We start from the raw sequence: 56,970 nt of genomic DNA on the forward strand, positions 1-56,970 counted from the left end.
GAGCACGGGCAGGATGCTGCCGTGGAAGTCGTTCTCGGTACGCACGAGATTGGACGCGCCGGCGATGACCAGTCTGTCGTGGCGCGTGGCCGCGACGTGATCGGCGATGGATGCGACGATGACCCGCACCACGGGCATCCGGGACGCCGCGAACATGCCAGGAAGCTCGCCGAGGCGAGCGGCCGCCTCGACGACGCCGACGCCCGCGAGCGCCGTGTTGAGCTTGGCGCGGAGTTCGCCGATGAAATCGACGTCGACCTCACCGGGAACATCGACGACGCGCTGGTCGACGTGCCCGGAGTCGGTGATGACGACGAGAAGGAGTTTCTGCGGCGCGAGCGCGACCACCTCGAGGTGACGGAACCGCGCCTGCTGCAGCGACGGATACTGCACCATGGCCACCTGTCGGGTGAGCTGGCTGAGAAGCCTCACGGTTCGTGCGAGAACGTCGTCGAGATCGGCGGACTCGCCGAGGAAGGTCTCGATCGCTTGACGCTGAGCCGACGTCAACGGCTTGAGGTCGGCCAGGTGGTCGACGAACAAGCGATATCCCTTGTCTGTCGGTATGCGACCCGACGACGTGTGAGGGGCCGTGATCAACTCTTCTTCTTCGAGGAGCGCCATGTCGTTTCGGATGGTGGCCGCTGAGACACCGAATGAGTGCCGATCGACGATCGACTTGGAGCCGACGGGCTCACGGGAGGCCACATAGTCTTGAACGATGACGCGGAGCACTTCGAGGCTGCGGTCTGACACCATGTCGCGACACCTCCCTCTCGTCTGCACTCTTTCGTCTGCTCAGTCTCGCGAACGATTGGCACTCGGAGATCCTGAGTGCCAATTATATCTCGCTGACGGCATCGGCGGATCATTGCCCACCAGACGAGTTGCGCAGTATCTTGTGCTGGAAGCCCCCATCCAGCGACGAAAGGCCGCGACTCATGTCCGATCCCAACGCAACTCCTGAGAACCCCTCGGGTGCGGGCGGGCCGACGCCCCCTCCCTACACGCCGCCCGCAGGCCAGGTTCCCCCCGACTTCGGCACGCCCGCCGGCGGATCCGTTCCCCCGCAGTCCGGCGCTCCGCAGTACGGCGCTCCGCAGTATGGCGCTCCGACCGGTGGCCAGACGCCGCCGCCCGGATACACGCCCCAACCCGCCGCGGCCCCGGGCGCACCGTTCAGCCAGTCCGACGACAAGCTCTGGGCGTCGCTCGCGCACTTCGGCGGCGTTCTCAGCTTCGTTCCGCCTCTGATCATCTGGCTCGTTGCCAAAGACCGCGGTCCCCTGACCAACCAGGAAGGCAAGGAGTCGCTGAACTACCAGATCACGATCGCCATCGCCTGGGTCGCCTATTCGATTCTCGCCATCATCCTCGGACTGATCCCGATCGTCGGACCGATCCTCGCGCTGATCCTCGTACTGGCGATCTGGGCCGCCCAGATCGTCTTCCCGATCATCGGCGGAGTCAAGGTGAACGGCGGCGGCACCTACCGTTACCCGTTCGCCCTCCGTCTCATCAAGTAGACGAATACGTCAGGAGCGCCGGTCGACACCTCGTGTCGCTCGGCGCTTCTTTGCTTTAATGGTCAACATGACATCAGCCCCGCCTCCGTCCAACGCCTCGTATCAGGCGCAACCTCCGATGGCGCCGCAAGACCAACGCCTCTGGGCGACACTTATTCACCTCGGTGGAATCCTCTTCGGATTCGTGCCCGCGCTCGTCGGCTATCTCGTCTTGAAAGACCGAGGAGACTTCATTCGCCAGCACACGCTCGAGGAACTGAACTTTCAGATCTCTCTGGCGATCTACCTGACCGCCACGGTGCTCCTCGGCTTCGTGACGTTCTTCATCGGAACGATCCTGGCGTTGCCGCTCGCTGTCGCGGCGATCATCTTCATGGTCATCGCCGCCGTCAAGGCGAACGCGGGAGAGTTCTACCGCTATCCGTTGACCATCCGCTTCGTCAAGTAACGAAGGCTAGCTCGTCAGACGCCTGACCACGGCGTCGGCGAGCAGCCTTCCCCTCAGGGTGAGGACAACCGCGCCCTGGATGGCCGAGCGCCCGTCGACGAGGCCATCGGCGATCAATCCTGCGACCTCTCGCCTCGGCTCTGCCGCAAGCGAGTCGATGCGCAGGCCCTCACGGATGCGCGTCAGGAGCAGGACCCGCTCTGTCTCGCGGGTCGTCGCATCCAGAGTCTCGCGGCCGGCGGCCGGCGAATGGCCGGCCGCGATGCGCTCAGCGTAGGCGGCGGGATGCTTGACGTTCCACCATCGTGTGTCGCCGACGTAGCTGTGAGCTCCGGGGCCGATGCCCCACCAGTCGTGTCCCTGCCAGTACGCGAGATTGTGCCGCGAGACGAATGTGTCGTTCGCCGCCCAGTTACTGACCTCGTACCAGGAGTACCCGGCAGCCGCGAGCATCTCGTCGGCCAACTCGTACATGTCGGCCTCGAGATCGTCGTCGGGCTCCGCGACCTCGCCTGACTTGATCTGACGAGCCAGCTTCGTTCCCTGCTCGACGATGAGCGCGTAAGCCGAAAGGTGATCGGGCCGGGAGGCCAAGGCGCTCTCGAGCGAGGTGCGCCAGTTCTCGAGCGACTCCCCCGGTGTGCCATAGATGAGGTCGAGGCTCACCTGGAGCCCGGCCTCGCGTGCCCATTCGACCACGAGCGGCACCCGCTCGGGATCGTGCGTGCGATCGAGGGTGCGCAGCACATGAGGCACGGCGGACTGCATGCCGAAGCTGACCCGAGTGAATCCGGCGTCGGCGAGGGTCTTCAGGTAATCGGCGTCGACACTGTCGGGGTTCGCCTCTGTCGTGACCTCGGCGCCCTGCTGCAGCCCCCACGCGTCGCGGACGGCCGCGAGCATGCGCACGAGGTTCTCGGCGGGCAGCAATGTCGGCGTTCCGCCGCCGAAGAAGACCGTCGACACCTCTCGAGAAGGCACGCCCGACTGCTCGAGTACACGACGAGCGAGGTCGACTTCGACCACCGCCTGAGACGCGTAGTCGGACTGCTTGGCACCCCGCAGCTCGGTGGCCGTATAAGTGTTGAAGTCGCAATAGCCGCAGCGCACACGACAGAAGGGCACGTGCAGATAGACGCCGAAGTTGCGAGAGTCGGCGTCACGGTCGGAGCCTACGGGGAGCAGACCATCGAGCGGTGCGGGATCGCCTAGCGGGAGCGCCGACGCCATCAGCGCCGACCAATCGCGCCGTGGGTGCTCACGCGGCGCGACCGGGAAGGAGCGCTCGCAGATAGCGCTTCGTCATCAGACGCTGTTGGCGGCGAAGCAATGGCGAGACCGCTCGAAAGAACGCTGTGCTGCCGCGCGAGAACGAGCGCACTGTGAACCAGACGGAGTCGTCGGGCTCATGTGTGACGACGAAGCTCTCCTCGCCCTCTTCCGGGTGCCCGGGCAGGGTTCCGTAAGCGAAGCCGGCCTCGTTCGGCTCGTCGATGACGAGCACGACCCGCACGGGCGCCGTGACGACACGGCCATACGCCCGGATGCGCAGATCAGCCGTGACACCGGCAGAGATCTGCGGCGTTCCGTCTTCGGAATAGGTGAGTTCGGGATTCACATCACGAGCGGCCAGCGGAGTGCCGTCGGCGTCGTAGACGAGCCCCGCGTAGTCGGTGTCGCTCGGAGTGGGCAGCTCGATGTTCGAGACATCGATGCCGCTGTTCTTCTGCACACCCCAGGCCAGCAGAGTCGCTGCGGCAGCTTCGAAGCGTTCGCGCCCCGATCCTATGCGGATGCTGTCTTCGGCCGGCTTGTACCCCTTGGGCGGGTAGAACATGAGGTCGGCAGCCTGCGAAGCTCCGACGGCCGCATAGGTCAGAGACTGGCCCGTGTGGGTGGATCGCTGCAGCATCGGCTACTTCTTTTCTTTCTTCGTCTCTGTGTCGCCAGACAGGGCAGCAATGAATGCGCCTTGGGGCACCTCGACGCGACCGACCATCTTCATGCGCTTCTTGCCCTCTTTCTGCTTCTCGAGGAGCTTGCGCTTACGGCTGATGTCACCGCCGTAACACTTGGCCAGCACGTCTTTTCGCATGGCGCGGATCGACTCGCGGGCGATGATGCGCGCGCCGATCGCAGCCTGGATGGGCACCTCGAACTGCTGGCGCGGAATGAGCTTGCGCAGACGCTCTGTCATGAGGGCGCCGTATGCCTGGGCCTTGTCGCGGTGGACGATCGCGCTGAACGCGTCGACCTGTTCGCCCTGCAGCAGGATGTCGACCTTCACGAGGTCGGCCTCCTGATCTCCGATGGGCTCGTAGTCGAGCGATGCGTAGCCGGCCGTCTTCGACTTGAGGCTGTCGAAGAAGTCGAAGACGATCTCGGCGAGTGGCATGTTGTAGCGGATCTCGACGCGGTCTTCTCCGAGGAACTCCATGCCGAGCAGTGTGCCGCGACGGCTCTGGCAGAGCTCCATGATGACACCGACATAGTCTTTCGGCGCCAGGATCGCGGCCTTGACCACCGGTTCGTGAACGCTCGTGATCTTGCCCGAGGGGAACTCGCTCGGGTTGGTGACCGTGACGGTCTTCTTGTCTTCGGTGGTGACCTCGTAGATGACGCTCGGCGCGGTGGCGATGAGGTCGAGACCGAACTCGCGCTCGAGGCGCTCGTTGATGATCTCGAGGTGCAGAAGCCCGAGGAATCCGCAGCGGAAGCCGAAGCCGAGGGCGACCGAGGTCTCGGGCTCGTAGACCAGCGAGGCGTCACTGAGCTTGAGCTTGTCGAGCGCGTCTCGAAGGGCCGGGTAGTCGGTGCCGTCAATCGGGTACAGACCCGAGAACACCATCGGCAGTGGCTCCGTGTAACCCGGAAGCGCCACGGTGGCCGGCTTCGAGTGGGTGGTGACCGTGTCGCCGACCTTGGACTGGCGCACGTCTTTCACACCCGTGATCAGGTAGCCGACCTCACCGACGCCGAGTCCCTTGCTGGGGGTCGGCTCCGGCGACGACACACCGATCTCGAGGATCTCGTGAGTGGCACGGGTCGACATCATCTGGATCTTCTCGCGCGGCGAGAGCTGTCCGTCGATCATTCGAACGTAGGTGACGACGCCGCGGTAGGAGTCGTAGACCGAGTCGAAGATCATGGCGCGAGCCGCGGCATCCGGATCGCCCTGGGGTGCAGGAACGAGGGCCGTGAGGCGGTCGAGGAGCTCGGGAACGCCGACGCCGGTCTTGCCCGAGACCCGCAGCACGTCTTCGGGCTTGCCGCCGATGAGGCTGGCCAGCTCCTGCGCATACTTGTCGGGGTCTGCTGCGGGCAGGTCGATCTTGTTGAGAACAGGGATGATCGTGAGGTCGTTGTCGAGCGCGAGGTAGAGATTCGCCAGTGTCTGCGCCTCGATGCCTTGGGCGGCGTCGACGAGCAGGAGCGCGCCCTCGCACGCCGCGAGCGAGCGTGACACCTCATAGGTGAAGTCGACGTGGCCGGGGGTGTCGATCATGTTGAGCGCGTAGGTCTGACCCTCGAGCGACCACGGCATGCGCACGGCCTGGCTCTTGATGGTGATACCGCGTTCACGCTCGATGTCCATGCGGTCGAGGTACTGAGCGCGCATGTCACGGTCGCTGACGACTCCGGTGATCTGCAGCATGCGGTCGGCCAGCGTGGACTTGCCGTGGTCGATGTGGGCGATGATGCAGAAATTGCGAATGAACGCGGGGTCGGTGGATGCCGGCTCCAGGGCCTTGTTAGCTAGCGGGCTCACGCGTTCCTCTTGTGTCGTACGGCGGGTAAGCGCCCATTCTCTCACGTTGTTCGTGGCCGACGCTTTTCGTCACGTTGCGGGGGCAGTAGACAGTTCGGCGCGGTTGAATATGGTCATGAGTATTTTTCTTACCGGTGCCACCGGCTACATCGGATCCGCAGTCCTCCGCCAACTCCGACTGCAGGGGCGCGATGTGACCGCCCTGGTGCGCTCGCCCGAGAAGGCGGCAAAGATCGAGGCCCTGGGGGCGACCGCGGTGATCGGTGACATCACCGATACCGAACTCGTGACGGAGCAGGCGATCGCAAGCGACGGCGTCATCCACCTCGCCGCCCCCGGCGACGACTCCAGCCGTGATGCCGACGACGCATTCGTGACGGCCGTCTTCGCGGGACTCGAAGGAAGCGACAAGCGCTACGTGCACACGGGCGGAATCTGGGTCTGGGGAAGCAATTCCGACATCACGGAGGATTCGCCCCGCAACGCACCGGCCATCGTGGCCTGGCGCGAGGAGATCGAGAAGCGCGTACTCGGCGCGCAGGGCGTCTCGACCACGCTGATCGCTCCGGCCGTCGTGTTCGGACACGGCGCGGGGATCGCCGCGCTCTTCACCGGCGACCACGACGGCGACGCGACACCCGCCGTGAAGCTCATCGGCGATGGATCGCAGCATTGGACGACCGTGCACGTCGACGACCTGGCCGAGCTCTACATCCTCGCTTTCGACCTCGGCGAGTCGGGCTCGACCTACATCGGTGCCAGCGGCGAGAACCCGACAGTGCACGAGATCGGCGAGGCCGCGGCGTTCGGCCAGGGCCTCGACTCCCGTGTCGAGGCACAGACCGTGGAGGAGACGTACGCACGCCTGGGCGAGCCGTTCGCAGACGCGCTGCTGCTCGATCAGCAGGCAAGAGGAAGCGCTGCTCGCATCGACCTGGGCTGGGAGCCCAACGGCCCCAGCATCCTCGACGAGTTGCGCACCGGGTCGTACGCGGTCAAGAACTAGTCGGTCGTCGCGCGCCTCTCTTGAAGCTCGAGGCCGTAGGCGCGCGACGGCTCGATACCGGGAGGGTTCTCTCGATCGGGCATGCGTGAGAAGCCGCGCCGCTCATAGAGTCCGTGCGCGGTGGTCATCTCAGTTCCACTGTTCATGACCACGCGCTCGGCCCCGCGCTCGCGGGCGAGGTCGATGACGAAGTCGGTGAGGATGCTGCCCACGCGACGCCCGCGCGACGCGGGGTCGACGGCGAGCAGGCGGAAGTCGAACTCTCCCGGCCTGCCCAGCGGCGTCAGCAGCTCGCCCGGTCGAGGCGTCGTGACAGAACCCAGGATGCGGCCGGTCGCGTCGTCGACGGCGACCCACACCTCGCCGATGGCCGCGTGACGCGGCACATCGAGGATCTGCACCGCGTAGTCGTCGCCGATGGTGAAGTCGAGCCGATACGCCTCGAGTCGCTGGCGAGCGATCTCGTCGTGCTCGTCGGGGCGGGCGAGGCGCACGGAGATGCCGCCCGGCTCGGGCGTCTGCGCATCCGGCTGCCGTCGCGCTGGCTCGGGCAGGCGACGGATGCCCTCGAGCAGGTCGTCGAGACCGGCGGCGACACAGATGCGGATCCACCCCTCTCCCCCGCGACCGAAGGCGCTGCCCGGAGCCACGGCGACCCGTTTCTCGAGCAGGAAACGCTCAGCCCATCCCGCCACGTCGCCGCCCGTCGCGTATCCGACGTCCACCCACAGATAGAAGGCGCCTGACGGCTGCAGATACTCGATTCCTCGCTCGCGCAGAAGTGCGGTGGCGGCGTCGAGGTTCTGCCTGTAGTGCAGGCCCGCTGTTCTCACGTGCTGCTGATCGCCCCCGACGGCCACGAGGGCGGCCAACTGCGCGGGCGTGTTGACACAGCTGATCATCGCCTCCTGCGCCGTGCGCATGATCGTCGACAGCCCCGGAGGTGTGACGAGGTATCCCACTCGCGCGCCCGTGAGCGCGTAGGTCTTCGACAGCGAGAACACGGAGAAGACCCGGTCGTCGGCATCGAGACTCGCCACCGACACATGCGGGGAGTCGTAGCTGAAGGCCTCATAGACCTCGTCGCTCACGATCCAGAGGTCGTGCTGCCTCGCGAATTCGACGAGTGCCCGCAGAGTCTCCTCAGGAAAGACCGACCCGAGCGGATTCGATGGCGAGTTGATGATGATCATGCGGGTGCGCGGCGTGATGAGCCTCGTCAGCTCATCGAAGTCCGGCAGAAAAGCGTTGTCTCGGCGCAGCGGATACGGCACCGAGACCGCGGAAATCATGGCCGCGTTCATCGCGAAGGTCGAGTAGCCCGGATCGGGAATGAGGACTTCATCTCCGGGCCCGAGAGTGAGACTCATCGCGAGATAGAGAGCCTGCATGCCGCCGCACGTCACCCAGACCTGCTCCGTGTCGACGACGACGCCGTTGTCGCGTGCCAGCTTGCGAACCAGGGCCTCGCGAAGTGCGGGAAGGCCCCCGTTCGGCCCATAATCGGTCTCGTCGGCGAGCCAGGCATCCGAGCCTGCTCTGAGGATCTCGGGCGCGACATCGACGTCGGGCTCCCCCACCGCGAGCATCACCACGTCGTCGAGTGCCAGCGCCATCTCGAAGATGCGCCGGATTCCCGACGGAGGAACGGAATCGATGTGGGATGCGAGCTGTGGCATGAGAGCATTAAGGCTACGCCTCGGTCGGGGTACGGTGAAACGCCGCAGTCCGCACGGGTAACGCGTTCCTGGGTCACCTCGATATTGTCGAGAAGGCACCCGTCTGGTAACGTTGCCTGTTGGCTTACGCTTCCGTCTTACTATGCGGAGCGAACTCGCGGTCGCCGGTCGATCGCATTGCATTCATCCGAACACATACAAGAGGTAATTTCGTGGCAAACATCAAGTCGCAGATCAAGCGCATCGGCACCAACAAGAAGGCCCAGGAGCGCAATAAGGCCGTCAAGAGTGGCCTGAAGACCGCTATCCGCGCCACCAAGACCGCTGTCGCCACGGGCGACAAAGACAAGGCCCTCGCCGCGCTGATCGCTGCGGGCAAGAAGCTCGACAAGGCCGCCTCGAAGGGCGTCATCCACAAGAACCAGGCCGCGAACCGCAAGTCGGCCCTCGCGAAGACCGTCGCCTCTCTCTAACGAGAGCCGCTCTCTCACGAGACGCACGCACGAAAAAAGCCCCGCACTGCGGGGCTTTTTTCGTACCTGCCGCTCAGTGGGGCAGCTCACCGCGCTCGGCGATGACGCCGATCATGCGCTCGAGCGAGTAGACGGCGTCGCGGCTGCCGCCCTTGATGTTCTCGTCGGTCTCGGCGAGCATCTGGATGCTGCGGCCGAGACCCGCACCCGACCAGCCGGCCAGGTCGCGGCGGGCTCTGTCTATCTGCCACGGCGCGAGTCCGAGTTGGCCGGCGAGTTGGCCTGATCCGCCGCGGGTGCCCAACACCTTGGCCATCGTGCGGAGCTTCATGGCGAACGCGGCGACCATGGGCACCGGATCTGCACCCGACGCGAGCGCGTGACGAGCGAGTGCGAGCGCCTCGCCGTGTCGACCGGCGATCGCCATGTCAGCGACCGCGAAGGCGCTGGCCTCGACGCGGCCGCCGTAGTACCGGTCGACAGTGGCCTCCGTGATCTCGGCCGACGCATCGGCCACGAGCTGCTGGCACGCGCTGGAGAGTTCGGTGAGGTCGTCGGAGAACGCGGCGACCAGGGCCCTGAGCGCACCCGCCGAAACGCGGCGCCCTGCAGCGCGGAACTCGGAAGAGGCGAACTCGTAGCGTTCGGCGTCTTTCTTGAGTTCGGCGCAGACGATCTCGATTCCTCCACCCGAACCGGATCGGATCGCATCGAGCAGCCGCTTGCCTCTGACACCGCCGCCGTGCCGAAGCACGAGGTAGGTGTCGTCTGCCGGGTTCTCGAGATAGGAGATGGTCTCGCTGAGGAAGTCGTCGGTGCACTTTTCGACTGAGGAGACGCGGATCATGCGCGGCTCGGCGAAGAGTGACGGGCTCGCGACGGTGAGCAGCTCGCCCGGCGCGTACGACGACGCGTCGATGTCGGAGACTTCGAGACTCGGGTCCTCCAGCTTCAGCAGCTCACGGAGCTGCCGGATGCTGCGTTCGGCAAGAAACGACTCCGTGCCCGACACGAGGACGACCGGCGCGGGGCGCACCTGCTCCCAGGAGAGCTGCGGGATCGAGGCCTTCGCCGTTTGTTTTGCGCCGCGTGCAGTAGCCACGTGTCCTCACTTACGTCGTTTCTCGTATCGAGCCTACTCGGCGGCACAGACACGAGTGACGCGGCACCGGCACCGGCCGTCTTCTCGCTCCAGACGACCGTGTCGCCGTCCTCGATCGACACCACGACGAGGCCGAGCAGGTCGGTGCGGAAGACCCGGGTTCCGGCGCCCGCGAGGATCTCGAGAATGCGATCGTTCGGGTGCCCGTAGTCATTGTCGGCGCCCACCGAGATGAGTCCTGCTCGAGCGCGGATGCGGTTGTAGAGTTCGGCGCTCTGATCGCCTGATCCGTGGTGGGCCACCTTCACCACGTCGACCGGGCCGAGTCTGCCCTCGGCCATCAACCGAGCCTGGTCGCTCTCGCCGAGGTCTCCGAGGAACAACGCATCGATGTCTCCCGAGAACCTCATGGTGACACTCGCGCCGTTACCACGGAGTGTCGTGTCGGCCGTGGGCCAGAGCACCTCCCAACGAAGTGCTCCGAGCTCTCCCCTGTCGCCTCGTGCCGCCTGCTGGACTATCGCTCCGGACTCGACGACACGACGCACGATCACCTCGTCGGACGGGCCATCGACAGGTCCGACCAGCACGGCGTCTGCTCGGCCCACCACTGCATCGAGACCGCCGATGTGATCGAGGTCGAAGTGTGTGATCACGAGGAGATCGATACGACCGATCTGCATACGCTCGAGACAGGCCCGCAAGAGATCGGGATCCGGCCCCGTGTCGATGAGGGCTGTCACATCACCGCTTTTCACAAGCACAGCATCGCCCTGCCCGATATCGCATGCCGCGATACGCCAGTTCTGCGGTACAGAGAAGCGGAGCGCGATGGTGCCGCCGATCATCACCCCGCCGTACACGCCGACGATCGCAGCTGCCAGGAACACCGCCATCGCGCGCCGGAGCCGCGGAGCGCCGGAGGCAAGGAGAACCCAGAGCGCCAGGGCGGTCAAGACAAGCACGAGCAGGGCGCCGAGAAGACCCGGCACCCACGGTAGCCGTGCACCGGGTGCATCAGCGAAGAACCGAGCGACAGCGCCGATCCACGCTGCCGGCAGCCAGCACAGCCATGCGGCCGGCACGGCCACGGGTGGGATGAGTGAGCCCACCAGACAGCCCAGCAGACCCACGACGGTGGCGATAGGAGCGGCCGGAGCCGCGAGCAGGTTCGCCGGAATGCTGTACGGAGCAACCGTGGGTGTGAGGAGGGCGAGCACAGGCTGGCAGGCGAGCTGGGCAGCAAGCGGCACAGCGATGACGGCCGCCAGCCATGGCGGCATCCAGCGAGAGAGAGCGGATGTGACGGGCCGGGTGAGCAGCAGGAGCCCGGCTGTTGCGAGCGAGGAGAGTGCGAAACCGAAGCTGTGCGAGAGCCACGGATCGGTGACGATGAGACTGATGACCGCCAGGCAGAGCACGGGCATGCCTCGAGCGGAGCGAGACGCCCCGATCGACACGAGAACGATGGCCGCCATGGCCGCCGCACGAATGACGCTCGGCTGCGGTGTGACGAGGATGACGAAGAGCACCAGCACCGCACCGGCCATACCGAGTCGCGCGCCTCGACGAAGACCGGCGAAGCCGGCGATGAGGAACGCCCCCGCGATGACGATGGCGCAGTTGGCGCCGGAGACGGCGGTGAGATGGCTGAGGCCGCTGTCTTTCATCGACTCGTCGAGCGAGGCATCGACCAGGGAATCGTCGCCCAGGGCGAGTCCGGGTACCAGCTCTGCGCCATCGCCGGGGAGGCCTCGCGCGGAATCAGCGAATCGGGCTCGTAGCTCGGCCGCCCAGGCAAGCTGCCATCCAGGAGGCCGGACAGTCTGCGGGTGGCCCTCTGCGAACGCGAGCCACGCAGTCTGGGATCCGTCGTCGGTGGCGCGGAATCGTGCATCGACGCGGATCGTCGATCCGATGGCGGGCGCGTCGGCCGTGCCGAGACCGTCGACGAAGACCAGCACCCGTGTCGACGTGCGGTCACTCCGACTGTCGGCGTTCTGAAGGCGATGCAGGGTCGCCTCGAATCGCACACCCGACAGCGACTCGCCGCCGAAGCCGGAGTGAGCAGTCTCGGCCGGTGTTCCCACAACCTCGAGCTCGGCCGACAGCGCCGTCTGCGTCTCGTCAAGAAGCAACGGGGGCTCTCGCAGAGGCTGGAGAACGAGCACCGCGACCGCGACGCACGCGCCGATGCCCGCACACACAGCGACCGTCGGGAGAGCACGGCGCGTTCCTCGTCGAACCCGGCCCCATCGAGATGCCCCCACGGTCGGGGCAAGCAACCGCCACAGCGTCAGCGAGACCGCGAGGCAGGCGACCGCGCCGATCAGAACGGATGACGCAGCAGTCGGCTGCCCGACGAGCACGAATGCGGCGCCCCATGCGAAAAGAGCCGGAGCCGTCAGGCGATGATCGGCCCACCGTGTAGAACCTGGATTCCGTGGCTCACGCCGCGGCCCGCTCATACGACTGCCGCATCGCGGAGTCCATCGAGCGTCTTCTGTCCGATGCCGGGAACCTCGAGCAGCTGGTCGATCGACGTGAACGGGCCGTGCTCGTCTCGGTAGTCGATGATCTTCTTCGCCGTCTCCGGACCGATGCGCGGCAGGGTCTCGAGCGCGGCGGAGTCGGCCGTGTTGAGGTTCACCGCGGCAGACGCGGTGTCGCCTGGCGCTGCTGCGCCGCCGCTCGACGGCAGCGGCACGGTCTCGCCCATCGCGGGCGCGTACAGCTGCTCTCCATCGCTCACGACGCGCGCCAGGTTGAGCTGCGCCGTATCCGCCACATCGGTGTATCCGCCCGCGGCGGCGATGGCATCGACGATGCGGGCTCCCTCACGCAGCTCGTACAGCCCCGGTCGCGCAACCGCCCCGAGGACGTGCACATAGATCACCAGCCCATCGGACGAGCCTCCTCCGTCGAGGGTCTGGCCCACACCCTCAGGCGGAGAGTTGCTCTGCGCTGCGCCCTGACTCGTCACGAGGACCTCGCTGCTCCCTCGCGGAGCCAACGCCGACACGAGCACCGCGACCACCAGGACGGCGAGCACGATGACGATGCCGGCGCCAACCCCGATGCTGAGCCGCGCCCGCGCCGGTGGCGGCGGCTCGGCATCCATGCCACCACGGTAGGCGGGTGACGCATAACGACGATCGCCCCGTCGCCGTGCTGTGAACAGCACGAGCACCGGGGCGACTGGTGAGGAGAGGACGCGAAAACGCGCCCGCTTCAGCGACGAGCTCGCCACCACGAACGAAGTCTGCTCAGCTACCCCTAAGACCGCCCGCGTGCGGCGATGGGCGCGAGCGCAGCGTCGATGAGCCGAACGGCCCGCTCGGCCGTCATGCGGTCGGTCTTCTCGGCAGCGCGGGCGACGGCGATGCCATCCGTCACAGCGAGGACGAGCGCGGCGTCGTCGGCCGTGATTCCGGCATCCGGGTAGGCGGCCTCGAGCAACTGCTGGAGGAAGTCCTCGGTGCTGCCCCAGTCCGCGGCGTGTATCGCCCGGATCCCTGGCTCCGTCGTCGCGCGCGCGGCGAACGCCGTCCACACGACAGCGTCGGTCAGGCCTGTCTCCGTGAGGCACGAGACCTCCTCGCAGAACGCCCGGAGGCGTCGCTCCGCCGACTCCTCGTTCTGGAGCAGGAGGCGCAGGCGCTCGCGGAACCGCACGTTGACTGCGGTCATCGCGCCGATGATGAGTGCTTCCTTGGTCGTGAAGTTGTGCTGCACGGCGCCCACCGAGACGCCGGCTTCCGCCGCGACGTTGCGGATGGTGACGGCGTCGCTGCCACGGCTCGAGAGAATGAAGATGACGGCGTCGAGGATCGCGTCCCTGCTCCCACGTCGGACGGTCATCGCTCTCCCTCCCCCGCTCGCGGTGACATCGCTGGCGTCGATCGCCCCTCTTAGGCTACGGTCAGATCATGACCAATACGATCGTATTGCACAGCACGAACCTCCGTGGCGCCCGCATCGGGGCGATCGATGTCGTCCGCGGTATCGCGATCGTCGGCACGCTCGGAACCAACATCTGGGTGTTCTCCCACCCGTGGGGACTCCTCGGCATGCTGAGCATGCCGGTGACGTCCGAGCCGGGCGGACCGGAAGCGGTTGCGCAACTCGCCCTGATGTCCCTCGCGCAAGGGAAGTTCCTGGCGCTGCTCTCCCTCGTCTTCGGGATGGGGCTCGCGATCCAACACGGCGCGGCCGTGCGCCGCGAGACCCGCTGGCCCGGGCGTTACCTCTGGCGGGCTGCGCTCCTGCTGCTCGACGGCGCGATCAACTACGTTCTCATCGCGGAGTTCGACGTTCTCATGGGCTATGCCGTCACAGGAGCGATCGTCGCCTACCTGCTCATCACTCGCCCGCGTGCCCAGCGGGCGATGATCGTGGTGTTCGGCGCGCTCCACGTGATCATCATCTCGGTGGTCGTGGCCGCCGTCGCCCTCACAGACGCGTGCTGCGACGCGACGCTGCCCAACGGTCGCAATCCCTACGCCGACAGCTCGTTCCTCGACCTCGTGTTCTTCCGCCTCGACAATGTCGGAGTCTTCCGCGCGGAACCTGTGCTCATCGCCTTCCTCTCGCTCGCGCTCTTCCTCCTCGGCGCACGACTCCTGGGTGCCGGCGTCTTCGCACCGGAGGGCAACCGGCTCCGCCGACGGCTCATCATCGTGGGTGCTTTCGCCGTGCCGATCGATCTCACCCTCGGGATCGCTGGCGGAACGGCCGGACTGCTCGCCGAGCGGTACCTGGTGGCGCCGTTCGTGGCTCTCGGGCTCCTCGCCCTCATCGCCGAGCTCTGCTTGAGAAGGGGGACAGACGGCTGGCTCGCCCGCCGGTCGAGCGAGATAGGCCGCGTCGCGCTCAGCGCGTACATGTTGCAGAACCTCCTGGCCGGAGCGGTGTTCTACGGCTGGGGCCTCGGCCTCGCTGAGCACACCCTGGAGTGGCGCCTACCCGTGACCCTCGCGGTCTTCGTGGCGCTGACCGCCGTCATCGCGCTGTTCGCGCACCTCTGGCTGCGGCGCTTCGCCCTTGGTCCGGTCGAATGGCTCTGGAAGCGCGCCGCACTAGCGAGAGGCAAATAGCCTCACCGCGACTGTCACCCGGTTACCGGCTTCTCCGGAGCGTCTGGACTCCGTGATTTACGACGAACGGATGACGATGTCCCCGTCGCGCGCTTCGACAGGCAGGTACTTCGCCAGGTGTCCGATGTCTACCTGGTCACCGTCGTCGTTGACGACGTGAAGCACGGCCACGCATCCCAGCCTCTCGCCGCCTTCGCGGAGCAGGTCCACGGCATCCTCGGTCATGCTGGCGCTGAGCCCATACCGGTAGGGCAACGTCGTCACTGTCGTGACACACTCCGCATCGCCTTCGTCGTATTCGGTGAACGCCTTCGCGAAGTCGTCGGGCAGGGTCGCTACGACTGCAGCATCGACCTCAGGCTGAGCCGACTTCGGGGCCGGGCTTGCGCTCGAGCAGCCGGCCAACGCGAGCATGGCAGCCACCATCAACAGCACGAAGAAGACCGCGAGCGCGGGCCGACGCACGGGGGCGGGCGACGTGGGGCTGAGAGCCGTCACAGGCTACGCCCCCGGCTTCGTTGCAATGCTCACGACGCGGGGCTCGCGCACGACCACGTTGACGATCTCGCGATCGCCGATCGCTCGCTGCACGGCGGCGGATGCTCGGGCCAGCGCCTCGAGGTCGCTGCCGGCGATCGTCGGCGGCACCTCGAGCCGGTCGCGCACCTTGCCGTCGACCTGCACGACAGCGGTCACCGACTCCTCGGTGAGCAGTGCCGGATCGGCTCCACGCCATCCGTAGCTGGAGATCGTTGCCGGATAGCCCAGTCGCTCCCACATGTCTTCCGCCGTGTAGGGAGCGAAGAGGCTGAGGCCGAGCGCGATGGTCTCGACGGCCTCGCGCACCGCCGGATCGGCGCCGCCGGGGCCCTTGTCGACGGCCTTGCGTGTCACGTTGACGAGCTCCATGATGCGGGCGACGACGACATTGAACTTGAATGCCTCGATGAGTCCGGGCGCCTCGGCCAGGAACCGGTGGGTGACCCGGCGCAGGGCGATATCGCCCTCACGCCAGTTGACCTCGGGCTTGCTCGTGACGTCTCCCGCCAGTCTCCACGCTCGGGCGAGGAACTTGGAGGATCCGGCCGGCGACACGTCTGCCCAGTCGATGTCGTCTTCGGGCGGGCCCGCGAAGGCCATTGTGAGCCGCACAGCGTCGACGCCGTGCTCGTCGAGCTGATCGCTCAGCTGCACGATGTTGCCCTTCGACTTCGACATCGCCGAGCCGTCCATCAGCACCATGCCCTGGTTCAGCAGCGCGCTGAACGGCTCGGTGAACGAGACGAGTCCCAGGTCGAACAGCACCTTGGTGATGAAGCGCGCATAGAGCAGGTGCAGGATCGCGTGCGTGACGCCGCCGACGTACTGGTCGACGGGCGCCCACTTGTCGACGTCTTTCGGGTCGAAGGCCTTCTCGCTGTCGTGCGGGTTGAGGAAGCGCAGGAAGTACCAGGAGCTGTCGACGAAGGTGTCCATCGTGTCGGCATCGCGCAGCGCCGGCGTTCCGTCGAGAGGGTTGGTCACGTTGACCCAGTCCTCGGCAGCACCCAGCGGCGAGCTTCCGCGCGGCTTCAGGTCGAGACCGTCGCTCGGCGGCAGCAGCACGGGCAGCTGGTCTTCGGGAACGGGAATCTCCTCACCGTTCTCGCCGTGGATGATGGGAATCGGGGTACCCCAGTAGCGCTGGCGCGAGATCAGCCAGTCGCGCAGCCGGTAGTTCTTGGCGGGACGACCGGCACCCTGCTGCTGCAGGATCTCGATGGCCTTCTTGATGGCGTTGACCTTCGAGAGCCCGTTCAGCGGGCCGGAGTTCATGAGACGCCCGTCGCCCGCGAGGGCCTCGCCCGTGACGGCGGGGTCGTAGCTGCCGAAGTTCGGGTCATCCAACATCTCGTCGGTGATGATCGGGATGGCGCCGGTCGCCGGAGCGGTGACGTCGACGACCATGCGGATCGGCAGGTCGAAGGCGCGAGCGAAGTCGAGGTCGCGCTGGTCGTGGGCGGGAACGGCCATGACCGCACCGGTGCCGTAGTCGGCGAGCACGTAATCGGCTGCCCAGATGGGCATGCGCTCACCGTTGACGGGGTTGATCGCGTAGCGCTCGAGGAACACGCCCGTCTTGGGGCGGTCGGTGGACTGGCGCTCGGTCTCGGTGCTCTTCTGCACGGCGGTCAGATAGGTCTTGAACGCCTCCTGCACCTCGGGCGTGGACTCTGCTGCCAGTTCGATCGCGAGATCGGAGTCGGGAGCGACGACCATGAAGGTGGCACCGAAGAGCGTGTCGGGGCGGGTGGTGAACACGGTGACAGGCTTGTCGCGACCCTCGACGACGAAGTCGACGTCTGCGCCGATCGAGCGCCCGATCCAGTTGCGCTGCATACTCAGCACCTTCGAAGGCCAGCTGCCTTCGAGCTGGTTCAGGTCGTCGAGCAGGCGGTCGGCGTAGTCGGTGATCTTGAAGTACCACTGCGTGAGCTTCTTCTTCACGACCACGGCGCCGCTGCGCTCAGAGGTGCCGTCGGGCAGGACCTGCTCGTTGGCGAGAACCGTCTGGTCTACCGGATCCCAGTTGACCCAGCTGGCCTTGCGGTAGGCGAGACCCTTCTTGTACATCTGCAGGAACAGCCACTGGTTCCATTTGTAGTACTCGGGGTCGGAGGTGTGCAGCACGCGGTCCCAGTCGAACGACGCTGCATAGCGGCGCATGCTGCGCTTCTGCTGCTCGATGTTGTCGTAGGTCCACTGGCGCGGATCGAGGCCGCGCTTGATGGCGGCGTTCTCGGCCGGCAGCCCGAAGGAGTCCCAGCCGATGGGATGCAGAACGTTGAAGCCCTGCTGACGCCAGTAGCGCGCGATCACATCTCCGAGCGCGTAGGCCTCGGCGTGACCCATGTGCAGGTCGCCCGACGGGTAGGGGAACATGTCGAGGACGTACTTGCGCGGACGCTTGTCGCCCTCGAGGTCGGTCTTGAAAGGCTGCATCTCGTCCCAGCGTGGCAACCACTTGTTCTGGATGGCGGCGAAGTCGTAGTGGAGGGCCGGGTCGTTGCGGGGGTCGTACTGCTCGGCGCTCGTCGTTTCGATGGTCACGCGACTCTCAATTCCTGCTTGGGTTCGGCTGCTGGGGCCAAGATCGCCGCGATACACACTGGGGATGCACGACACGAAGCGTGGCATGGGGGCGCGGCAGCAATCCATCGTACTAAACCTGCCCGGACCGTATCGTTGAAGGCGTGGATGCGATCATCACCGGTGTAGACGGCGTCACCCGTTGCGGGTGGGCCCACTCGGCGCCGGAGATGCTGCCGTATCACGACGACGAGTGGGGCAGGCAGTTGCACGGCGACCGAGCCCTGTTCGAGAAGCTCTGCCTCGAGACCTTCCAATCAGGGCTCTCGTGGATCACGATTCTGCGCAAACGCGAGGCCTTCCGCGCCGCCTTCGCCTCGTTCGACATCGACCGTGTCGCCGCATTCGACGATGGCGACGTCGAGCGACTCCTGACAGACGCCCGCATCGTGCGCAACCGCGCCAAGATCACCGCCTCCATCGCGAACGCCCGAGCGACGAAGTTCCTCGTCGACGCACAGCCAGGCGCTCTCGACGCTCTTCTCTGGGGCTTCGCTCCCCCTCGTCGCACGGTCGCGCCCGAGTCGTACGCCCAGGTTCCCTCGTCGACCCCGTTCTCGGCGGCCGCGAGCGCAGCCCTCAAGAAGCTCGGCTACCGCTTCGTCGGGCCGACGACCATGTATGCGCTCATGCAATACGCGGGTCTCGTGAACGATCACGCCGCCGGATGCCATCTGGCCGTGGGAGAACCCGGGGCGCTCTAGCCCGGCCCGGCGCTACAGACCGAGCGCATCCAGCAGCGGCCTGGCCTTGATGCGCGTCTCTTCGACCTCGTCTTCGGCGATCGACAGGGCCGTGATGCCCCCGCCTGTGCCGATGGATGCCCCGCGCGGCGTGAGCACGACGCTGCGGATGACCATGGCCAGGTCGAGCGCCCCGTCGAGGCTCAGATAGCCGAAGACGCCGGCGTAGATGCCGCGCGCCCCGCCCTCCAGCCCGTTCAGGATGCGCATGGCACTGATCTTGGGAGCCCCCGTCATCGACCCGGCGGGAAAGAGGGCGGCGACTGCGTCGAGCGAGTCGGCGTCAGGCGCGAGCCGGGCCGTGACCGTGCTGACGAGCTGATGCACGGAGCTGTAGCTCTCGATCGCCAGGAGGCTCGTCACCTCGACAGAGCCGAGCTGCGCCACCCGGGAGAGATCGTTGCGCATCAGATCGACGATCATGAGGTTCTCGGCCCGCTCCTTGTCGCTCGCGAGAAGCTCCTCCTTCAGCCGCTCGTCATCGACCGCGGTGAGACCACGCGGCCGCGTTCCCTTGATCGGCTTGGTCTCGACGGCTCCCGCAGCGTCGACGCGCAAGAAGCGCTCGGGGCTGGCGCTGACGAGGGCGACGCCGCCGATGCGCAGATACCCGCCATGGTGGCTCGCGTTCGAGCCGCGCACCGCGAGGTACAGCCCCAGAGGGTCGGGGTGCACCTCGGCGGTGATCTCGTTCGTGAGACAGAGCTGGTAGGCGTCTCCCCGCCTGATCGACTCCTGGCACTCGCGTACGAGCCGCGCATAGTCGGCGGGGTCGTGCCGCCATCGGGCGCTCGGTGCCGCAGGCGACTGCCGGATGCGGGCGGCTCGTGCAAGGGGAAACGGCTCGAGAACCGATGGGCGCTCGAGACGAAGGGCCTCGAGACGGCGCCCCGTGCGCTCGAGCCAGCCCTCGGCATCCGGTTCGCCCTCGAGCGCGAGGAGCGTGACCACGCCCGCCCGATGATCGAACGCGATGGCCCGGGTCACCCACAGCAGAGCGGCGCCGGGCAGGGGTGTCGGCGCCGTGTCGACTCCGTGCTCGGCAGCGCCGAACTCGTACGACAACCAGCCCACCCATCCGAGAGCGAACCCCTCGGAATCGGCCCCGACCACGCCGGCCGCTCGGCGGCGCTCGCGAAGATCGTCGATCAGGGACGGCAGATCGACCGGTGCATCGACAGGCTCGCCGGCACCGAGATAGCTCGTTCCCAAGGCGGCGCCTCGACCGGAGTCGAGCCAGAACGCGTTCGTCGCCCGACCGTAGACCTCGATGAACACCCGCTCGGGATCGACCCAGTGATCGAGTGCTCTGGTGACGACGCGGCGGGACACTGTAATAGCGTAGGCCGTGTGATCGCGCCCCGCTTCTTCGTCTGGACAGGGCGAGAACTGGCAGAGACTCCGGATGTCCCGGCGCACGACGGCGTGCTCGTGGCCGACAGCTGGCTGGTCGCCGACGGGGGCGTACGGGCCCTGCAGCTGCATCGCGACAGATTCCTTCGCGGCGTCGCATCGCAGACGAGCATCGACTCGCCCGCGACGGAGAGCTTCTGGCAGGCGGCGGTCGATGCACTCCCCCGCACGGGCGAGTGGTTTCCCCGCGTCGAGGCGCTGCTGATCGGCGGCGAGCCGACCCTCGCCCTCCGCCTGCGGCCCGCACCCCCTCTCGGCGCCTCCGTGCGCGTGGCCTCGCTCGACGAGGGCGATCCGAGGACGGTCTCCACGGTGAAAGGCCCCGATATCGAGCGGCTCGGCGCGCTGAAGAGCGAAGCTGCGCAGAACGATGTCGACGAGCCGATCATCGTCTCGGCCGCGGGGCACATCATCGACGGAGCCACGAGCGCCGTGCTGTGGTGGCGCGGCGACCGCCTGTTCGCTCCGTCGGCGTCGCTCGGCCGGGTCGACAGCGTCACGGCGAAGTCGATCCGGCTTCTGGCCACGGCAACAGGAACGGACACCGGCGAGGAGTTCGCGACCCCGGCCGACCTCGCGGGCTGCGAGGTGTGGGTCGTGAACGCGCTGCACGGCATCCGCGTCGTGACGTCATGGAGAAACGGACCGGCACTCGCGCGCACCCATGGCCGAGCGACCGCGTGGCAGCGCCGCCTCGACGCGCTCGTGCGGCCGATCTCCTGACCCGCTCAGCCGAGATGCAGGCGGCCCGTGATCAGCTCGGCGGGCACGGGCAGATGGCTGATGATCACCACTGCGCGTCGCCCATCGGGGTCGGCGGATGCGGACAGCAGGTCGCGCAGCAGCGCATCGGCCCGCCCCGGGTCGACGTTGGCCGTGGGTTCGTCGAGTACGAGTACTGGGAAGTCGGCGAGCAGCGCTCGGGCGAGCGCGATCCGCTGACTCTGACCTCCCGAGACGAGCACGCCGCGCTCGCCGACCCGGGCGTCCAGACCGCCGCGCTGCTCGACCCACTCCGTGAGGCCCACGCGCTCGAGAACCGCGATCAGATCGTCATCTGAGGCGTCGTCTCGAGCGAAGAGCAGGTTCTGCCGAATCGACTCGTCGAACAGGTAGGGAATCTGCTCGCTGAGGCCGATCGTGCGCCTGACCTCGGCCAGAGGAAGGCTGCGCACATCGACGCCGCCGAGACGGTACGACCCCTCGAACTCGAGGAACCTCACGAGGACGTGCGCGAGCGTGGTCTTTCCCGATCCGCTCGAGCCGGTCACCAGGATGCGATCTCCCGGCGACACGGTGAGGTCTATTCCCCGAATGGCCGGCGATGATTCCTGTGGCCACGACGCCGACACGTCGCGAAGCTCGATCACCGCGTTCGATGCGTCGACGGTGTTGCTCCCGGCTCCCGGCCTGTCGAGAGGAATCTCCGGGGGAACGATCTCGGGCACAGCGGAGCCTATGCGCTCGGCGCTGGAGCGGACCTGACGGAGGGCCGACAGCGCGAGCGGCACGCTCGACATCACCTCGAAGACGGCGATCGGCACCAGCGCGATGATCGCCAGCACTGGCCCGTCCAGGCCGGAGGATCCGAGAGCCGGGATGCCGACGAGCAGCCCGGCGACGCTCGCCGCGCCCGCGAGCAACGACAGGATGCCGGTTGCGACTCCGGTGCCCGCCGCACTCGAGAGCACGGCGCGGGTCAGGCGCGCGTCGGCCCGTTCGACAGCAGCCAAGCGCTCAGCGGTCGCATCGAACGCGGTCAGGACATCGAGATTCACCACCGTGTCGAGGACCTCGTCGGCGAAGGCGCCGCGCAGCGGAGCGATCGACCGCTCGGAGCGCGCGGCGATGAGGCTGTTGGCGGCGGTTCCCACTAGTGCGGCGAGCACCAGAGCCACCAGAAGGGCGATCCCCGCCGACGGAAGAAGGATCCAGACCGTGGCCACACTCGTGGCGGCTACGGCGCCCGAGATCAGCAAAGGCTGAACAACCCGCAGGGGAAGGTTCTGCAACTCGTCGACGTCGGCGGTCAGCCGGGTGAGTAGATCTCCGCGCCGCGTGCCGGCAAGGCCGTCGGGAGCGATGGGCACGAGGCGCTCGTAGATGCCGACGCGCAGCGTGGCCAATGTTCGGAACGCGGCATCGTGGCTGGCGAGACGGTCGGCGTAGCGGAAGCCGGCGCGGCCGAGGGCGAAGGCACGAACGCCGACGATAGCCATGTTCAGGTAGAGAATGGGCGGCATCTCGGCGGCACGGGTGATCAGGTACGCCGAGGTCGCGAGCAGACCGACCGCGCACAGGGCGCTCAACAGTCCGAGCAGGGCTCCGGGAGCGAACCTCCTGGCGCTCGGCTGCGCGAGACGCAGGATCTCGGTCGTGCGCATCAGGCAGCCATCGCAGCCGGCTCGAGCGAGAGGATGCTGTCGGCGGCTCGCGCGACCGCCTCGCGGTGCGTCACCACGATGAGAGTGAGCGTTCTGGACTCGCTGAGGCGGCGGAGGCCGTCGATGAGCCTCGACTCCGACAGCTCGTCGAGTGCCGAACTCGGCTCGTCGAGCACCAGTACGGCCGAGTGCCGCTCGAGCGCGCGGTAGACCGCGCGAGCAATCGAGACCCGCTGCGCCTGCCCGCCCGACAGGCCCGCTCCGGCGACCCCGAGCATCCGGTCGAGCTCTATCTCGTCGGCCGCGGCGACGCCGAGGGCTCGCGCGGCCAGCGCGCGATCGGGTGCGCGACTTCCGAGAGCCACGTTCTCGAAGACCGAGCCGGCAAGCAATCCTGGGCGCTGGCCGCACCACGAGATCCAGTCGCGACCCGTTACACCGGCCTCGATCGTGCGGCCGCCGAGTGTGACGACGCCCGTGTGACCGACGAAGCCGAGCAGGGCGGCCACCAGCGTCGACTTGCCGACGCCAGACGGACCTGTAATGGCGGTGAAGCTGCCCGTCGAGAACTCCGCATCGATCGGCCCGATCACCGGCCGCTCACCGTACGCCGCGCCGAAACCTGTCAAGACGAGGGTGCCCGCCGACGGCCGATCGGGCGCGCTCTCGACCATCGTCTCCGCCTGCTCTGCCGACGCCGCGTCGAGAATCTCGAAGACGTCGTCGGCGGCGGCTACGCCGTCTGCCGCGGCGTGGAATTGAGTGCCCACCTGTCGCAACGGAAGGAAGGCTTCCGGCGCGAGCAGCAGCACGAACAGGCCGACCGACAGGCCCAACGACCCGTCGATCAACCGAAGGCCAACAGAGACGGCGACCACGGCGACCGCGAGGCTCGAGACGAGTTCGAGCACGAAGCCGCTGAGGAACGATACCCGCAGCACCTTCATGGTCTGCACCCGGTACTGCTCGGTGACACTGCGGATGCGCTCGGCTTGCCGTGCGGCGCGTCCGAACAGCGTCAGCGTCGCGAGACCCCCGACGACGTCGAGGAAGCTCGTTGAGAGGGTGTTGAGCAATCGCCACTGCTTCTTCTGAACGGTCTGTGTCGCCCAACCGATGAGGATCATGAAGACGGGGATGATCGGCAGCGTCAGCACCACGCCCAGGGCGCTCGGCCAGTCCTCGAGAAAGATCACGAGAACGACGATTGGCGTGGCGATGGCGGTGAGGATCAGCTGAGGAAGATAGCGGGAGAAGTATGTGTCGAGCGCGTCGAGGCCGGGGCCTGTGACGGTGGCCACCGAGGTCGCGTTGCGCTCGGCCATCCATCCTGGGCCCAGCTGCGTGATGGCGGCGAGGACGCGCGAGCGCAGCTGACTCTTGACCCGGGCTGCTCCCCGCGTGCTCGTCACCTCTGCGATCCACAGAAGTGCGGCGCGTGCCACCACGACGCCCGCGAGCGCGGCGATCATCGGCATCAGCTCGGAGAGACTCTGCCCGTCGATCGCCCGCACGATCACCTGGCTGAGAAACCAGGCGAACAAGACGATGCAGGCGGTCTGCGCCAGCCCGATCAGTGCACCGGCCATCAGAAACGCCCGGGCTGCCCGGGCGTAGCCGAGCAGCCGAGGATCGAGAGGTTTCACTCGTCTAGTGTGCCGCCTGTGCACCCTCGATGTGCGCACGGGTGACTCTCTTACGGAACACCCAGTACGTCCAGCCCTGGTAGGCGAGGATCAGCGGGAGCGAGATGAGAGCCACCCAGGTCATGACCTGGAGCGTATATGCCGACGACGACGCGTTCACGATCGTGAGACTGTTGGCCGGGTTGTTCGAGGCGGGCATCACATCGGGGAACAGCGACAGGAACAGGCTGAGCACAGCGAACGCGACAGTCGCCGCCATGGCGCCGAACGCCCACCCCTCGCGGCCACGGGCGTTCGCGAGCACTGCGGCGATCAGCGTGACCGCTGCGACCGCAGACAGCACGGCCGACCAGAAGCTGCCGTACGCCAGCGTCGTCCAGAGCAAGAAGGCTGCGGCGACGACGATGGTGAGGATTCCCGAGCGGGTCGCCAGCCGACGTGCCCGCTGCTGCAGTTCCCCGTCGGTCTTCAGTGAGATGAACAGGGTGCCGTGGGTGAAGAAGAGCAGCAGTGTGGTGACCCCAGCGAGAAGGGCATAGGGGTTCAGCAGGTCGAAGAACGAGCCGGTGTAGTTGAAGCCCTCATCGAGCGGAACACCTCGAACGATGTTGCCGAATGCGACGCCCCACAGCAGGGCAGGAACAGCCGAGCCGATCACGATCATCGCGTCGAATCGACGCTTCCACGCGGCCTCGGGCCGTTGGTGCCGGTACTCGAACGAGACTCCTCTCAGAATGAGCGACAGCAGAATCAGAAGCAGCGCCAGGTAGAACCCGGAGAACAGGGTCGCGTACCACTCGGGGAACGCGGCGAACAGCGAGGCACCGGCGACGATCAGCCAGGTCTCGTTGAGATCCCAGATCGGGCCGATGGTGTTGATGATGACGCGGCGGTCGGTGTCGTCTTTTCCGAGGAACGGAAGAGACATGCCGACACCGAAGTCGAACCCGTCGAGCACGAAGTAGCCGATGAAGAGGAACGTGATGATTCCGAACCAGACAATGGTGAGGTCCATGATCAGTACACCGTCGTTTCCTGGCGCCTGACGCCGGTCTCGGGATGGGGTTCGGGCAGATCGTCCGGCCCCTTCTGGGCGGCCTTCTTGATGAGCTTGAATTCGACGACCGCGAGTGTTCCGTAGATGAGAGTGAAGGCGATCAGCGAGATCAGCACCTCGAGGCCGCTGACATTCGGGGAGACACCGTCTGCTGTCTTGAGCAGGCCGAACACCAACCAGGGCTGTCGCCCCATCTCGGTGAAGACCCAGCCCATGATCATGGCGCCGAGCGAGAGCGGGAAGCTCCAGATGGCCGCCTTCCAGATCCACCGACTCCACCGACCGGCCAAGAGGCGCGCACCGAGGGCACTCTTTCTCCGCGTGAGCACGAGGCCGACGAAGGCCACGACGATGTGCAGCAGGCCGAGGCCGATCATCCAACGGAACGCCCAGTAGGTGACCCAGATCGTCGGCGTGTAGTCGCCTGGACCGTACAGCTGCACGTATTGCGCCTGCAGGTCGTTGATGCCCTCGACTGTTCCGTTGAAGGTGTGTGTCGACAGAAACGAGAGCAGATACGGGATGCGGATCGAGAAGAGCTCGCTGACGCCGTCGGGGGTGCCGAGCGTGAAGACCGAGAACGACGCGTCAGCACCCGTCGAGGTCGTGTACATCGCCTCCGCCGCCGCCATCTTCATAGGCTGCGTCTGCACCATGGCGAGACCGAGCGAGTCCCCGCTGAGCACGGTGAGCGCGCCGGCGATCATCATCATCCACAGGCCGAACTTGAGCGCGGGCCTCATAGTGTCGAGGTGCTGATTGCGTGAGAGGTGCCAAGCCGCGACGGTGACGATGAGGCCGGCGGCGACCATGAAGCAGGCGAAGATCGTGTGCGGGAAGGCCGCGAGCGCCACCTTGTTGGTGAGGAGAGCCCAGATGTCGGTGAGTTCGGCGCGCCCCTTCGCCTCGTTGATGTCGTAGCCCACCGGGTTCTGCATGAACGCATTGGCGGCGATGATGAAGTAGGCCGAGAGGATGCTGCCGACCGCGGTCGCCCAGATGGTGGCCAGGTGCAAGCCGCGAGGCAGCTTGTCCCACCCGAAGATCCAGAGTCCGATGAAGGTCGCCTCGAAGAAGAACGCGAGGAGGCCCTCCATCGCGAGAGGTGCACCGAACACGTCACCCACGAACCGCGAGTAGTCCGACCAGTTCATGCCGAACTGGAACTCCTGCACGATTCCCGTGACCACGCCCATGGCGAAGTTGATGAGAAAGAGCTTTCCGAAGAACTTCGTGAGCTGCAGGTACTTCTCTTTGTTCGTGCGCACCCAGGCGGTCTGGAACAGCGCCACGGTAAGCGCCATGCCGATCGTGATGGGCACAAAGAGAAAGTGGTAGACGGTGGTGAGGCCGAACTGCCAGCGCGACAGGAGCAGTGGATCGAGCCACTCGTTCATGGAGGGTTCCCCTTCGGAAGTAGACTTCTACACAACGTAGAAATCCTTCTTCTACAGAGCGTAGAACATATCGAAACGAAAAGGTAGTCTTGTCGCATGATCACTCTCGGCGTACTCGAGCGTTCGGTGATGAACGCCCTGTGGGAGTCCCCCGACGGCCTCTCCGCCCCCGAACTCGGAGAACGACTGGTGGCGGCAGAGGCGCCCGCCAAACGTCGCGAACTCGCGACCACCACTCTTCTCACAGTGCTCTCCCGACTCGAGAGCAAGGGCTTCGTGTCGCGCAGCCGCGCCACGAGGCCGCACCGCTATCACGCGGTCAACTCCCGATCGGAGCACACGGCCGAACTGATGCACGAGGTACTGCAGCTCGCTCCCGATCGAGACGATGCCCTCGCCCGTTTCGTGGGTGGGGTCTCGCCGACCGAGGCCGAGACGCTTCGCCGGCTCCTCGCATCCCGCGGCACCGGTAACTGACGGTGACCGGAGCCTGGGTCGGGCTCGCGGTTCTCGCCCTCGCTCTGGCGTGGCCTGTTCCCATCGCCCTGTCGAAAGCAGCGTGGCCGGCTCGTGCTCCCGGCACGGCGCTGGCCCTGTGGCAGGCAGTCGCTCTCTCGGGCGGTCTCTCGATGATCGGAGCGCTGCTGGCATTCGGCCTAACGCCCTTCGAGAATGATCTCGGCGTCGCGTCGAATCTCCTCTCAGGCCACCTTCTCGACGGCGCCTTGCCCACACAGACCGGCGCCCTGCAGATTGTCTCACTCGCCGGCGCCGTCGTGCTCGGTGTGCACCTCGTACTTAGCCTGGCGACAACGGCGGCCAACACGGCCCGCGAGCGCCGTCGGCACCGTGCGCTGATCGAACTCCTCAGCTCTCCACTGCAGGGAAGCCCCGACACCCGCATGCTCGATTTTCCGGCGCCGGTCGCCTACTGTCTCCCTGGCGTCCGCTCGATCACCGTGCTCACCGAAGGCCTCGTTCGGGTTCTGGATGCCGCGCAGCTCCGCGCGGTCCTGGCCCACGAGCGGGCCCACCTCCGCCAGTATCATCACCTCGTGCTTCTCGCCTTCAAGGCATGGAACATCGCCCTGCCCTGGTTTCCCATCGCGAACCGCGCCGAGAAGGCTGTCGCTCTTCTCGTCGAGATGCTCGCAGACGACGATGCCCGCCGCGAGGTCGATGACGCCTCGCTCGCCACGGCGATCGCTATCGTCGGCTCCCCCTGGCGAGATGTCGACCCCGCTGCCGCTCCCATCGCGGCGGATGAGATCGTGCCGGAAGCAGATCCCGAGACTCTCGGGGCACGGGTATCGCGTCTGATCTCACCACCCGGCTCTCTCACCCGCGCGGCTCGTGCGCTCGTGCTCGCGAGCGGGGTGGCGCTCGTCGCCGCGCCGGTCGCTGTACTCGTCGCTCTGCTGTGATCGGACCGATGCTCAGGTCGCGAAGACCGACAGGTCGTATGCTCGGGGCGTGAACGAGATTCTCACCTGGATCCTCGACACCGTGTCAGGTGTGGATCCCGTATGGCGCACCCTCATCGCGGGTGTCGCCATGCTGCTCGAGACGAGCATCCTGCTCGGCCTCATCGTGCCGGGAGATACGGTTCTGCTCGTCACCGCCACCGGCGTGCAGGGACCGGTTCAATACGTCGCGCTCGCGCTGGCCTCCATCGTCGGCGCGCTCGGCGGCGAGAGCATCGGTTTTATGCTCGGGCGCTACTTCGGCCCGCGCATCCGGCACTCACGACTCGGCCGACGCATCGGAGAGCGGCACTGGCAGCGGGCAGAGCGATATCTCGATCGCCGCGGCGGCATCGCCGTGTTCCTGTCGCGCTTCCTCCCGGTTCTGCACTCCCTCATCCCCGTCACCGTGGGCATGAGCACGATGAGCTACCGTCGGTTCATCTCATGGACGCTGCCCGCGTGCATCCTGTGGTCGTTCGCCTACGTCACCGCAGGCTCGGTCGCCGCTGGCAGCTACCGCGACCTGGCCGACCGTCTGCACTTCGCGGGGTATATCTTCGTGGCAGCCATCGTGGTCTTCGTTATCGTGGTGGTCATCGTGAAGAAACTCATCGCGCGCGGTGAGGAGAGGCATATGAATGACGAACTCGACTCCCCCGACGCCGCCGATCGAGGCACACTCCCCCACTGACACATCCGACGACTACTCCTCGATCGACTACCGCCCTGCGGCGGTGATCCGCTGGGGCCTACCGCAGTTCGCCATCGGTCTGGGACTGTTCGTCGGCATCATCGTCGCGGTGAACCTCCTCTCGCTGTTTCTGCCGACATGGGCACAGAGCCCGCTGCTTTTCGCTGCAATCATCATCGGGTACGGAGCACTGTTCCTGACCGCCCTCCGTGCAGCGCGCTCACGCGGATCCGGATCTCTCGCAGAGGACTTCGGTCTGCGGTTTCGACTCGTCGATCTGGCCATCGGCCTCGGCGTCGGAATCGCGGCGAAGATCGTCGGATTCATCGTCGCGATTCCGCTGCTGCGACTGACCGGCGGCGCGCCCGCCAGCAACGTGCCGGTGCAGAGCGAGCTTCTCTGGATCATCCTCAATACCGTGGTGGCCACCGCCCTCGTGGCCCCCCTCGTCGAAGAGCTCTTCTTTCGTGGCCTGCTGCTGCGCGCGATTCGGAACGGCATCCTGCGCGGACGCGCGTCGCGTCCGCGCACGGCTCAGCCGAGTGCGGCCAGGGCACGCGGCGCTCTGCTCACCAGCGTGCTCATCTCGTCTGTCGCGTTCATGGCCTTGCACCTGTATCAGGCACGCGACCTCGCGACGCTCGTCGTACTCGGGAGCGCGACGCTCATTCTCGGACTGGCGAACGCCGCACTCGCGACGCGCACCGGGCGGCTCGGGCCGGGCATCGTCGCCCACATGGTCTTCAACGGCGTGGCTCTTGTCGGTTTCTTCGCCACTCGCTGATCGGAAGGCCAGGGTCCACACGCAAGCGGGCCCGTCGACCTCAGTCGACGGGCCCGCTTGCGTGACGGAACGAGACTAGAAGAGCTTCTTGTCGTCGAGCCAGGCCTTGGCGATGACCTCGGCAGACTTCTGGTCGTTGACACTCTGCGCGTTGAGGTCGACCAGGTCTTCCTCCGTCAGCGCGGCGCTGACCTTGTTGATGATGCCGGCCGCCTTGTCGTCGACCTTGGTCGACGCGACGGGAACGATGTTGTCTGCGACGAACAGGCCGTCGGGGTCGGCCAGGGCGACGAGGTTGTTCGACTTGATGTTGGGGTCGGCGGTGTAGATGTTGCCGAGCTGAATCGTGTTGTCGACCAGCGCCTTGACCGTCAACGGTCCGCCGGAGTCCTCGATCGACTGGAAGGTGGTGTCGATTCCGTACTTCTCTTTCAGAGTGGCCGGACCGTAGGGGCGGGTCTCGAGTTCGGCGTTGCCGCCGACCACGATCGGGGTCTTCACGTTCTTGAGCGAGGCGATGTCGGTGAGCTTGTTCTCTTTGGCGTAGGCCTCTGTCACCGTGTACGAGTTCTGGTCGGACGCTTCGGATTTGTCGAGCACACGAAGGCCCTTGGGCAGAGCGGACTCGAGCTCGGTGTAGACCTCGTCGCTCGTCGTCGCCTTGGTGTCGGGCTTGAGTGCCTGCAGCAGGCTTCCGGTGTACTCCGGGAACAGGTCGATCTTGCCTGCCTTGATCTCGGGAAGGTACACCTCGCGCTGGCCGATACGGAACTGGCGGTCGACAGTGTAATCGTTCGCCTCGAGAGCCTGCGCGTAGATCTCCGCGATGATCTCGCTCGAGTAGTAGTCCTGCGAGCCGATGACGATGGAGTCGGTGCTGGCCGATCCGGCGTCCAGCGGATCGGATGTCGAGCACCCTGCCAGCGCCACCACGGCACCGACCGCGATAACGCTTGCGACGATCCGGCCCTTCTTAATGTTTGCTGTGAACATCGTTATTTCCTCTCTTCGGTGGGAGACCCCACCACCGCGACGCGTCGAGGTGACGACGTGCGGACATCCGTGTTCTGGTTTGCGACGACGCCGCGTGGTACCACCAACTTCTGCAGCAGCGCGAAGATTCCCTCGCTGAGCAGCGCGAGCGCGATCACGAGGAGCGATCCGGCCAGCATCTGGGGGTAGTCGTTCGACTTCTGGCCCACGAAGATGAAGTGGCCGAGGCCGCCCGCACCCACGTAGTCGGCCAGCGTCGCAGTCGCGATGATCTGCAGCGTTCCCGACCGCAATCCGCCGATGAGCAGCGGAAGACCGAGCGGAACCTCGACCTTGGAGACGATCTGCCACTCGGTCATACCCACGGCTCGAGCGGCGTCGATGGTGCGCCGATCGACGGCTTCGAATCCCGAATAGGCGCCGGCCAGAATAGGCGGCACGGCGAGGACGATGAGCGCGATGAGCGGTGCCTCAAGCCCCACGCCCAACCACAACGCGAGAATGATCAGCAGTCCGAGCGTCGGAAGCGAGCGGAAGCCTCCGGTGAGGCTCACGGCGAGAGTGCGCCCCTTGCCCGTGTGCCCGATGAGATACCCCACGGGAATAGCGATCGCGCTCGCGACCACCAGAACGAGCAGGCTGATTCCGAGGTGCTGAACGAGTCGGGTCGGTATGCCATTGGCTCCAGCCTGATGGGCTGGGTCGAAGATCCACGCGAAGGCGTCGACAAGGAGATTCACGCCGCCACCCCCGCATCAGAGGGAAGGGCTCGTCGCACGCGCTTGGATGACACCACATGTGTCCACGGCATCAGTACCCGACCGACGAGAACCAGTGCGAAGTCGATCAAGAGCGCAAGAGCGATCGTGGCGACCATTCCGGTGGCCACCTCGGCAACGATGTTGCGCTGAAGACCATCGGTGAAGAGCAGACCGAGACTCTTGATGCCGAGCACGGCCCCCACCGTCACGAGACTGACCGTGCTCACCGCGACCACGCGGATTCCGGCGAGGAGCACGGGCCCGGCCAGCGGCAGATCGACTTTCCAGAATCGCGTCCAGGGCGAGAATCCCATGGCCGTCGCCGACTGCGTGACGTCTGATGAGACCGAGCCCAACGCATCCGCCGTCGTGCGCACCATAAGAGCGATGCCGTAGAGAGTGAGAGCGACGATGACGTTGACGGAATCGCGGAGACCCGTACCGAGGATGATCGGAAGGACGACGAAGAGCGGTAGCGACGGGATCGCGTAGAGCAGCCCGAGAACGGTGAGCAGCACACCGCGGCTCCAGCGGTAGCGATTGGCAAGCCAGCCGATCGGCACCGAGATGATGAAGCTCAGAATGATGGGCGGGATGCTGAGGGCCAGGTGCTCGGCGGTTCGTTGCCCGATGAGGGGCAGATTCTCGATGACCCAGTTCACGTCGGGACTTCTTCGCCGGTGCCGGCTGATCCTTCGACGAGCACACCGGCTGCGCGACCCTCGCTGTCGAGCACAACGTCGCGCCCGTCGCGCCGGTCGATGTGCAGCGCTCTCTTGCCCTTGGTCGCTCCGATGAAGTCGGCCACGAATTCGTTCGCCGGTGCGGTGAGAATCTCGGTGGGCGACCCCTTCTGCACGATGACGCCACCCTTCTGCAGGATCACGACCTGGTCGCCCAGCAGAAATGCCTCGTCGATGTCGTGGGTGACGAAGACGACCGTCTTGTCGAGTTCACGCTGCAGGCGAATGAGCTCGTGTTGCAATTCGGCGCGCACGAGCGGGTCGACCGCGCCGAACGGCTCGTCCATCAGCAGGATGTTCGGGTCGGCCGCGAGGCCGCGTGCAACTCCCACACGCTGCTGCTGGCCCCCCGAGAGCTGACTCGGGTAGCGATTCGCCAGCGCGCGGTCGAGGCCGACCGTATCGAGGAGTTCGAGAGCTCGGGCGTGGGCCTCTCTTTTGGGCACCCCATTGAGAAGAGGCACGGTGGCGACGTTGTCGACCACCTTGCGGTGAGGAAGAAGCCCCGAGTTCTGCATCACATAGCCGATCCGACGGCGGAGCTTCACTCTGTCGAGCCCGACGATGTCTTCACCATCGATCTCGATCGAACCGGCAGTGCGGTCGATCATGCGGTTGATCATGCGAAGGATGGTGGTCTTGCCGCAGCCGGATGACCCCACGAAGACCGTGGTCTTGCGCGACGGGATCACGAGGCTGAAGTCCTCGACGGCCAGAGTGCCGTCGGGAAACCGCTTCGAGACCTGACGGAATTCGATCATGTCATGGCCCGTTCGTCTGGCGCGCCTGTGCGCACGCGTGTGACATCAGCCAAACATGACCCGACCTAATAGGCAAAGCATGCGAGCCGGGAATGACGAACTGTGTCTGGCAGGCTAGAGTGCGCCTCTTTACAGACTCAAGCGGGCCGTGCGTCGCCCTCGTCGTAGCGGGTGAGATAGTCACGGACAACCTGCTCGCATTCGTCGATGATCGTCTCATCGCCCGTGCCGCCGAGCATGAACGCACGAACCAGCAAGGCGTCGATCATCGTGACGGAGACCTCGAGGCGTGTCAGGAGAGCGGCATCCTGAGAGACACCGTAGTTCTCGACCACCACATCGTGAAGATTCTGAGCGATGCGGTGGGTCTTGATGCGCGACACGTCGGTCTCGGGCGACGACACCAGGTCGCCGAGCCTGATCGACGTGAATCCGACCTCATTCCGGTGCATCGCGACCGAGGAACCGATCGACACCACGACAGCGTCGATCCATGTCTCTGGCTTCTTCTCGACGACGTCGGCCTCGAACTGTCGCAGGAAGCGCTCCACGCTGCGTGTTCCGAGCGCCGTCAAGACAGCGATGCGGTCGGGGAAATACCGGTACACGGTGCCGATGGAGGCCTCGGCACGGTCTGCGACCAGTGCTGTGGTGAGCCGTTCGATTCCCACTTCGTCGACCACGGCGGCCGCCGCGTCGAGCAGAGCAGCGATGCGATCGGAGCTGCGAGCCTGGATGGGTTCGTTGCGCACCTGCACGGCTTCGGCACGGACTTCCTCGGTGACGTTGTTCACAGGCACGGCGCCGATCCTTTCATGAGGGATGTGCTGACCATCTTAGTTGCGTCAGGGCGGCAGAATAGAGAACATGTGTGGTCGTTTCGTCGTGTCCCGTACAGCCGGTGACCTGGTCGCCGTCTTCGACGTCGACGTGGAGGGCGCAGGGTTGCCCGAGCCGTCGTGGAATGTGGCTCCGACGCAGCAGATTCCGGTGATCATCGACGCGATCAATCGCGCAGCCGCGACCGATGAAGACGCGCCCGCCGTGCTGAGGCGGCTAGAGCCGGCCCGCTGGGGACTCGTGCCGGCGTTCGCGACCGGGCCCGCGGCATCCGCGCCCCTGTTCAACGCTCGCATCGAGACGGCGGCCGAGAAACCGGCGTTCCGCGAGGCCGTTGCCGCGCGCCGCGCAGCGATTCCGGCCTCGGGCTACTACGAGTGGCTTATCGCGCCCGACGGCAGCAAGACGCCGCAGTTCGTCTCGGCCGGCGACGATGAGCCGATCCTCTTCGCCGGATTGTACGAGTGGTGGCGCAATCCCGCCGTAGCTGCCGACGATCCCGCCCGCTGGCTGCTCTCGACCACCATCCTGACCCGGCCGGGCGCTGGGCCGCTCGGGTCGTTGCACGAGCGCATGCCCGTGTTCCTCGAGCCGGGCCTGATGGAGGACTGGCTCGATCCGCGCACGACGGGAGACGCTGGGCTTCTCGCCGACATCTCACTGGCCGCTGAGGAACTGGCCGAGGATATGGTGTTCCACACCGTCGGGGCCGCTGTGGGTTCGGTCGGCAACAACTCGCCGGAGCTGGTACTGCCGGTCGACTGACGCCGGGGCAAATCGGATGCGTGCGACACTGGGGTGTGCGGAAATCGGATAAGCCCCTCTCGGCCAAGCAGGGCGCCGAAGTCATCATTCACCGCGCGGCCCGCATCGAAGACGCGGTGCACGAGTTCCGCCAGAAACGCGCGCAGGCCAGGGGCAAGATACCCACGGTCATCCCGTACACCGGCTACGGTTCGACCAGCTGGGTTCGGGTCCTTGCCCGGGTACTCCTGACGACCCCGCCCCGGCCTGGTTCGCGAGAACATCGAATAGCCCGAACACAGCACGAGAGCGTGCGCGGCTGGAGGAGCTTCACGAGCGTTCCCTTCGGCAATGCCTCGGTCACGGTCGAAGCGGGCGGTAGATCTCACGCCGTCGCAGCCGATCGGGGCGGCGTCGTCGATGCCGTCATCGAGGTCGCACTCGAGCCCGGTTGGCAGACGGTCACCATCGGAATCGAGGGTGGCCAGACGGTCGAGGCTCCCATCTTCGTGCTCGATCCCTCCTCACGCTTCGGCGTCGTCAGCGACATCGACGACACCGTGATGGTCACGGCCTTGCCGAGGCCTCTGCTCGCCGCCTGGAATACCTTCGTGCTCGACGAGCACGCTCGAGTGCCCACACCAGGCATGGCCGTGCTTCTCGAACGATTGACGACCGAGAACCCCAGCTCCCCCGTCGTCTACCTGTCGACGGGTGCGTGGAACGTCGCGCCGACGCTCAGCCGGTTCCTCTCGCGCAACCTCTATCCCGCCGGCCCCCTGCTCCTCACCGACTGGGGACCGACGCACGACCGCTGGTTCCGCAGTGGACGCGAGCACAAACGTGAGAACCTGCGGCGCCTCGCCCGAGAGTTTCCCGATGTGCGCTGGTTGCTCATCGGTGACGACGGGCAGCACGACGAGGAGATCTATGCCGACTTCGCCATCGACTATCCCGACAGCATCGCGGCCGTAGCGATACGACAGCTCTCGAACAGCGAAGCCGTGCTTGCCGGCGGCCGTTCGAAAGACGAGGTGCACACGGAGCGCACCGGCGCGACCTGGGTGTACGCCCCCGATGGTGCCGGCCTCTCTACTCAGCTCACCGAAGCCGGCATCCTCTAGCTCTCCTGGTCGACGACGTGGCGCGCGCCCGCCGCAGGATCGAACGCCACGCCGGGTGACTGGCGAAAGTCGGTGCGGCTTCGTAGACTTCGAATATAGAAGATATATTCGAATGTCTCCCGATCGGAGTTCGGCCATGAACATCGAGGCGTCGCCCACCGTCGAGCGAACAATCGGCGAATCTCTCCTCTGACGCCATGGCTCGATTCACCCACCTGCACGTCGCGTCGACTTTCTCCCCGAACGTCGGAACGGCGCAACCAGCGGCGCTCGTCGCTTCGGCCGCCGCGGGCGGCGCCGATGTCGCGGCCATCACCGATCGCGATGGTCTGTACGGCGCCATTCCGCACCTGCGAGCCTGCCTCGCCGCGGGCATCGACGCGATGGTCGGGGTCGATCTCGCTCTGCTGCCCGACAGAACCGATCGAGTGCTACCCGGTGACTCATTGCCGAGGCGGGTCACCGTATTGGCGCACGGGCAGAATCGTGGCAAGGGATGGTCCGCACTGTGCCGACTCATCAGCCGGGCCCACGAGTCCGAAGCGGACGGCTCGCAGCGACACCCGAGCGGCATCGGCATTGAGCGATCTGACCTCAGAGACCTCATCCTCACTGAATCGACGCCCGTAGCGACGGTGCTGCTCGGGCCAGACTCCGACGTGGCGCACGCCGTCGCCTCTGCCGACTTCGCACGCGCCGCATCGACCCTCGCCGAATGGAAGCACCTGCTGCCCGGCGCGATGGCGGTCGAGGTCGTGTGTCACCTCAACGAACCAGGCGATGTCGCGAGCATCCGCCACGCCGCACGCATGCTCGAACTCGCCGATCTCGTCGGTGTGCCCGCCGTGCTCAGCAATGCTGTTCGGTATCTGCGACCCGACGCTGCGGCTCCCGGAGACATGCTCGGAGCATTCCTGTCTCAACCGGATACTCAGGCGTGGCTCAAGCCCGCCGTCGCCATGAGGCGGCTTGCCTCGCTCATCGTCGACCATTCATCGCTGCGTCGATCCGCGATCGAGCGACTGCTGTCGACCACCGAGGGCCTCGCCGACACGTGCAGACTCGATACGTTGGCCGACCTCGCCTGGCGCCGACCCAAGGTTCCCTCGAGGGCGGCTCTCCGCATCGAGGCAGACCCCATCGCCGAACTGCGCCGACGCAGCGACTCCGCTCTACTCGAACGCTATGCGCATGCACGGCCAAGTGATCTCGAATCGCTCAAGGTCCACCTCGACAACGAGATCGACATGATCGGGCGGCTCGGCCTCGCGAGCTACGTTCTCACCGTCGCCGAGGTGTCGTCGCTGATGAGGTCCATGAGGGTGCGCAACCAGGCGCGTGGCTCCGGCACGGGAGACCTGGTGAACTATCTGCTGCGCATCTCCAGCGTCGACCCGGCACGACACGGCCTGCTGTCCGAGCGCCCTCCCGACAGCCCGGCATCCAGACCCGTCATCGCCATCGATGTCGAATCGAACAGACTAGACGACGTCTACCGGGCCATCATCGAACGCTTCGGCGACAATCGGGTGGCCCTCGTGTCACACCACGTCAGCACACCCCCGAGCAGCCTCATCCTCGGAGCTGACGACCTTCTCGACACGACTCCTACTCAACCCAGCAGCATCGGCCTGCCCATGAGCCAGTACGCCACGAACGACCTGGAGGACGTCGGCCTACTGGCACTCGATGTGCTCGGGTCGCAGACGCAGAGCACGCTCGCCGACGCTGTGTCCGAGATCCGTCGCATCCACGGCCGTCTTGCGGCTCAGGCGGGTGGCCTGCCGGTCGACGCCCCCTACGTCGGCAGTGACGGCTCGATCGAGCTCGACGAGATTCCGCTCGACGACGAGGCGACCTTCGAGTCGATCCGCACTGGCCACACCGTCGGTATGTTCTACATCGAAAGCCAGTCGCAGCGCGAACGGATCCGCACGATACGCCCGACCGAGTTCGATGATCTCATCTCCATCGAAAGCTCAGACGACACACCCAAGGCGCACTGCGTCGCGCTCGCGCATTCGACATTTCAGAGCGCCTGGATCAAAACCCACTATCCCGCCGAATTCCTGGCCGCCCTGCTCACCCACGACAGGGGAACGCACCGACGCGATCTGCTGCTCGCCGAAGCCCGGCGAATGCGTGTGCCGATCCTGCCGATCGACGTCAATGCTTCAACAGAGGCCTACCGCACAGAGCGTATCGACCCGCCCCGATCGCGCGGCGTGCTGGCCGATCCCGACGACGTGATCCTCGGCATCCGCCTGTCGCTCGGCGACGTGCACGGCATGACCGCGATCGAGCTTGATCGCATCCTGGCGAACCGCCCCTACGTCGGCATCGATGACTTCTACCACCGCGCTGCCCCATCGCCCGCCTTGCTCACGACGCTCGGAGTCATCGGTTCCCTCGACTCCGTGGCCGCCTCAGACATATCGCCACGCAGTCCGCAGGCGATCCGAGGAGCTGTCATGGCTCGAGTACGCGAACTGACGGCCCAACGTAAGCGCCCCGCCACCCGGCACACCCACCCCACCTTGCCGGTTCTCGTCGACGACAGCCACCAGCCGAACGAGGTCGACGCCGAGCGGATGACCGTCTCGCCGAGGCCAACCGAGCCCGATGGGCCGCCCACAAAGTCCGGCCGTAACGCGATCGAAAGCTACCGTCTGATGCTCGATGAACTCGGAGCTCTGCCCACCGGCGACCTGTCCAGCTGCGACGACGACGAGGCCGTGCTGGTGGCAGGAACCCGCGTCGCCACACGAACTCTGCCGAAGAGCAACGGCGAACGCGTGGTCTCGGTCAGCCTCGACGACGGTTCAGGATGCGCCGACTCGATCTTCTTCGACGAAGCGCAAGACCGCGCGGGCACCCTTCTCTTCGGCACGAAGCTGATGCTGATCCAGGGAAAGACGCGGCACACAGAAGATCGCGGAATCTCGATCGAGGCAAGCAACGTCTGGGATCTGAAGGCTCTGTGGGCGCAATGGCAGCTGACGCAACGGCGTCAGGCACAGGAGGCCTCGTGAGTACCGAGACATCGTCTCCCGGTTCGGCGCAGAATGGGCGCATGCGACGCACGGATCGGGCACGGCTCGCGAACCTCAGGCTGGTCTCCCAGAACCTGGTCGCAAGCACACTCTCCTCGCCGGCAGACGCTGCGTTCTCGATGCTCGCAACACAGGCGCAAGACCTCTCGTCGGCGCAGTGGGCCCTGGCCGTTCGCAGTCCGGGGTCGTCGATCGCCGATGTCGACCGGGCTTTCAACGACGGCTCGATCGTGCGGTCGTGGCCCTTTCGGGGAACTCTCCATGTCATCCCGGCCGCAGACCTCGGGTGGATGCTCGCCCTGACCCGAGACAGAACTCTGCGCGGCGCGACAACAAGGCACACCGGCCTAGGACTCGATGACCAGATCTTTTCGCGCGCCGCCGATGTCGTCCGCAGTTCGCTGCAAGGCGGTGGGCGCTTGTCGCGGGCGGCCCTCCTCGCCGAGCTCGACGCATCCGGCATCGCCACCGACCACCAGCGCGGCGGCCACATCATCTGGTATCTGGCTCATACGGGCCTCATCTGTTTCGGTCCGATGGAGACGTCGGGCCAGGCCGTGGTACTGACCGACGAGTGGGTTCCTGAGCCCCGCCAGCTCTCCCCCGACGAGGCCCTGACCGAGCTCGCTGTGCGCTACTTCTCCTCACACGGGCCCGCGACCCTGCGCGATCTTCTGTGGTGGAGCAAGGTCTTGGTACCCGAGGCGCGAGGGGCGATCGAGAGGGCGGGCGACAGGCTCCGCCAGATTGTCATCGACAACACTGTCTACTATTTGGCCGCCGATCAGACCGCTGAGGCCGTGGCCCCGGGCCTCCTGCTGCTCCCCGGCTTCGACGAGTACCTCCTGGGCTACACCGACCGCGACGCGGTGCTGCCGCCGCAGCACAGCGCCCGAATCGTGCCTGGATCGAACGGCATCTTCCTTCCGATGGTCGTATCGAGCGGTCAGGTGGTCGGCACCTGGCGACGAACGGTTCGACGCGCATCAGTCGATACCGCCGCGACGACATTCGAACCGATGACCCCGACGAGTGCCGCCCGCTACAGAAAGGCAGCCCAGGGCTACGCGCGGTACCTCGGTCTGAACCTCGGCGAGGCGACGATCGCCGACTCATAGGGCACTGCAGCAATCCGCACAGGCATCCGCGAACGAACAACCCTAGACATGACCGACCTCGACGCGACCGCACCGCCCTACGCTCCGTTCGGCCTCGATACCGACCCTGCGTGTTCGGGTCTCGTGCCCAGCACCGTCGAGACCGAGCTCGGCCCCGTGCGCGTGCATCAATCGGCGACACGAAGCGGGTCGACCGCCACTCTTCTGCTTCACGGCGCGGCCGGAGGCTGGACGACCTGGACACCGCTGCTCGCGGCCGCCCGCGCGGCTGGCGAACCACTCACCGACGTGGTGACCATCGACCTGCCGGGCTGGGGCGACTCGCCCGGCCCCCGCATCCGGTCGCGTCTGACTCTCGATTCGCTGGCCGATGTGGTGTGGCGTATTGTCACGCTCCTCGGCTACAGCCGCGCCGACATCATCGGCCATTCCTTGGGCGCCTTTATCGCCCTGCATCTCGCGGCGACCAGACCGGCGCAGGTCGATGCCGTGCGTCTCGTTTCGGCGACGAGCTTCTCGGTCTTGGCGAGCGTCGAGCACCCGGTGCGATCATTCGGCGCCGTTCCCGGGTTCACCCTCCTGCTCGGGGTATTCCGTCTGCTCCGGATGGGCGGAGACCGCGGCGCCGGCCTGGTGCGCGCCGTGCGACGCATCGGACTGCTCCGCGTCGCGGTGAGCCCGCTCTTCCGGCACCCTCTGCGCGTGCCTCGATCAGTCGTCGACGCGCTCGCAGACGAGGTGCGCCCCGACAGTTTCGTGCGCGCTGCCGAGGCGACCCGGGCTTACGATCCGCGGCGACGCTGGGCGAGCATCCGATGCCCCGTATGGGCTGTTCGAGGCGACGCCGACTCGTTCGTGCCTTCGCGCGATCTCACCGGCCTGCTTCGCGCGATCCCCCGTGCGACGCTGGCGGAGATCGGCGACTGCGGCCACTTCGCCCATGTAGAGCGCCCCCGAGAGACGTTGGAAGCACTCGGCCTCATGACATGGCGCTCGAGCGTTGCGCGAAACGACGAAGCCGCCGCCCGGTGACCCGGGCGACGGCTTCGATCTGCGGATGATCCGCTGAGGTGACTACTTCTGGAGCGAGGCCTGAAGGTCGATCGTGATGGTGACCTCGTCGCCGACGAGAACTCCGCCGGTCTCGAGGGGCGCGTTCCAGCTGACGCCGAAGTCGTTGCGGTTGATCTTGGTGGTCGCGGTCAGTCCGGCCTTGTAGTTGCCGTACAGGTCGTCCTGGAATCCACCGAACTCGAGGTCGAACGTGACCGGCTTGGTGACGCCCTTGATCGTGAGGTCTCCATCGACGAGGAAGTCGCCGCCCTCGTAGCGGATGCCCGTGGACACGAAGGTCAGCTCGGGGTGCGTGGGGGCGTCGAAGAAGTCGTTCGTGCGCAGGTGACCGTCGCGGTTCTCGTCGTTCGTGTTGATCGAGGCGACCTCGGCCTTGGCCGTGACGGTGGAGTCGAGGGGGTTCTCACCCGTGGTGAAGGTGGCATCGAACTTCTCGAACTTGCCCTTGACCTTGCTGATGAGCAGGTGGCGAACGCTGAACGAGACCTCGGAGTGCGAAGCGTCGATGGTCCAGGTGCCGGCCTTGTAACCCGGGATGGTGATCGTGTCGGTCATGATTTCTCTTTTCGTCTGAGACAGAAGGGAGTGGGCCAGAACCCACTTCGATACAAATGCATGTACCACCGCGATTATTCCACTTCGGTGAAACGAGATGCTGAATAGCCGGTGAATGTCGTCACGAGACGACATAGTCGGGCGGCAGTTGAGAGGATTGCACAATGACGACTGACAACACACGCGTGGATTTCTGGTTCGACCCCTCTTGCCCCTGGGCGTGGATGACAAGCCGATGGGTCGACGAGGTGGCCACCCATCGCGACCTCGACGTGCACTGGCACATCATGAGCCTCGCTATCCTCAACGAGAACAACGACGTGCCCGAGTCCTACCGCGCGTTCTTCCCCCGCGCACTGCGCTACGCACGTGTCGTCGCCACCGCCGAGGCACTGCACGGAGCAGAGACGCTCAAGCCTCTGTACGACGCGCTCGGCCGACGCATCCATCTCGACGAGCGGGCGACCGATATCGAGGCCGTGGTCGCGGAATCGCTGGCAGAGGCCGGGCTGGATGCGTCGATCGCCGACCGCGCGCTTCCGGATGCCGATGGCCGGTTCGAGTTCGAGGCCGAGTTGCGCGCGTCCCACCGCAGCGGAATCGACCTCGTCGGAGACGATGTCGGAACTCCGATCATCGCCGTGAACGGCGTCGCTTTCTTCGGCCCCGTCATTTCGCCCGCTCCGCGCGGCGAGCAGGCACTCGCCCTGTGGGACGGCGTGGTCGCCGCAGCGTCGTATGACGGGTTCTTCGAGCTCAAGCGCAGCCGCACCCGCGATCCGATCTTCTCCTAAAGTCCCGGTAATCCCGGGATTCCCAATCGCTTCGCCTACCCTGGAGACCATGGCCCACTCCGTTCTGAGATTCTTCGGCGTGCTCGCGACGGTCACCGCGCTCGTCGTGGTGCCGTTCTCGGGCGCTGCCGCCGGCCCGCTTCGCACCGCCGACTATCCCTCGTGGGACGACGTGCAGGCGGCCAAGCAGAACGAAGCCACAGCTCAGGCCGAGGCAGACAGAATCAGCGGTCTTCTCGACGACCTCGAGGCGACGGCTACCAGCCTCAGCAACGAAGCGCTGAAGCGCGGCCAGGAATACCTTGTCGCGACGTACAACAGAGACGCAGCGCAGAACTCGGCCGACGACCTCGAGGCGCGGGCGACCGAGGCCTCTACGAAGGCTGATGCGGCGAAGCGACAGGTCGGCCAGATCGCCGCTCAGCTCTACAAGTCCGGTGGCGACAACGGCACCGTGAATCTTCTGCTGAACGGCGACAAGTCGAAGGAGCTTCTCTACAAGCTCGGCACCATGAGCCAGCTCACGTCGCAGACGGTCGGGCTGCGCGACGCCGCCGAGATCGCTGCGAACAACGCCTCCTCCCTGAGATCTCAAGCCGACGCCGCTCTGGCGGAACGAGACAGGCTGTCGACCGAAGCAGAGACCGCGCTCGAGGCGGCGAAAGACGCACAAGCTGCCGTCGATGCCCAGGTCGTCGAGGAGAAGGCGCACAGCGCCACCCTCTACGAGCAGCTCGCTGCGCTGAAGAACACCAGTGCAGCAGCAGAGCAGGGTTACCGAGAAGGCCTGGCCAAGGCCGCAGAAGAGGCCGCACGCAAAGCGGCCGCCGACGCCGCGGCTGCCGCCGACGCAGCGGCGAACGACAGCGGCGGTGACGGCAGTGCCTGGGTGCCCGACTCCGGATCGGTCGCATCGCCCGACGAGGCGAAGCAGATCGCCTTCAATATGCTGGGCTCCTACGGCTGGGGCAGCGAGCAACAGAGTTGTCTCGTGCGGCTCTGGACGGGCGAATCCGGGTGGCGGGTAAACGCCTACAACCCCGACAGCGGGGCCTATGGGATTCCCCAGTCGTTACCCGCGAACAAAATGGCCGACGTAGCTCCGGACTGGCCCACCAACGCGGCAACACAGATCACCTGGGGACTCAACTACATCAGTGGCAGGTACGGCTCGCCGTGCAGCGCGTTGGCGTTCTGGGACGGCAATTCGCCGCACTGGTATTGATCAGCTGATTCCGATCAGCGCCCGACGAGACTCGAGCCGGCCGTCGTCAGCAGAACCACATCGACGACCGCGCTGGCGATGATCAGCTGAAACAGCAGCCGCGTCGGCGGCCGGGTGAGCGCCAAGGTTATTCCGGCGATAGCGATGACGACGCCGGCGACGAGCCCGATCACGGCAACCACGATCAAACCGGGCGCCACTGACCCGATGCCGATCGACGCGACGAGCGAGGCGATCGCGAGCGACGCGAACGCGACCACACTCGATGGCCGGCGACCGAGAATGTGGGGCAGCCCACGCACGCCGGTACGCGCGTCATCGTCGAGGTCGGGCAAGACGTTGGCGAAGTGCGCCCCGAAGCCCAGAAGGGCCCCGACAACGATGGCCCACCACACTGCGGGCCGAGGCTCCGACAATGACAGCGTTACGAACAGCGGAAGCGTTCCGAAGGTGACCAGATAGGGCACACCCGATGCGGGCGTGCGCTTCAGCCACGCGTTGTAACTCCACCCTGAAGCGATTCCGATGATGTTCACCAGTGCGGCAAGCGGGCCGAGCAGCAGAGACAGCGGAACAGCAACGACGACGGCCGCGATGGCGGCCCTACGAACTGCAGAGCGGCTGACGAGGCCGGATGCGATGGGCTTATCCGCGCGCGCCACGGCCACGTCCCGATCAGCGTCGATCCAGTCGTTGCTCCACCCGATCGACAGCTGGCCCGCCAGCATCGCCGCGCCGACAAGCACGATCCTCGCCGTATCGACGCCCACCCCTGCTGCGAGGATGACGGTGACGAGAGTGACAGCGACCGCCGGCCCCGGGTGGGAGGCACTGATCATCCCGCGGAGCATACGTCGAAGTATAGAGAGTGTCCGTGCGTGATCCTCAGGATCGCTCGATGCTGGCGAGAAGCCGTGTAAGTGACCTCTCGAGCACAGCGCTTTCGTCGCCCTCGAGCCCCGCAATCAACGAGTTCTCTGCCGAGAGTTGGAGAGGAAACACCTCATCGGCGAGGTCTCGGCCCGCCGCCGTCAACGCAATCAGAGCTCCGCGTCCGTCGGCGGGATTCGTCGCACGATGCACCAGGCCGCGAGCCTCGAGCTGCTTGAGCCGCTTCGTGGTCGACGGAGCCGTCGCCAAGGAGATCGTTCGCAGTTCGCCCGGAGACCTCGGGGCCGCAGATCGTCTCAGCGCAGCCAGAATGTCGAACTCGCCGCGGGTCAGCCCGTGAGCGGCTAGTACCTCGTCGCTGTGATGCACGATCAACGCCGCGCTGCGCAACACGCGCCCCACGATGCCTATCGCCGAGAGATCGAGGTCCGGTCTGAGACGGTGCCACTCACGCTGAATAGCATCGACCGCGTCGCCCACAGCATTCTCGTCACCGCCCGTGCCAGTCATCAGACCTCCGCAAAATAATTTACTAGTAAACTATATCTCGTGAGCTCACCCATCCTGCCCCGCCCCCGCCACCTCGTGGCATTCGGTCCGCACGGGGGCGCTCACACGGTGGCCGTGCGCGCCGGGATCTCGATGGCCGTGCCGCTGATCGTGCTGTGGCTCACGGATCATCTCGACTTGTCGCTCTACGCGGCGTTCGGGGCGTTCACCGCTCTGTACGGGCGCAACCACAGCCATCTCCCCCGCCTGCGTATGCAGTCGCTCGCAGCGGCGATCTTGGTCTCAGCCGTGGTCATCGGAACGACCGTCGGCACGTTCGAGGCCCGCGAATGGATAGTCGTGCCCGTCGTCGCGGCTGTCGCCGCCCTTGTGACGATCATCTCGGATGCCGCCGACCTGCATCCGCCGGGCGCTCTGTTCGCGACTTTCGCGGTCGCGGCGTGCGCATCCGTGCCGAGCACGCCCGGGTCGATCGGCTTGGCATTGGCTGTCTCGTTGGCCAGCGCCGCGCTCTCACTGGCCATCGGAGTCATCGGTTTCGCGCATCCGTCGGCACGACTCCGACCGCGCTCGACCTTCTCCATCTCGTTCCGCGACGCGATTGCGAGGCCAGAGCGAGTCTCGACGATCGCCCGGCTCGTGGCCGGGATCCTCATCGCCGGGCTCGTTCCCACTCTCGCGGGCATCGGGCATCCCTACTGGGCGATGGTGGCCGTCGTCGCCGCTCTTTCAGGGCCGGATGCGACGGCTCGGCTCGTGCGCGCCGGTCACCGGATCCTCGGAACAGTCGTCGGCCTCGGCCTCGCCGCGCTCATCTTCGCGATCGATCTGCCGACCGCGGCGACCATCGCCGTCGTGGTGGCGCTGCAGATGACCGCCGAGCTCTTCATCGGCCGTAACTATGGCCTGACCATGGTGTTCGTCACCCCGCTCGCCCTCTGCATGATCGAACTCGCGCACGCGGTCGACGGTGGCGCCTTGATCGCCGACCGCTTCGTGGAGACGCTGTTCGGAGCGGTGATCGGCATCGCACTCACGCTTCTGTGGCGCTCCCGATCATCGACGATCGTCGACGCGTGACGGACTACTCTCGGCTGCCGCAGACGAACCGATGCCCGTGCCCGACCGCTCGTCGGCCTCGAGGCGCTCGGCCTCTTCTCCCCCGATGGCCTCTCCACGGGCGACGAGTCCCGCCACATCCGACAGCGGAATCTGCTTGAGGAACAGCGAAAGAAGAAAGGCGAGTCCGATGAACGGCAGCAGGTACCAGAACACGGGCGCCAGCGCGTCGGCGTAGGCCGTGACGATGCCGTCGCGCACGCTGTCGGGTAGCTGCGAGAGCGTCTGCGGGTCGAGCGTCGACGTCGAGGCCGCGGCATCCGTTGCACTGGCGCCGGCGTTCGTGAACACCGTCGTGAGATTCTCTGACAGGCGCGTGGTGAAGATCGTGCCGAACACGGCCACACCAAGAGATGCACCGACCTCGCGGAAGTAGTTGTTCGTGCTCGTCGCCGTACCGACCATCGACGGGTTCACCGAGTTCTGCGCCACGAGAACGACGACCTGCATGATGAGACCGAGACCGGCACCGAAGACGAACAGGAAGACGCAGATGAGCCAGATGGGCGTATCGGCGGTCAGGGTCGTCATCGCCACCATTGCCGAGGCGGTCAGCAGCGTTCCCACGATCGGGAAGAGCTTGTAGCGGCCGGTGCGGGTGATGGCGATTCCCGAGATGATCGAGGTGCCGATGAGTCCGGCCATCATCGGAAGCATCAGCAGACCCGATGCTGCCGCCGAGGTACCCGACGACATCTGGAGGAAGGTCGGGATGAAGCCGATGGCCGAGAACATGCCGAGACCCAGGGTGAGCCCGATCAAGGTCGCGTTGACGAAAGTGCGGTTCTTGAACAGGGCGAGCGGGATCACCGGGTCTTTCGCCCGTGCCTCGACGATGACGAACAGGATCGCGGCGACGATCATGCCGGCCCCGAACATCCAGGTCTCGGGCGCGGCCCAGCCATGGTCGGTCTTGTCGCCACCGAAGTCGGTGAAGAAGATAAGGCAGGTCGTGAAAGCCGACAGCAGAATGACGCCGAGAATGTCGATCGGCTGGGTGGCCTTCTTGCTAGGCAGCCGGAGCGCGAACCAAGCGATCGCGAAGGCGGCGATGCCCACGGGGATGTTGATGTAGAACGCCCACTGCCACGTGAGGTGATCGACGAAGAACCCACCCAGCAGAGGCCCACCGACGGCGGAAAGACCGAAGATCGCGCCGAGAGGGCCGAGGTACTTTCCGCGCTCGGAGGCGGGAACGATGTCGGCGATGATCGCCTGCGACAGGATCATCAGACCGCCGCCGCCCAGCCCCTGCATGGCGCGGAAGACGATGAGCTGGGTGAAGTCACCGGCGAACGCGCAACCGACCGACGCGACCGTGAACAACGCGATGGCGATGAGAAACAGGTTACGTCGACCGAGTACGTCGCCGAACTTTCCGTAGACGGGCATCACGATCGTGGTCGCGAGCAGATACGCGGTAGTCAGCCAGACCTGGTGCTCCACACCGCCGAGCTGTCCGACGATGGTAGGCATGGCGGTGGAGACGATCGTCTGATCGAGGCTCGACAGGAGCATTCCGGCGATGAGAGCACCGAAGATGATCCAGATGCGTCGCTTGGTGAGGAGCATGGGCCTCTCGGCTGTGGAGGCAGTAGTCATGGGTGAGCCTTTCGAGAAGTCGGTTCGGCCATCACGAGGCGAGCGGCCGCGAGAGAGTCGGTGAGGAGGGAAGCAAGATCGTGGGGCCTGGCGAGAGCATGCACACGGTCACCGACGCTGCGCAGCAGCCCGAAGAGAATGTGCACCACCGCTTGAGGACGCAGGTCGTCGGTCGGAACGTTCTCGCGGGCCGCGACGAGAGCGACGAATTGCCGCTCGCGCTCTTTGGTCATGCCGATGAAACGCTGAAGAAGGCGCGGTTCTCGGTCGAGGGCCGCGAAGAAGTCGGCATGTTCCTGAGCCGTGCCTTCGAGCGCACCGAAGTGCTGGATGGCCAACTCGAGCAGATCGTCGATGACAACGGGCCAGCCGCGGGATCCCCGGGCCAGGAATTCGCCCGCGAAGACTTGGGACTCGGCGTCGGGATCGACTCCGATGACCGCGTCTTCCTTGGTGCGGAAGTAGTTGAAGAAGGTGCGGCGAGAGACGCCCACCTCGTCGCAGAGCTCCTCGACGGTGAAACCGGCAAGGCCACGCTCCGCGGTGAGCCGCCGAGAGACCGAGGTCAGGCGGGAGGCCGTCTGAGCCCGGCGCAGCTCTCGCCGATCGGTCGTTGCACTTTCATTCACAGAGTGCAGTATTGCACTTTGCCATCCATGGTGCAATCCGGAACGAAAAGCGCGCGATCACGCCCCCGCGCGCACCTCAGCGGCGATCCGCGAGATGTCTGCGGGACCGATCCGGCAGCATCCGCCGACGAGCCGTGCGCCCTCGGATAGCCACTGAGCGACCGAGCCGTCGGCGACGCCGGTGGCGCCCGCCCACCGCCGGTTCTCGGCATCCCAGGTTTCGCCGCTGTTCGGATAGACGACGAGGGCTTTGTCCGTGACCGAACGAGCGGCAGCAATCGCCCGCGACACCTCTGTCGGATCACAGCAGTTGACGCCGACAGCGACCACCTCATCGACGGACGCGGCGCGAGCAAAGGCGCTCTCCATGGGCTCTCCTGAGCGGAGACGGCCATCGGCTACGGTGACGCTGATCCATGTCGGGATGCCGAGTCCGGCGATTTCTGCGGAGATCGCGTCGACCTCGGCGTACGAGGGAATCGTCTCGACGGCGAATATATCGGGATGTGCCGCGGCCATCGCCCTCAGCCGCCGACGATGCCACCCCCTCAGTTCGTCGACGCTCAGGCCGTAGTCGCCTCGGTACTCGCTGCCGTCAGCACGAGGGGCGCCATAGGGGCCCACCGAGGCGGCGACCCAGGCGACGTCACCGGTCGCGCCGGGGGCGACGAGTCTCGCATCATCGCGGGCATCACGAGCCAGCTGAATACTCAGGGCGAGCAGATCGTCGACGGCGATGGCATCCAGGCCCAGCTCTGCCAGCTGCAGATATGCAACCTGATACGAGGCGGCGATCGCCACCCGTGCCCCAGCAGCAAAGTACTCGCGGTGGGCCCGCCGAATCTCATCGGGCGCGTCGAGGAGCATCTGCGCCGACCACAGAGGCGAACTCAGGTCGTTGCCTCGACTCTCGAGGAGAGTACCGAGGCCCCCATCGAGGACGACAGGGTCGCGACCGAACAGCTGCTCGAATGCCGCGGCGCCAGTGCTGTCCATCGCGTTGCGCATCACGATCGAGCCCACTGTTCGCGTGGTGGCACAGCCTCCCAATTCCAACGGTCGGGGTCGGACTCCTTGACGACTTTGTAGATGGGGGCACCTCGTATGCAGAGACCCCAGAATCTTGTTCGTCCACAGGATTCGCACTTCAAATAGCTGACGATCGTGTACCGCATCTCGGAGTAAGCGAGATCGAGCATGTCTTGCAGCGGAACATCTCCCCGGATGTACCGCATGAGACCCGCGTCGACGAGGCTGATGAGCCGATCGTTAGTGGCCTTGACCGCGATGTCGTGAGGCGGCACTCCATCCGAATGCACAAGCGCCCAGTCGCAGGTTTTGCAGGACGTGAACATCGGCCCACTGTAGCGAAGCAAGCTGGCGACCCGTATTCACCAAGCCGGCTCGGTACCGATATCTATGCTTCTGTCAGGGGGCCACCCCTCGCGGGCGACGGCTAAGGAGTGCATTCGGGCTCTGCCTATGCCGGCTTCTCTTGCGGGGGTGCGGCACCCAGCTCGAGATACTGGATGGCTCCATAGCGCTCGTCGACCAGTCGACTTTCCGAGCCTCTCTCGGAAGCGCGAAGAGCCCCAGAAGACAAAAGAAAAGGAACCGCCCTGTCAGGCGGTTCCTTTGTTGTTCTGAATTTCTCTGATGGTGGAGCTGAGGGGATTCGAACCCCTGACCCCCTGCATGCCATGCAGGTGCGCTACCAACTGCGCCACAGCCCCGAACATGTCCCTCCCTTGAGCTTTCGCTCCGGGCCGAAACAACTTGCCTAGCTTACAACACGGATCCCGCTGAAGAAAAATCGAGACGCGATCCGGCCGATGTCAGCGTCAGGCGCTGGCTTCGCTCGACGCGAGCTCGATCGGAACGACAGGGCAGTCCTTCCAGAGACGCTCGAGCGAGTAGTACATGCGGTCTTCCTCGTGGAAGACGTGCACGACGACGTCGCCGAAGTCGAGGAGAGCCCAACGACCCTCCGAGAGACCTTCGCGGCGCAGGATTTTGACGCCCTGCTCGGCGAAGCGGTCGATGATCTCCTCGCCGATGGCCACGACGTTGCGCTCGTTGCGACCGGAGGCAAGCAAGAAGATGTCGGCGAGGGGAAGCGGGCCGGATACGTCGAGGGCGACGAGATCGGATGCCTGCTTCGAATCAGCGGCCGACGCCGCGATCTGGGTGAGCTCGATGGAGCGTGCTGAAGCTGTCAATTGAATTTAGAAGATCCTGAAGACAAAGGCGGCGAGCAGAAGGCCCACGACGCCGATCGCGAGAACACCCGCGGTGATCGCGAGGACGACAGGCACATTGGCCCTGCCCCGCTTGGGAGGAGCGACGAGGGCATTGTTCGACGCCCCTGTGCTGACTGCTCGGCTGGCGCTGACCGGTGCGACATCGTCGCCACTCTGCTCGGTCTCGCCGATGTCGAGGAGTGCGTCGAGATCTTTGGACTCTATGCCCGCCGCGGGAGCGCCGCTGGCACCCATGCTCGAGGGCAGATCGATCGAGCCGGTGATGATGACCTCACCGGTCTCGTCGAGAGCCGTGCCCATGTCCATGCTGCTGGGAACGGCAGGAAGAACGAGCGCACTGGTCTGCGACGAGTTGGTCGATCCCACGGTGCGCGACGAGATGAGGTCGTCGAACGACGCGTTGGAGTCGTCGGTCTTGGCAGGAGCCTGCTCGTCGGGAACGACGGCCGGCGGCTGGAAGATGGGCGCGAGAATCGGTCCGCTCGAAAGCGACTCCACGGTGATCTCGGTGACCGAGTCTCCGTCGTCGGGATCGTCGTCGATCGGCACATCGTCGGTTCGCGAGTCATCGCTTCGCACGTCGCCGGTTCGCGGCTCGTCGATCTGCGGTTCATCGATGACGAGCTCTTCTACGATGGGCTTCGGCTCGCTTGCCTCGGGCGCGAAGCTCGAGATCGGGTCGGATGCGCCGCGTGCGCCGACGGGAGACGGCATCTGCTGCGGGGCCTCACGCTCGAACGTGGGAATAGCCTGAGTCGGTTCTTCGACGACCACGGCGTCTTCGACGACTTCCGTGGCGTCGGATGTCTGGGAGGCCTCGGTCTCAGAAGTCACGGACTCGTCGGAACCAGCCGCCGCTTCCTGCTCCGGAGCGTCGGGAATCGCACTCGCATCGGCCTCGGCTGCGCGTCGCGCGGCCTCTTCCTGCACCTTGGCGGCGTCCTGCCGGTCTTTCTTGGGCATGGTGCGCTCGAGTTCGCGCAGCTGGCGCCGTGTTAGCGGCTGCTCGTCGGGAGACAACGTCATTCAAAACTCCGATATAGATGGTGCTTGGTGATGTACTGTACGACACCGTCGGGTACCAAGTACCACACCGGAAAACCCCGGCCCACCCGGCCGCGTATGTCAGTGGACGATATCGCTAGAGCCGGAACTTCCAAATAGCTTACGTCTTCATGCGGCAAAGCGGAAATGGACAGTGGATGCCCGGGCCGTGAGACGGCCACGAAGTGGGCCAGCGACCAGAGTTCTTCGGCGTTCTTCCACCCCAGAATCTGTGCGATGGCGTCGGCGCCCGAGATGAAGAACAGGTCGGCGTCGGGGCGCTGCTCGTGCAGATCACGCAGGGTGTCGATGGTATAGGTATCGCCGACGCGGTCGATATCGACGCGACTCACGGTGAAGCGCGGATTCGACGCGGTGGCGATGACCGTCATGAGGTAACGGTGTTCGGCCGGCGTGACGACCTTCTTCTGCCAGGGCTGTCCGGTGGGAACGAACACCACCTCGTCGAGGTCGAACGACTGGGCCACCTCGCTGGCGGCCACGAGGTGCCCGTGGTGAATGGGGTCGAAGGTTCCACCCATCACACCGATCCGGGCACGCCTGCCGCTGGCGGAGGTCACGTTCTTCGGTGCCTAGTGGTCGGCGCCGGTGCGGTCTGCGTGTCCGTGAGGATCGTGGCTGGCGGCGTAGGCGGCAGACTTGCGCGGGTGGCGGTTGGCAACGTCACGGTAGCTCCACATGACGGCGGCCAGAGCGATGAAGATCACGAAGGCGATGAGTCCGAAGACGATGGCCGGGAACGGCAATTCGACGTGGGCCTCAGCTTCGGCCAACAGGCTGGTCACAACTGACATGGTTCTCTTTCGTCGTCGGCGGCGCGCAGAAAATAACGCGGTCGTTCAAGGATACCGCTACGCGCGCACCTGCCCCGTTCCCCGCACCAGCCACTTCGTGCTCGTGAGCTCGGGAAGCCCCATCGGGCCGCGCGCGTGCAGCTTCTGGGTGGAGATGCCGACCTCTGCCCCGAACCCGAACTCGCCCCCGTCGGTGAAACGCGTCGAGGCGTTGACCATGACCGCCGCGGAGTCGACCTCACGCAGAAAGCGCTCGGCATTCGAGAGATCGTTGGTGATGATCGACTCGGTGTGGTGCGTCGAGTACTGACGGATGTGATCCATCGCCTCGTCGAGATCGGCGACGACCCGCACGGCGAGGTCGAGGGTCATGTACTCGGTCGCCCAGTCGTCGTCGGTCGACTCGATCGCGTCGGGGAACAGCGCCAGGGTGCGGGCGTCGCCGTGAATCGTGACACCGGATGCCCGCAGCGCACCGAGCACGCCGGGAAGCAGTCGCTCTGCGGCCTCCTCGTGCACCAGCAGCGTCTCGAGCGCGTTGCACACACTCGGACGCTGCACCTTGGAGTTGTGCACGATGGCGGTCGCCATCTCGAGGTCTGCGCTGGAGTCGAGAAAGATGTGCACGATACCGGCACCGGTCTCGATGACCGGGACAGTCGACTCGCTCACGACGGTGTTGATGAGGGCAGCGCTGCCGCGGGGAATGAGCACGTCGATGTATCCTCGCGCGGTCATCAGAGCGGTCGCACCCTCTCGCCCGAATTCGTCGATGGTCTGCGCGGCCTCTCGCGGCAGGCCGACCGATTCCAGCGCACTCTGAATCAGATCGACGAGCACCCGGTTCGTGTTCTCAGCAGCGGAGCCGCCGCGCAGCACGACGGCGTTGCCGCTCTTGATAGCGAGGGCGGCGATGTCGATCGTGACGTTCGGGCGGGCCTCGTAGATGGCACCCACCACGCCGAACGGCACACGCACCTGCTCGATGCGCACGCCGTTGGGAAGCGAGCGACCGCGCACGGTCTCTCCCACGGGATCGACAAGGCCTACGAGGTCGAGAGTGGCCGAGGCGAGAGCCTCGATGCGGGCGTCGTTCAGAGTGAGTCGATCGAGCAGCCCAGCGGCGAGTCCGTTCTCTCGCCCGTTGGCCAGATCGAGATCATTGGCCTCGCCGATGCGCTGCACATTCGATCTCAGCTGCTCCGCGATGGCCGAGAGTGCGCCGTTCTTGACGTCGGTCGTAGCCTGGGCGAGACGGCGCGCAGACGTGCGCGCGGCATCCAGCCTCTCGGTGAACGTGCTGGAGGCCAGTGTCGAAAGGGGCATGGCGCCCAGTTTACGGCTACGGGGCCGGGTCGAACCAGGTTCCGACGGCCTCGCCGGCGAGCGCCTGCGCGGCCTGCGGCGTCGAGGTGAGAATGACCGCGGTGCCGTTGCTCGCGGCATACCGCGCGGCAGACACCTTGGTCGTCGCGCCACCGGTGCCGAGCCCCGTTCCCACATCGCCGACGACGACTCCGTCTAGTTCGTCGCCGTAGGGCACGTGCGAGATCAGGATGGCGCCGGGTTCGAGGGGCGGACGCGTATAGAGAGCGTCGACATCGGAGAGCAGCACCAGCAGGTCGGCCTGCACGAGCTCGGCCACGAGCGACGCCAGGCGGTCGTTGTCGCCGAAGCGGATCTCGTGTGTGGCCACCGTGTCGTTCTCGTTCACGATGGGCAGGATGCGCAGACCGAGCAGACGCTCCATCGCGCGCTGAGCGTTCGAACGAGGCGTCGGATTCTCGAGGTCGCCGGCCGTCAACAGCACCTGGCCCGCCACGATGCCGAAACGGTCGAGGCTGTCTTGATAACGGTAGATCAGCACGTTCTGCCCCACCGCAGCCGCGGCCTGCTGGGTGGCCAGATCGGTGGGGCGGGAGTCGAGCTGCAGGTAGGGCATGCCCGTGGCGATCGCGCCCGACGAGACCAGCATGATCTCGATACCGCGACCGTGCGCGGTGGCCAGCGCATCGACGAGGGCAACGATCTGGCCCGCATTGTCACCAGAGATCGACGACGAACCGACCTTCACGACGATGCGTCTCGCGCGCTCGATGTCGCTGCGGTCGGCCAGCCGGACGCGGGTCACTCCTCGTCCGTGCTGTCTTCGCGCCAGAGTCCTGCCTCTTTCTCACGCACGAGTTCTGCGCGGGCCTCTGCCTTGGCGTCCATGCGCTCGAAGTACTCCTCGCGGCGCTGGTTGCTCGTGCGTCGGCCGTCTTTGAGAAGGCGGGGGTCGAGGCCACGGGGGGCGGTGACCAACTCGGCCGTCGAGGTCATCGTGGGCTCCCAGTCGAAAACAACGCCGTTGTCGAGGCCGATGATGACGGTCGAACCCGCCTGCGCGCCCTTCTTGAAGAGCTGGTCTTCGACACCGAGCTTGGCCAGACGGTCGGCGAGGAAGCCGATGGCCTCTTCGTTCGTGAAGTCGGTCTGCTGCACCCAGCGCTCGGGCTTCGTACCGAGAACGCGGTAGATGTTTCCGCCCGATCCTCCCTCGACACGCACGGTGAACCCGGCTTCGTCGACGGCACGGGGGCGCATGACGAGGCGAGGCTTGGGCGGAGCATCGATGAGCGCCTGGCGCCCTTCTTCGACGAGCTGGGCGAGGGCGAACGACAGGGGCTTCAGACCCTCGTGACTCACGGTCGAGATCTCGAACACACGGTATCCCCGCGCCTCGAGTTCGGCGGTGACGAAGTCGGCGAGTTCGCGCCCCTCCGGCACATCGATCTTGTTCAGAGCGATGAGCTGCGGGCGTTCGATGAGCGGGATCTGGCCCTCGGGCACCGGGTATGCGGCCAGCTCCGCAAGAATGATGTCGAGGTCGGAGATCGGATCACGGCCGGGCTCGAGGGTGGCACAGTCGAGCACGTGCAGCAGCGCAGTGCACCGCTCGACGTGGCGAAGGAATTCGAGGCCCAGACCCTTGCCCTCGCTCGCGCCCTCGATGAGGCCGGGAACGTCGGCGATCGTGTAGCGGGTCTCCCCCGCCTGGACGACGCCCAGGTTGGGGTGGAGCGTGGTGAAGGGATAGTCGGCGATCTTCGGCTTAGCGGCAGAGAGCGCAGCGACGAGACTCGACTTGCCCGCCGAGGGGTACCCCACGAGCGCGACGTCGGCGACGACCTTCAGTTCGAGCCGGATGTCGCCCTCGAAGCCGAGCGTTCCGAGCAGAGCGAAGCCGGGAGCCTTGCGCTTCGTGTTCGCCAGCGCGGCGTTTCCGAGCCCGCCCTGTCCAGCCTCGGCGACGACGACGCGCATGCCGGCGTCTGTCATGTCGGCGAGCTCGGTGCCGTCGGCGTCTTTCACGAGCGTTCCGATGGGCACGCTCAGCACGAGTTCATCTGCGTTGGTGCCGCTGCGGTGATCACCCATGCCAGGGCCGCCGTTCTCACTGCGACGATGCGGTGAGCGGTGGAATCCGAGCAGCGTGGTGACGCCGGGGTCGGCGACGAGCACGATGTCTCCACCGTTCCCGCCTGTTCCGCCGTCGGGGCCCGCGAGGGGTTTGAACTTCTCGCGCTTCACCGACACGCAGCCGTTGCCGCCATTGCCTGCGCGGAGGTGGAGTGTCACATGGTCAACAAACGTCGCCATCTGCTCTCCTAACGTTGGTGTTTCAGTGAAAAACGAAGAATGGCAGGAACGGGCCGAAGCCCGCCCCTGCCATCTGTGCCTGCGAGGTGGTGCTACTCGCCTGCCACGATGTTGATGACCTTGCGGCCACCCTTGTGTCCGAACTCGACCGAACCTGCGGCCAGAGCGAACAGGGTGTCGTCGCCGCCACGGCCGACGTTCACGCCGGGGTGGAAGTGAGTGCCGCGCTGGCGAACGATGATCTCGCCCGCTCCGACGACCTGGCCACCGAAGCGCTTGACGCCCAGACGCTGTGCGTTGGAGTCACGACCGTTGCGAGTGGAACTCGCGCCCTTTTTATGTGCCATTAGCTCTTCCTGCCCTACTTGATTCCGGTGACCTTGACGCGGGTCAGGTCTTGACGGTGACCCTGGCGCTTCTTGTACCCGGTCTTGTTCTTGAACTTCTGGATGACGATCTTCGGGCCACGGAGGTCTTCGAGAACCTCGGCGGTGACGGTGACCTTGGCAAGCGATGCGGCGTCGAAGGTGATCTTGTCACCGTCGACGAGCAGCACGGCGGCCAACTCGATGTTGCCGTCTTTGTCGGCCTTGATGCGGTCGAGGGTGACGATCGTGCCGACCTCTACCTTTTCTTGCCGACCACCGGCGCGCACAACTGCGTAAACCACTTCAGTACCTATTCTCTAGAGAGCGAATGCCCACAAAACTCGATTGACACGCGGGCTGAGCCAAGCGCGCGCCAACGGACAACTTTACGTCAAGCTCGCGCTCCGGTCAAACCCGGAGCACGTTGATGAGCGCCTTCCCCCGAGGGTTCGGTCGAGGTCTTTGCGCTCTCGACAGCATAACAGCCCCCGGTGG

Annotated in this window: 55 protein-coding genes and 1 tRNA gene (1 of these 56 cut by a window edge); 19 read left to right on the forward strand and 37 right to left on the reverse strand. The window is 65.9% G+C overall.

What is annotated here, in order from left to right; translation table 11 throughout:
• A protein-coding gene (gene hrcA, locus B9Y86_RS15380; RefSeq protein ID WP_085487726.1) for a heat-inducible transcriptional repressor HrcA crosses the window boundary here: on the reverse strand, window positions 1-759 show its 5' portion. It extends 264 nt beyond the left edge of the window; only the first 759 of its 1,023 coding nucleotides appear in the window; the start codon lies at window positions 757-759; its stop codon lies off the left edge, out of view.
• A gap of 182 nt (window positions 760-941) precedes the next feature.
• On the opposite strand from hrcA, the gene B9Y86_RS15385 reads away from it, so the two are divergent.
• Both B9Y86_RS15385 and B9Y86_RS15390 read left to right on the forward strand, forming a co-directional pair.
• Entirely contained in the window at window positions 942-1,526 is a 585-nt protein-coding gene (locus B9Y86_RS15385) for a DUF4870 domain-containing protein (RefSeq protein ID WP_085487728.1), read from the forward strand.
• A 67-nt stretch (window positions 1,527-1,593) separates the two neighbouring features.
• Window positions 1,594-1,974, forward strand: coding sequence for a DUF4870 domain-containing protein (locus tag B9Y86_RS15390; protein ID WP_228515263.1), 381 nt, complete (start codon window positions 1,594-1,596; stop codon window positions 1,972-1,974).
• Between the two features lie 6 nt (window positions 1,975-1,980).
• Here the strand turns inward: B9Y86_RS15390 and hemW are convergent, their stop codons facing one another.
• The 3 genes from hemW to lepA are packed head-to-tail and all read right to left on the reverse strand — an operon-like array spanning window position 1,981 to window position 5,743.
• The gene (gene hemW, locus B9Y86_RS15395; RefSeq protein ID WP_085487730.1) at window positions 1,981-3,204 is read right to left on the reverse strand and encodes a radical SAM family heme chaperone HemW; all 1,224 of its coding nucleotides are present in this window, start codon (window positions 3,202-3,204) and stop codon (window positions 1,981-1,983) included.
• Window positions 3,205-3,232: 28 nt separating this feature from the next.
• On the reverse strand, window positions 3,233-3,886 hold the full coding sequence (locus B9Y86_RS15400) for a DUF1990 domain-containing protein (RefSeq protein WP_228515262.1): 654 nt from the start codon (window positions 3,884-3,886) through the stop codon (window positions 3,233-3,235).
• A 3-nt stretch (window positions 3,887-3,889) separates the two neighbouring features.
• Entirely contained in the window at window positions 3,890-5,743 is a 1,854-nt protein-coding gene (gene lepA / locus B9Y86_RS15405; RefSeq protein WP_085487732.1) for a translation elongation factor 4, read from the reverse strand.
• 115 nt (window positions 5,744-5,858) lie between these two features.
• On the opposite strand from lepA, the gene B9Y86_RS15410 reads away from it, so the two are divergent.
• Window positions 5,859-6,749: an NAD-dependent epimerase/dehydratase family protein gene (locus B9Y86_RS15410; protein WP_085487892.1), complete on the forward strand. Its 891-nt coding sequence runs from the start codon at window positions 5,859-5,861 to the stop codon at window positions 6,747-6,749.
• On the opposite strand, the gene B9Y86_RS15415 is transcribed toward B9Y86_RS15410, so the two are convergent.
• On the reverse strand, window positions 6,746-8,428 hold the full coding sequence (locus B9Y86_RS15415; RefSeq protein ID WP_085487734.1) for an aminotransferase class I/II-fold pyridoxal phosphate-dependent enzyme: 1,683 nt from the start codon (window positions 8,426-8,428) through the stop codon (window positions 6,746-6,748). The two genes, B9Y86_RS15410 and B9Y86_RS15415, sit on opposite strands and share 4 nt — an antisense overlap.
• 212 nt (window positions 8,429-8,640) lie before the next feature.
• Here B9Y86_RS15415 and rpsT point away from each other — a divergent pair, with 212 nt between their 5' ends.
• Entirely contained in the window at window positions 8,641-8,901 is a 261-nt protein-coding gene (gene rpsT / locus B9Y86_RS15420; protein WP_085487736.1) for a 30S ribosomal protein S20, read from the forward strand.
• Between the two features lie 73 nt (window positions 8,902-8,974).
• Here the strand turns inward: rpsT and holA are convergent, their stop codons facing one another.
• The 4 genes from holA to B9Y86_RS15440 form a co-directional block, all read right to left on the reverse strand.
• Complete coding sequence (holA, locus tag B9Y86_RS15425; RefSeq protein WP_244894795.1) at window positions 8,975-9,961, reverse strand: DNA polymerase III subunit delta; 987 nt, start codon at window positions 9,959-9,961, stop codon at window positions 8,975-8,977.
• Entirely contained in the window at window positions 9,853-12,372 is a 2,520-nt protein-coding gene (locus B9Y86_RS15430) for a ComEC/Rec2 family competence protein (RefSeq protein WP_176223386.1), read from the reverse strand. Before B9Y86_RS15430 ends, holA begins: the two co-directional genes overlap by 109 nt.
• 95 nt (window positions 12,373-12,467) lie before the next feature.
• On the reverse strand, window positions 12,468-13,256 hold the full coding sequence (locus B9Y86_RS15435; protein ID WP_342351726.1) for a helix-hairpin-helix domain-containing protein: 789 nt from the start codon (window positions 13,254-13,256) through the stop codon (window positions 12,468-12,470).
• A gap of 23 nt (window positions 13,257-13,279) precedes the next feature.
• Entirely contained in the window at window positions 13,280-13,864 is a 585-nt protein-coding gene (locus B9Y86_RS15440) for a TetR/AcrR family transcriptional regulator (RefSeq protein ID WP_085487744.1), read from the reverse strand.
• Between the two features lie 68 nt (window positions 13,865-13,932).
• Between B9Y86_RS15440 and B9Y86_RS15445 the strand changes: the two genes are divergently transcribed.
• Window positions 13,933-15,099 (forward strand): DUF418 domain-containing protein, encoded by a 1,167-nt coding sequence (locus B9Y86_RS15445; protein WP_085487746.1) that lies wholly within the window; start codon window positions 13,933-13,935, stop codon window positions 15,097-15,099.
• Window positions 15,100-15,156: 57 nt separating this feature from the next.
• On the opposite strand, the gene B9Y86_RS15450 is transcribed toward B9Y86_RS15445, so the two are convergent.
• Together B9Y86_RS15450 and leuS are read right to left on the reverse strand one after the other, a co-directional pair.
• A complete protein-coding gene (locus tag B9Y86_RS15450) occupies window positions 15,157-15,597 on the reverse strand; it encodes a hypothetical protein (protein ID WP_085487748.1) in 441 nt (146 codons plus the stop codon).
• Window positions 15,598-15,600: 3 nt separating this feature from the next.
• Window positions 15,601-18,081, reverse strand: coding sequence for a leucine--tRNA ligase (gene leuS, locus B9Y86_RS15455; protein WP_425319479.1), 2,481 nt, complete (start codon window positions 18,079-18,081; stop codon window positions 15,601-15,603).
• A gap of 251 nt (window positions 18,082-18,332) precedes the next feature.
• Here leuS and B9Y86_RS15460 point away from each other — a divergent pair, with 251 nt between their 5' ends.
• Entirely contained in the window at window positions 18,333-18,932 is a 600-nt protein-coding gene (locus tag B9Y86_RS15460) for a DNA-3-methyladenine glycosylase I (protein ID WP_176223387.1), read from the forward strand.
• A gap of 12 nt (window positions 18,933-18,944) precedes the next feature.
• On the opposite strand, the gene B9Y86_RS15465 is transcribed toward B9Y86_RS15460, so the two are convergent.
• Entirely contained in the window at window positions 18,945-20,303 is a 1,359-nt protein-coding gene (locus tag B9Y86_RS15465; RefSeq protein ID WP_085487753.1) for an anthranilate synthase component I family protein, read from the reverse strand.
• Between the two features lie 18 nt (window positions 20,304-20,321).
• On the opposite strand from B9Y86_RS15465, the gene B9Y86_RS15470 reads away from it, so the two are divergent.
• Window positions 20,322-21,107 carry an aminotransferase class IV gene (locus B9Y86_RS15470; protein WP_217809220.1) on the forward strand — a complete coding sequence of 262 codons (786 nt, stop codon included), beginning with the start codon at window positions 20,322-20,324 and terminating at the stop codon, window positions 21,105-21,107.
• Window positions 21,108-21,112: 5 nt separating this feature from the next.
• Here the strand turns inward: B9Y86_RS15470 and cydC are convergent, their stop codons facing one another.
• The 4 genes from cydC to B9Y86_RS15490 are packed head-to-tail and all read right to left on the reverse strand — an operon-like array spanning window position 21,113 to window position 26,868.
• Window positions 21,113-22,768, reverse strand: a complete 1,656-nt coding sequence (gene cydC / locus B9Y86_RS15475; protein ID WP_085487755.1) for a thiol reductant ABC exporter subunit CydC — start codon at window positions 22,766-22,768, stop codon at window positions 21,113-21,115.
• Complete coding sequence (gene cydD / locus B9Y86_RS15480; RefSeq protein WP_244894787.1) at window positions 22,768-24,414, reverse strand: thiol reductant ABC exporter subunit CydD; 1,647 nt, start codon at window positions 24,412-24,414, stop codon at window positions 22,768-22,770. Before cydD ends, cydC begins: the two co-directional genes overlap by 1 nt.
• Window positions 24,415-24,418: 4 nt before the next feature.
• Window positions 24,419-25,429 carry a cytochrome d ubiquinol oxidase subunit II gene (gene cydB / locus B9Y86_RS15485; protein ID WP_085487757.1) on the reverse strand — a complete coding sequence of 337 codons (1,011 nt, stop codon included), beginning with the start codon at window positions 25,427-25,429 and terminating at the stop codon, window positions 24,419-24,421.
• A gap of 2 nt (window positions 25,430-25,431) precedes the next feature.
• Window positions 25,432-26,868, reverse strand: a complete 1,437-nt coding sequence (locus tag B9Y86_RS15490) for a cytochrome ubiquinol oxidase subunit I (protein WP_085487759.1) — start codon at window positions 26,866-26,868, stop codon at window positions 25,432-25,434.
• Between the two features lie 96 nt (window positions 26,869-26,964).
• On the opposite strand from B9Y86_RS15490, the gene B9Y86_RS15495 reads away from it, so the two are divergent.
• Genes B9Y86_RS15495 through B9Y86_RS15510 form a run of 4 tightly spaced genes read left to right on the forward strand, consistent with a single transcriptional unit; the run spans window position 26,965 to window position 29,809 of the window.
• On the forward strand, window positions 26,965-27,345 hold the full coding sequence (locus tag B9Y86_RS15495; RefSeq protein WP_055774399.1) for a BlaI/MecI/CopY family transcriptional regulator: 381 nt from the start codon (window positions 26,965-26,967) through the stop codon (window positions 27,343-27,345).
• A 2-nt stretch (window positions 27,346-27,347) separates the two neighbouring features.
• A complete protein-coding gene (locus B9Y86_RS15500) occupies window positions 27,348-28,292 on the forward strand; it encodes a M56 family metallopeptidase (protein WP_085487761.1) in 945 nt (314 codons plus the stop codon).
• A 49-nt stretch (window positions 28,293-28,341) separates the two neighbouring features.
• Window positions 28,342-29,025 carry a DedA family protein gene (locus B9Y86_RS15505; protein WP_085487763.1) on the forward strand — a complete coding sequence of 228 codons (684 nt, stop codon included), beginning with the start codon at window positions 28,342-28,344 and terminating at the stop codon, window positions 29,023-29,025.
• Window positions 28,973-29,809: a CPBP family intramembrane glutamic endopeptidase gene (locus B9Y86_RS15510; protein WP_085487765.1), complete on the forward strand. Its 837-nt coding sequence runs from the start codon at window positions 28,973-28,975 to the stop codon at window positions 29,807-29,809. The genes B9Y86_RS15505 and B9Y86_RS15510 overlap by 53 nt, the downstream gene beginning before the upstream one ends.
• A 75-nt stretch (window positions 29,810-29,884) precedes the next feature.
• Here B9Y86_RS15510 and B9Y86_RS15515 read toward each other — a convergent pair whose 3' ends face one another.
• From B9Y86_RS15515 to B9Y86_RS15535, 5 genes are all read right to left on the reverse strand, one after another.
• Window positions 29,885-30,802: an ABC transporter substrate-binding protein gene (locus B9Y86_RS15515; RefSeq protein WP_085487767.1), complete on the reverse strand. Its 918-nt coding sequence runs from the start codon at window positions 30,800-30,802 to the stop codon at window positions 29,885-29,887.
• A gap of 2 nt (window positions 30,803-30,804) precedes the next feature.
• Entirely contained in the window at window positions 30,805-31,542 is a 738-nt protein-coding gene (locus B9Y86_RS15520; protein WP_085487769.1) for an ABC transporter permease, read from the reverse strand.
• The gene (locus B9Y86_RS15525; RefSeq protein ID WP_085487771.1) at window positions 31,539-32,225 is read right to left on the reverse strand and encodes an ABC transporter permease; all 687 of its coding nucleotides are present in this window, start codon (window positions 32,223-32,225) and stop codon (window positions 31,539-31,541) included. Before B9Y86_RS15525 ends, B9Y86_RS15520 begins: the two co-directional genes overlap by 4 nt.
• The gene (locus B9Y86_RS15530) at window positions 32,222-33,067 is read right to left on the reverse strand and encodes an ABC transporter ATP-binding protein (protein ID WP_085487773.1); all 846 of its coding nucleotides are present in this window, start codon (window positions 33,065-33,067) and stop codon (window positions 32,222-32,224) included. Before B9Y86_RS15530 ends, B9Y86_RS15525 begins: the two co-directional genes overlap by 4 nt.
• A 137-nt stretch (window positions 33,068-33,204) precedes the next feature.
• A complete protein-coding gene (locus B9Y86_RS15535) occupies window positions 33,205-33,867 on the reverse strand; it encodes a TetR/AcrR family transcriptional regulator (protein ID WP_176223388.1) in 663 nt (220 codons plus the stop codon).
• Window positions 33,868-33,934: 67 nt separating this feature from the next.
• Here B9Y86_RS15535 and B9Y86_RS15540 point away from each other — a divergent pair, with 67 nt between their 5' ends.
• The 5 genes from B9Y86_RS15540 (at window position 33,935) to B9Y86_RS15560 (ending at window position 40,978) form a co-directional block, all read left to right on the forward strand.
• Entirely contained in the window at window positions 33,935-34,672 is a 738-nt protein-coding gene (locus B9Y86_RS15540; protein WP_085487777.1) for an SOS response-associated peptidase, read from the forward strand.
• Window positions 34,673-34,707: 35 nt separating this feature from the next.
• A complete protein-coding gene (locus B9Y86_RS15545; RefSeq protein WP_085487901.1) occupies window positions 34,708-35,775 on the forward strand; it encodes an App1 family protein phosphatidate phosphatase in 1,068 nt (355 codons plus the stop codon).
• A gap of 197 nt (window positions 35,776-35,972) precedes the next feature.
• Entirely contained in the window at window positions 35,973-38,807 is a 2,835-nt protein-coding gene (locus tag B9Y86_RS15550) for a PHP domain-containing protein (RefSeq protein ID WP_085487779.1), read from the forward strand.
• Window positions 38,804-39,946 (forward strand): winged helix DNA-binding domain-containing protein, encoded by a 1,143-nt coding sequence (locus B9Y86_RS15555; protein ID WP_176223389.1) that lies wholly within the window; start codon window positions 38,804-38,806, stop codon window positions 39,944-39,946. The genes B9Y86_RS15550 and B9Y86_RS15555 overlap by 4 nt, the downstream gene beginning before the upstream one ends.
• Before the next feature lie 48 nt (window positions 39,947-39,994).
• The gene (locus B9Y86_RS15560) at window positions 39,995-40,978 is read left to right on the forward strand and encodes an alpha/beta fold hydrolase (protein WP_085487781.1); all 984 of its coding nucleotides are present in this window, start codon (window positions 39,995-39,997) and stop codon (window positions 40,976-40,978) included.
• 42 nt (window positions 40,979-41,020) lie between these two features.
• On the opposite strand, the gene B9Y86_RS15565 is transcribed toward B9Y86_RS15560, so the two are convergent.
• A complete protein-coding gene (locus B9Y86_RS15565; RefSeq protein WP_055774439.1) occupies window positions 41,021-41,575 on the reverse strand; it encodes a YceI family protein in 555 nt (184 codons plus the stop codon).
• A gap of 164 nt (window positions 41,576-41,739) precedes the next feature.
• Here B9Y86_RS15565 and B9Y86_RS15570 point away from each other — a divergent pair, with 164 nt between their 5' ends.
• Both B9Y86_RS15570 and B9Y86_RS15575 read left to right on the forward strand, forming a co-directional pair.
• Entirely contained in the window at window positions 41,740-42,369 is a 630-nt protein-coding gene (locus B9Y86_RS15570; protein ID WP_085487783.1) for a mycothiol-dependent nitroreductase Rv2466c family protein, read from the forward strand.
• Window positions 42,370-42,418: 49 nt separating this feature from the next.
• A complete protein-coding gene (locus B9Y86_RS15575; protein WP_085487787.1) occupies window positions 42,419-43,594 on the forward strand; it encodes a coiled-coil domain-containing protein in 1,176 nt (391 codons plus the stop codon).
• Window positions 43,595-43,608: 14 nt separating this feature from the next.
• On the opposite strand, the gene B9Y86_RS15580 is transcribed toward B9Y86_RS15575, so the two are convergent.
• Together B9Y86_RS15580 and B9Y86_RS15585 are read right to left on the reverse strand one after the other, a co-directional pair.
• A complete protein-coding gene (locus tag B9Y86_RS15580; RefSeq protein ID WP_244894789.1) occupies window positions 43,609-44,433 on the reverse strand; it encodes a UbiA family prenyltransferase in 825 nt (274 codons plus the stop codon).
• Between the two features lie 46 nt (window positions 44,434-44,479).
• Window positions 44,480-44,995: a MarR family winged helix-turn-helix transcriptional regulator gene (locus tag B9Y86_RS15585; RefSeq protein WP_085487791.1), complete on the reverse strand. Its 516-nt coding sequence runs from the start codon at window positions 44,993-44,995 to the stop codon at window positions 44,480-44,482.
• A gap of 39 nt (window positions 44,996-45,034) precedes the next feature.
• Here B9Y86_RS15585 and B9Y86_RS15590 point away from each other — a divergent pair, with 39 nt between their 5' ends.
• Entirely contained in the window at window positions 45,035-46,075 is a 1,041-nt protein-coding gene (locus tag B9Y86_RS15590) for an FUSC family protein (RefSeq protein ID WP_139824941.1), read from the forward strand.
• On the opposite strand, the gene B9Y86_RS15595 is transcribed toward B9Y86_RS15590, so the two are convergent.
• The 13 genes from B9Y86_RS15595 to rplU form a co-directional block, all read right to left on the reverse strand.
• A complete protein-coding gene (locus B9Y86_RS15595; protein WP_085487795.1) occupies window positions 46,052-47,716 on the reverse strand; it encodes an MDR family MFS transporter in 1,665 nt (554 codons plus the stop codon). The genes B9Y86_RS15590 and B9Y86_RS15595 overlap by 24 nt on opposite strands.
• Window positions 47,713-48,345 (reverse strand): TetR/AcrR family transcriptional regulator, encoded by a 633-nt coding sequence (locus tag B9Y86_RS15600; RefSeq protein ID WP_176223390.1) that lies wholly within the window; start codon window positions 48,343-48,345, stop codon window positions 47,713-47,715. Before B9Y86_RS15600 ends, B9Y86_RS15595 begins: the two co-directional genes overlap by 4 nt.
• Before the next feature lie 57 nt (window positions 48,346-48,402).
• Window positions 48,403-49,353, reverse strand: a complete 951-nt coding sequence (mmuM, locus tag B9Y86_RS15605) for a homocysteine S-methyltransferase (RefSeq protein ID WP_244894797.1) — start codon at window positions 49,351-49,353, stop codon at window positions 48,403-48,405.
• A 649-nt stretch (window positions 49,354-50,002) separates the two neighbouring features.
• Window positions 50,003-50,078 (reverse strand) — tRNA-Ala (locus tag B9Y86_RS15615).
• Between the two features lie 108 nt (window positions 50,079-50,186).
• Window positions 50,187-50,564, reverse strand: a complete 378-nt coding sequence (gene rsfS, locus B9Y86_RS15620; protein WP_085487801.1) for a ribosome silencing factor — start codon at window positions 50,562-50,564, stop codon at window positions 50,187-50,189.
• A 6-nt stretch (window positions 50,565-50,570) separates the two neighbouring features.
• Window positions 50,571-51,632, reverse strand: a complete 1,062-nt coding sequence (locus tag B9Y86_RS15625) for a hypothetical protein (protein ID WP_139824942.1) — start codon at window positions 51,630-51,632, stop codon at window positions 50,571-50,573.
• A complete protein-coding gene (nadD, locus tag B9Y86_RS15630) occupies window positions 51,629-52,231 on the reverse strand; it encodes a nicotinate-nucleotide adenylyltransferase (protein ID WP_085487805.1) in 603 nt (200 codons plus the stop codon). The genes B9Y86_RS15625 and nadD overlap by 4 nt, the downstream gene beginning before the upstream one ends.
• Before the next feature lie 12 nt (window positions 52,232-52,243).
• Window positions 52,244-52,465 (reverse strand): hypothetical protein, encoded by a 222-nt coding sequence (locus tag B9Y86_RS15635; RefSeq protein WP_085487807.1) that lies wholly within the window; start codon window positions 52,463-52,465, stop codon window positions 52,244-52,246.
• Between the two features lie 57 nt (window positions 52,466-52,522).
• Window positions 52,523-53,791 (reverse strand): glutamate-5-semialdehyde dehydrogenase, encoded by a 1,269-nt coding sequence (locus B9Y86_RS15640; RefSeq protein WP_085487809.1) that lies wholly within the window; start codon window positions 53,789-53,791, stop codon window positions 52,523-52,525.
• A 16-nt stretch (window positions 53,792-53,807) separates the two neighbouring features.
• A complete protein-coding gene (gene proB / locus B9Y86_RS15645) occupies window positions 53,808-54,581 on the reverse strand; it encodes a glutamate 5-kinase (RefSeq protein ID WP_176223396.1) in 774 nt (257 codons plus the stop codon).
• An 11-nt stretch (window positions 54,582-54,592) separates the two neighbouring features.
• Window positions 54,593-56,107, reverse strand: a complete 1,515-nt coding sequence (gene obgE / locus B9Y86_RS15650) for a GTPase ObgE (protein WP_085487813.1) — start codon at window positions 56,105-56,107, stop codon at window positions 54,593-54,595.
• A gap of 92 nt (window positions 56,108-56,199) precedes the next feature.
• Complete coding sequence (gene rpmA / locus B9Y86_RS15655; RefSeq protein WP_044442950.1) at window positions 56,200-56,454, reverse strand: 50S ribosomal protein L27; 255 nt, start codon at window positions 56,452-56,454, stop codon at window positions 56,200-56,202.
• Window positions 56,455-56,468: 14 nt separating this feature from the next.
• Window positions 56,469-56,777: a 50S ribosomal protein L21 gene (gene rplU / locus B9Y86_RS15660; protein WP_044442947.1), complete on the reverse strand. Its 309-nt coding sequence runs from the start codon at window positions 56,775-56,777 to the stop codon at window positions 56,469-56,471.
• Window positions 56,778-56,970: the final 193 nt, after the last annotated feature.

Origin of the sequence: Agreia pratensis (assembly GCF_900177685.1) — a bacterium.
Taxonomy (GTDB): Bacteria; Actinomycetota; Actinomycetes; order Actinomycetales; family Microbacteriaceae; genus Agreia; species Agreia pratensis.

Excerpts from the sequence above, each read along its gene's own strand:
- B9Y86_RS15385 (WP_085487728.1), top strand. The coding sequence starts at position 942 with ATGTCCGATCCCAACGCAACTCCTGAGAACCCCTCGGGTGCGGGCGGG.
- B9Y86_RS15390 (WP_228515263.1), top strand. The coding sequence starts at position 1,594 with ATGACATCAGCCCCGCCTCCGTCCAACGCCTCGTATCAGGCGCAACCT.
- hemW (WP_085487730.1), bottom strand. The coding sequence starts at position 3,204 with ATGGCGTCGGCGCTCCCGCTAGGCGATCCCGCACCGCTCGATGGTCTG.
- B9Y86_RS15400 (WP_228515262.1), bottom strand. The coding sequence starts at position 3,886 with ATGCTGCAGCGATCCACCCACACGGGCCAGTCTCTGACCTATGCGGCC.
- B9Y86_RS15410 (WP_085487892.1), top strand. The coding sequence starts at position 5,859 with ATGAGTATTTTTCTTACCGGTGCCACCGGCTACATCGGATCCGCAGTC.
- B9Y86_RS15415 (WP_085487734.1), bottom strand. The coding sequence starts at position 8,428 with ATGCCACAGCTCGCATCCCACATCGATTCCGTTCCTCCGTCGGGAATC.
- B9Y86_RS15440 (WP_085487744.1), bottom strand. The coding sequence starts at position 13,864 with ATGACCGTCCGACGTGGGAGCAGGGACGCGATCCTCGACGCCGTCATC.
- B9Y86_RS15445 (WP_085487746.1), top strand. The coding sequence starts at position 13,933 with ATGACCAATACGATCGTATTGCACAGCACGAACCTCCGTGGCGCCCGC.
- leuS (WP_425319479.1), bottom strand. The coding sequence starts at position 18,081 with ATGCAGCCTTTCAAGACCGACCTCGAGGGCGACAAGCGTCCGCGCAAG.
- cydC (WP_085487755.1), bottom strand. The coding sequence starts at position 22,768 with ATGCGCACGACCGAGATCCTGCGTCTCGCGCAGCCGAGCGCCAGGAGG.
- cydB (WP_085487757.1), bottom strand. The coding sequence starts at position 25,429 with ATGGACCTCACCATTGTCTGGTTCGGAATCATCACGTTCCTCTTCATC.
- B9Y86_RS15490 (WP_085487759.1), bottom strand. The coding sequence starts at position 26,868 with ATGAACGAGTGGCTCGATCCACTGCTCCTGTCGCGCTGGCAGTTCGGC.
- B9Y86_RS15495 (WP_055774399.1), top strand. The coding sequence starts at position 26,965 with ATGATCACTCTCGGCGTACTCGAGCGTTCGGTGATGAACGCCCTGTGG.
- B9Y86_RS15510 (WP_085487765.1), top strand. The coding sequence starts at position 28,973 with ATGACGAACTCGACTCCCCCGACGCCGCCGATCGAGGCACACTCCCCC.
- B9Y86_RS15515 (WP_085487767.1), bottom strand. The coding sequence starts at position 30,802 with ATGTTCACAGCAAACATTAAGAAGGGCCGGATCGTCGCAAGCGTTATC.
- B9Y86_RS15530 (WP_085487773.1), bottom strand. The coding sequence starts at position 33,067 with ATGATCGAATTCCGTCAGGTCTCGAAGCGGTTTCCCGACGGCACTCTG.
- B9Y86_RS15540 (WP_085487777.1), top strand. The coding sequence starts at position 33,935 with ATGTGTGGTCGTTTCGTCGTGTCCCGTACAGCCGGTGACCTGGTCGCC.
- B9Y86_RS15550 (WP_085487779.1), top strand. The coding sequence starts at position 35,973 with ATGGCTCGATTCACCCACCTGCACGTCGCGTCGACTTTCTCCCCGAAC.
- B9Y86_RS15560 (WP_085487781.1), top strand. The coding sequence starts at position 39,995 with ATGACCGACCTCGACGCGACCGCACCGCCCTACGCTCCGTTCGGCCTC.
- B9Y86_RS15565 (WP_055774439.1), bottom strand. The coding sequence starts at position 41,575 with ATGACCGACACGATCACCATCCCGGGTTACAAGGCCGGCACCTGGACC.
- B9Y86_RS15570 (WP_085487783.1), top strand. The coding sequence starts at position 41,740 with ATGACGACTGACAACACACGCGTGGATTTCTGGTTCGACCCCTCTTGC.
- B9Y86_RS15575 (WP_085487787.1), top strand. The coding sequence starts at position 42,419 with ATGGCCCACTCCGTTCTGAGATTCTTCGGCGTGCTCGCGACGGTCACC.
- B9Y86_RS15580 (WP_244894789.1), bottom strand. The coding sequence starts at position 44,433 with ATGATCAGTGCCTCCCACCCGGGGCCGGCGGTCGCTGTCACTCTCGTC.
- B9Y86_RS15585 (WP_085487791.1), bottom strand. The coding sequence starts at position 44,995 with ATGACTGGCACGGGCGGTGACGAGAATGCTGTGGGCGACGCGGTCGAT.
- B9Y86_RS15595 (WP_085487795.1), bottom strand. The coding sequence starts at position 47,716 with ATGACTACTGCCTCCACAGCCGAGAGGCCCATGCTCCTCACCAAGCGA.
- mmuM (WP_244894797.1), bottom strand. The coding sequence starts at position 49,353 with ATGCGCAACGCGATGGACAGCACTGGCGCCGCGGCATTCGAGCAGCTG.
- B9Y86_RS15625 (WP_139824942.1), bottom strand. The coding sequence starts at position 51,632 with ATGACGTTGTCTCCCGACGAGCAGCCGCTAACACGGCGCCAGCTGCGC.
- B9Y86_RS15635 (WP_085487807.1), bottom strand. The coding sequence starts at position 52,465 with ATGTCAGTTGTGACCAGCCTGTTGGCCGAAGCTGAGGCCCACGTCGAA.
- B9Y86_RS15640 (WP_085487809.1), bottom strand. The coding sequence starts at position 53,791 with ATGCCCCTTTCGACACTGGCCTCCAGCACGTTCACCGAGAGGCTGGAT.
- obgE (WP_085487813.1), bottom strand. The coding sequence starts at position 56,107 with ATGGCGACGTTTGTTGACCATGTGACACTCCACCTCCGCGCAGGCAAT.
- rpmA (WP_044442950.1), bottom strand. The coding sequence starts at position 56,454 with ATGGCACATAAAAAGGGCGCGAGTTCCACTCGCAACGGTCGTGACTCC.